This window comes from Blautia acetica, assembly GCF_038739805.1.
In the GTDB taxonomy this organism is placed as follows: Bacteria; Bacillota; Clostridia; order Lachnospirales; family Lachnospiraceae; genus Blautia.
This window is the reverse complement of record NZ_JBBEWO010000004.1, coordinates 115,343-173,013: the sequence shown is the minus strand read 5'-3', so window position 1 is coordinate 173,013 and position 57,671 is coordinate 115,343. Positions and strand designations below refer to the sequence as shown.

Genomic DNA, 57,671 nt, shown 5'->3' with positions numbered 1-57,671 from the left:
GATTTCTTCCTTCACCGCCTTCATCCAGGGAGCTTTTTCCAGTTCCTCTGCCGTTTCTATATCATAAGCCTCTCTGCAGGCGTTCAGCCATTCCTCCGGATAGGGGTAGCTCATGGAAAAACCGTAAAGCTTCCGTATCATTTCCGGTATTTTCTCATCTGTTTTCCCGGAAGAGAAATTGTCCGCAAAAAAGCAGAATTTCTCATTCTCCGGCGCACTGTACGCCTCTTCCATGACTTTATCTGCCACGTCGGCCTGCAAAAGCCGCATTTCTCCCTCGTCTCCCATACGAAAGGAAGGGTCTAAATCGATGAGATGAAAATAATTCTTCACCACATAAGAACAAAAACTGTCAATGGTGGTAATCTGGGCATGATGTACCAGGGTGCTCTGTCTTTGCAGATGTTCGTTATCCCGGTCCTCCTCCAGCTTTTTCTCAATGGCAGTCCGAATACGTTCCTTCATCTCCCCGGCCGCCGCTCTGGTAAAGGTTACAATCAGCAGACGGTCAATGTCTATGGGCTGGTGTTTATCCGTGATTCTCTGGATAATACGCTCCACCAGCACCGCTGTCTTTCCGCTGCCGGCCGCCGCACTGACCAGAATGTTGCAGTTTCGGGTATCAATGACTTTCTGCTGCTCCTTTGTCCATGAAACGCCCATGCTTAAACCTCTCCTTTCTCCGGATTCTCCCGGTATTCTTTCAGTTTCTCCCAGATTTCCTCTGTTTTATAAGGCACCAGCCTCCGGTAGCGGTAGCCGGGAATCTTTTCATCAAATCCGCACACACTGCGGTACGGGCAGTAAACGCAGGCGTTTTCCTTCTGCTGTTCAAAAGGATTGACCTCTGTATTTCCACCCAGAATTTTTCCGCCGATTTCCTTTGCCTTGCAGTTTACATACCACATCATATCCCCAAACTGTTCCTGACTTGCCACTTTGGAATTGCTGGCAAATCCTCCTTTTGCCGTGTATTTGACGGGCACGGCCAGAGATTCCACGCCTTTCGCCGCTGCCAGGTTCCGGTCCAGTTTTTCCAGAATTTCCGGCTCTGCTCCTGCCAGTCCGTCCATTTTCAGCTTTTTCAGGATATCCATTTCCGGATGTTCCGGGTCTTTTACATCCTCCTGGTTTAACACCGGGTCTTTCACATTGTAATAAAAGATACCTGCAGGCTTTACCTGATTTTGCGGAAACCGCTTGGCTTCCAGTTCCATGGCCGCCCCGAGATACAGGGCAAGCTGCAGCTGCAAACCATAATAGACTTTCAGTAAATCCAGCTTGGTAGCCCCGGATTTATAATCAATCACTTTTACATAGAGCTGGTTGTCCTCTCCGCGGCACACATCCACCCGGTCAATCCGTCCCCGCAGCTGCAATTCTTCTCCTTCTCCCAGAGAAAAATGCAGGCTGTCTATCTTATCCGCAGGCCCAAAAGCCCATTCCGTCAGGGCCGGATAGAAATCCCCCTGCTTTAACTGCCACTGCAGAGCCCAGACACTGCGCTTCACCATGCGCTTGGCCCGGTTTACCGTATAGGCATTTCTGGCGCTGCTTAAGAGAATGGTTTCTCCTGATTTTTCCACCACCTCATCTACGCAGGCTTCTGCCAGAGCGTCTCTTGGTCCGTCTTCTAAATCCACCCATTTTATGCCCTGTTCCCGGACTTTTTTGGCAAACAAATCCAGGCTGTTGTGCAGCAGAGTTCCCAAATCTGCCATACTGAACTCATACCGCACCCGTTCCCGTAGGGCAAGACCATAAGACAGGAAATGAGCGCAGGCACATTTGGCAAACTCTTCCAGCCTGGTCGCGCTGTTTTCCAACTCTGTGCCGTAAAGCGCATGAGCAGTGCCCCGGCTGATAGCGTCCTGGGGATTGGCGTAAAAAGCCCCTTGAATCAGATTCTTCACCACAGCTTCCCATTCCTTCCGGCTGCAGAACCAGTTCATCAGTTCTTCAAAAACCGGAGACTCCTTCTGAACACTGTGCAGTTCTCCCGACAGCTTTTCCAAAGCCCCTGTCACACTTTCTCTGTACAAAAGAATCTCCTGGTTCTCTCTGGAATCCTGAAATAAGCCCTCTATCTGGGAAATAAGAAAAGAAGGAGACAGGGCTTCCCCGCTGCTGCTTAAACGGCTGTAAGACAGATACACCTGCTCACTGGGTTTCGTCAGATTCAGATACAGATAAAACTTCTGGGTATACAGGCTTTCCTTTGCCGTGGGCGCCAGGGACAAGCCCCGCCGTTCCAAAGATTCCCGCATTTCTTCCCGGTTCAAATCAGAAAGAAGTTTTCCTGCCTGAGTCTCCTTGGGAATTTTCCCTTCATTGACCCCGGCAAAAAACAGTATCTTAATATCCTTTAAACGAGTTCGCTCCATATCCCCAACCAGCACCTGGTCTGAGGTGGGCGGCACAATTCCCACCTTGGCTTCCAAAAGCCCGGCGTCCAGAATCTCCTTAAACTCCCGCAGCCGCACCTTCTTTTCTCCCAGGATTTCCACCAGCTTGTCCAGCAGATTCATGACAATCTCATAAATCTGACTGTATTCCTTCACCATGGACAGGTTTTCTTCCTGCCGGAATTTTTCCGCATACGCCTGCATTTTCTCCTGAATGTGATTGCTGCAGATATACTCATACAAAGCCCTTGCATAATCTGTAATATCAGCACCCTTTTCCCGCATTTTCGTATAAAAAGGTTCCCACATATCCACAAGGCGGGTACGAATTTCATTGAGTAATACACATTCTTCCGGATTCTGTCCACGATAAGTGCGCACCCACTCCCGGTTCCAGGCCGCAAAGCCCCTGATTCCCATGGCTACCACATAATTTTCCAGCCGGTCTGTCTCTTCCTCGGTAATATCCGTAAGCCCGCATCGCAGCAGGCGGAACACACTCTCATAGCTGAACTGCTCGATGATTAAATCTACGGCGGCACGAATGTATTCCACAAAAGGATTCAGAAACACGGAATGCTTCTGGTCCAGAAAGCAGGGAATATGGTATTTCTCAAAAGCTCTGGCCGCTGCAGGGGCATAAACCTCCATGTCTCCGGTAATCACAGCAAAATCCCGGTAACGGTAACCTTTTTTTCGCACCAGCCCCCGGATAATACCTGCGGTTTCCTCCATTTCCTGTGCCGGATTCAGGGATTCCCGGATATGCACAGCATGTTGTTTTTTATCATACGTTCCTCTGCGATAACGGAAAAGATTCCGTTCCAGAAAATCCATCGGCAGATTTTTTGTAAATCTCCCTTGATACGGCGCCCCTTTTTCCGGTACCCACTGCTCTTCCCAGTGAATTTTTTTCTCCGAAGCAAGTTTACATAATCTTGCAACGGTCTGCTTGCTGAGGCAGAAAAGCTGATGGGGGCTGCCGGGATGATACGGGTCTTCTCCTCTCCCCATGGTTACGGTGACATAAATCTGACTGCTGATTTCCAACAGTTTTTCCAGAAGCTGTATCTGTATGGGGGTAAATCCGGTGTAGCCGTCCAGTACCAGCACACTGTCCTTTAATTTCCGCGACTTGTCTGCCACCCTTCCCAGTACGTCTAAGACTTCCTCCTGGGTAATGAAGTTGCCTTCCAGATACTCAAAAAAACCCTGATACAGCACCTGCATATCCTTTAATTTGTAATACAGCTCCGGGCGGTTCTTTAAATCCTCCAGAATCTCCTCTAAATCAGAGGACCCGATTTCATATTGCCGCAGCTCAGACACCATACTCTTCATCTGGGATACATACCCCTGTTTGTCCATTTTGCTGCCCAGAACCTTCAGTTCCTTTTTCTTCTCCTGCGCCACTCTTCGCAGCACCATGCTCTTTCCCGTTTCTTCCAGCAGTTCTCTCTGAGTCTCCCCCACTTCCTCCAGCACACGGAAAGCCAGACGTTCAAAACTTAGGACATCTATATTCATAATGCCTTTTCGCGGGTGCATTTCTACCAGTTCCTTCTGGGTCTGCATGGTAAACTGCTCCGGTACCAGCACTAGATATGAGCGGCCCGGATGTTCCATGGATTCCTGTATGATTTTGCTGTAAATATAATGGGATTTCCCTGCTCCCGAAGGGCCGAAAATAAACTGTAATGCCATACGTTCCTCCTTTCAGAAACCTGGGGACTTAAAAGAATTTTTCGATTACCTCTGCAATACCGTCATGGTCATTGTCATAACAGGTAATATAATCCGCCACTTCCTTCACACGCTCCTGGGCATTGGCCATAGCCACGCCAAGACCGGCGTACTGAATCATGGACACATCATTAAAACCGTCACCGCAGCACACCATTTCCTCCCGTTTGATTCCCAGAATCTCCAGAAGATGCCGCAGACAGTAAGCCTTGTCCACATTTTTCGGCGTCACTTCCAAAAAGAAAGGCTCTGACCGGAATACCTGGGCCTCATGGCAATATTTCCGGGCCATCACAGGCTCCAGGGCTTCCAAATCCTGAGGTGCCCCGGTCATCAGACATTTATTCACCGGAAAGTTTACATAAGTTCCAAAGTCCTTTTTATATACAATGGGAAGCTGATTGATTTTCGCCTCGATTTCCATATATTTATCCGGCTCTGTTCCGGAAAGAATCTCGTCTTTTTCGTAAGTAATGATACCGATTCCATTCTCCAGGGCATCTTTCCAGAGCCTTGCAGGGAGGTGCATGGGCAGCGTTTTCTCATACACACATTCCCTGGTCTGGAAATTCAAAATTCTCGCGCCGTTAAAGGGCAGAATATAACTGCCGAAACGGTCCAGTTCCAGGGTTTCTGCCACCTTGTACACCCCCTGAGGCGGACGCCCGGAAGCAATGGCCACGGGAATTCCTCTTTCCTGCAGTTCAATAATAGCCTTTTTCGTCTTCTCTGTGACCTCTTTTTTAGAATTTGTCACGGTTCCATCTATATCTAAAACCAATAATTTATAACGCATCATCTGTTCTCCTGTTTCTCTCTCATTTTCAATTCTTTCATGGAATGTCTCCTTGGCATTTCTGTTCCTTTTCATAATAACATACCCCATTTTAAATGCCAATCCGTGTATTGTTAAATGTAGATGTGCAAATACACAGGCATATTTTCCCTTACCCGGTAATATGTTATAAAAAGGAATGCAGGAGGTGCAGCCATGAGCTCAAAAACCAAAATTGTTGTGTTACATATGAAAGAAGTCATTTATACAGGTATTTTTGTGGTACTGGCTATTGTACTGGCTGTGGTACTCTTTATGATGTTTGGGAAGAGCAGGGACGCAGATACCGCCAGTGCCAAAGCCGTCTATCACGCCGGTGTCTATGCAAGCCCCATTACACTCAACGACAATACCTTTGATGTGGAGGTTACGGTGGACGAAAATCACATCAATGCCATTTCTCTTGTAAATCTAAGCGAAACCACCACTGCTATGTATCCCCTGATGCAGCCGGCCCTGGACGCGCTTTCTGAACAGATTTGCCAGACACAGTCCACGGAAAACATCACATATACAGAGGAAAACAAATATACCTCCATGATGTTGTTAGATGCCATTGAGAAGGCACTTGAAAAGGCGCGAAAATAAAAAACTGCCCCATGAAGCCGCTGCGGAAATTGGTAAGTGTTCCGCAGACTTTATGGGGCAGTTTTTCTTTTACTGTAATCGCATAATTCCTGGTATCTTTCTATCTTTCCTGGGGGTATTTCATCCCCCATCCTTCGCGGATGGCATCCATCTGTGCCATAATCCGAAGGGTCTCTGCATGAGGCATATCCGGACATTCCTTCCATCCCTTTTCCAACGCTTCTTTGCAGGCCAGCACCTCATATTCATAACCTGAAATCTGAGACGGCTGTTCATAAAATGCCACCTGCTCCCTGTCCCGGTTATACACGGCAATGGACTCAAAATTGTTGATATTCTCTACAATCACATATCCCTTTGTGCCGTAAATCACGCCTTTTCTGTCGGAAATCACACGAAGAGAACTGTTCAGCACTGCCATTTTCTGTCCCGGATAGGTGAGCGTAATGCTGTTTTGCGCGTCCACTCCACCCTCTGTCATCAATGCCTTTGCAGTGATACTTTCTATCTCATTTCCAAATACCAAAGAGGCAAAGTTCAGGACATACACACCTACGTCCAAAAGTGCGCCGCCGCCCAGCTTCAATTCCATAAGCCGCGGCACCTGGTCTATGAGATAGCAGAGATTGGCGGTAGCTGTCATAGGCTCGCCGATCATTCCACAATCCAGCACCTGCCTTAGTGTTTTCCACATAGGCATATACCGCACCCAGATGGCTTCTGTCAAAAGAAGACCTTTTTCTTCTGCCAGGTGAATCATTTCCTCTGCCTGTTTTTTATTCAACGCAAAAGATTTTTCACAAAGCACGTTTCTGCCATGGTTCAGCAGCATTTTTACATTTTCATAATGCTCTGACATGGGCGTTGCCACATAGACCACGTCAAGTTCCTCATCTTTTGCCAGTTCTTCATAAGAACCGTAGGCTTTCGGAATTTCAAATCTTTCCGCAAATTTCTCTGCCTTTTCCAGATTTCTCGACGCAACGGCACACACCCGGGCCTCTTTCATCTGTTTGACAGTTCCTGCCATTGTGGCAGCAATATTTCCGGTACTTAAAATACCGACTCTCAGTTTTTCCATAATCCAAACCTCCCGTAAAATCCCACCAAATACGTTCTTATAACTTTTCTATTTCCTTCATCCACACCGTCACGCAGGCGTCGCTTGGCATACGCAAATCCCCGCGGGGCGATACCGCCACGCTGCCCACTTTCGGTCCATCCGGAAGACAGGAACGCTTAAACTGTTGAGAGAAAAATCTCCAGTAAAACTTCTTCAGCCATTTTAAAATCGTTTCCTCGTCATACGCACCTTCAAAAGTCGCTTTCGCCATTCTGTAAATCTTGGACGGCGAAAAATGGAACCGCAGCATATAATAGAGGAAAAAGTCATGTAGTTCATACGGTCCTACCAAATCTTCTGTTTTCTGGGAAATTACACCGTCCTCAGGCGGCAGAAGTTCCGGACTTACCGGAGTATCCAGCACATCCATAAGGATTTGCGCCAGCTTTTCTTCCCCACAGGTTTCCGCATAATAGCGCACCAGATAGCGCACCAGAGTTTTCGGCACCGAACCATTGACTCCATACATAGACATGTGGTCTCCGTTATACGTTGCCCAGCCAAGGGCCAGTTCTGACAAATCTCCGGTACCGATAACCATGCCGCCCCGCTGGTTGGCAATATCCATAATCACCTGGGTCCGCTCTCTGGCCTGTGCATTTTCAAACGTCACGTCATGCACCTGTGGATCCTGCCCAATATCTTCAAAATGCTGCAGAACTGCCTTTTTAATGTCCACTTCCAGAAGTTCCGCCCCCAGACGTCTGGTCAGTTCGCAGGCATTGGTATACGTTCTGTCCGTCGTTCCGAAGCAGGGCATGGTAACCGCCACAATCTGCTTTCTGTCCATGCCCAGCAAATCCATAGCTCTGGCTGTCACCAGAAGAGCCAGGGTAGAATCCAGACCGCCGGAAATTCCCAAAACCGCTGTCTTGCAATGGGTGTGTTCCATTCTCTTTTTCAGTCCCATAGCCTGAATATTCAAAATTTCATTGCACCTTTCCGCTCTCTTTTCCGGATTTCCCGGTACAAAAGGATTCTGCTCAAGGCAGTTGGTAAGCAGTGTTTCCTCTTTCGGAAGGTGAAAAGAAATCTTGAGATAAGAGCCATCCATTTCCTGCTGCCAGGTGGAAATCCGTCTTCTCTCCCCTTTCAGCTTCTGAATATCCAGAACTCCGTAAATCGTTTCATTGGCAAACAGCGGCGCCTCTGCCAGAAGACTGCCGTTTTCACAGATAAGATTCTGTCCGCCGAAAACCAAGTCCTGAGTGGACTCTCCGTTTCCTGCTGTGGCATAAATGTAAGCGCACAAAAGTCTTGCCGACTGTCCCTTTACCAGACTTCTCCTGTATTCTGTTTTTCCCACTGTTTCATCGCTGGCCGACAGGTTCACCACCACATTGGCTCCTGCCATGGCGTGTCCTACGCTTGGAGGACAGGGCGCCCACAAATCCTCACAGATTTCCGCTGCCACCGTAAGTCCCGGCATTTCCTCACAGGTAAAAAGCAGTCTGCTGCCGAAGGGAACTTTTCCCTTTCCCATAGGAATATAGTCCAGAATCTCTCCTCCGGAGACAAAATGACGGGCTTCATAGAATTCTCCGTAATTGGGCAAATACTGCTTTGGCACAATTCCCAGAATCTCACCGCCGCTTAACACCGCTGCGGTATTGTACAGCTTCCCATGAAATTCCAGAGGCAGACCCACAAAAGTCAGTCCCGGAACCTCTTTCAGTTCCTCTGCTGCCTTTAAAAGCTGCTCTTTGGCAGATTCCAGAAGAGTATCCTGCTGAAATAAATCCTGGCAGGTATACCCCGTAATACAAAGTTCCGGGAACACCAGAATACGGGCGCCCTCCCGGCTCATTTCTTTTGCTTTTTTTACAATTTCCCGGGTGTTGTGAACACAGTCTGCCACCTGAATATCCGGTGTTGCGGCTGCCACTTTTATGAATCCGTCTTTCATTTTGCACCAAACCTTTCCTGCTTTTTTATTTCTATCCTTCTATGCCCTTATCTTTTACATTCTTTCAGAATTCTTTTCAATTCGTCCACGGTAAAAATATAATTTTTATTGCAGAAATGACAATTCATCTCAATTTCTTTTCCGTCGTCAATCATCTCCTGAATGTCCTTTTTGCCTACACTGATTAAAGCTCTCTCTACCCGCTCTTTGGAACAGTTGCAGTAAAACTGTGTAGGAATTTTTTCTGTAAATTCTATGTCAAAGCCTTTTAAAAGAGTCTCCAGAAGGCTTTCCGGTGTGTGTCCCTCTTCCAGAAGAGCAGTAACAGACGTTACGTTTTTCAGATTCTCTTCCAACTGGCTGATAACGGATTCTTCTGTAAAAGGCATAAGCTGAATGATAAAGCCTCCGGCCTGTTTCACGGTATTGTCCTTTTCCATTAAAACCCCCAGTCCTACAGAAGACGGCACCTGCTCACTGGTAGCAAAGTAATACGTCAAATCCTCCGCAATTTCACTGGTCTGCAGCACGGTCTGTCCCATGTAAGGCTCTTTCAGCCCCATATCCTTAATGACGTTCATAAATCCCACGCCTACAGCGCCTGCTACATCTAATTTTCCTTTGTCATTGGCATGCAGTACCACGTTTGGATTTCCCACATATCCCTTGACGTTTCCTCTGGAATCTGCAGTAACAGTCATGCCGTTTAAAGGGCCGCCTGCTTTTACCTGTAAAGTCAGAAGGTCTTTCTCCCCCTTCATCATAACGCCCATCATAGCGCCCCCTGTCAAAAGACGTCCCAGCGCTGCTGTAGCTACCGGGCTTGTGTTATGTGCAGCTCTGGCATATTCCACTAAATCTCTGGTTGTCGCAGCAAAGGCCCGAATCTGACTGTTTGCTGCAGTTGCTCTTACTATATAATCTCCCATTTTGTCTCTCCCTGTTTTATTTTCCTTTTTCTCTGGCTATCATGTAAACTCTCTGGCTGTCTGCCTTTGGCTCTTCCCGTGTAAATGCGTCATACACAGCAAGAAACTCCATACCCGCTTCTTCCAGAAGCCGCTTCACGGTTTCCAGCTCGTATGCTCTCTGATAATGAGTTTCCTCATATTTCCGGTAAAGCAGCTCACCCTGACAGTCTTCGGGAATGAACAACGCCAAATCATATTCATTTATCTGCTCTTCCTCATCATAATAGTTATCCCAGATAAAGCTGGCGTCCTCCCGGTTCTCTGCTATTGTATTATCCCCCAGAATCTCCGCATACTTATACTTTGTATTCATATCAAATAGGAAGATTCCACCGGGGTCCAGATAATTATTAACCAGGCGGAACACCTCTAAGAGGTCTTCTTCCTCTGTGATATAATTCATACTGTCACAAATAGACACCACCGCCCGAACTGTCCCATAAAGTTCAAACTCCCGCATATCCTGCAGAAGATACAGAATGTCCTTTTTGTTCTCTTCTTTCTTTTCCATGGCAATTTCCAGCATGTCCATGGAATTGTCTACACCGATCATATCATATCCCGCATTGAACAGCCGTTCTGTTACATTTCCGGTACCGCAGCCCAGCTCCAGAACCAGACCGTCCTCTATGCCGTATTCTTTCAGCAGTTCTATCAGGTAACTGCACCATTCGTCATAGGGTATATTGTCCATAAACAAATCATATACCCTGGCAAAACTTTCGTAAGAACCCATATAGGGATTCCTCCTTTTCTTTCCTGATTCCAATTCATACTATCACGAAATACCGAGTTGTGTAAAGAAAGATTCATTTTTCCGTTATTTAACAACCCACTTTCCTTTTCGGCTGGAACCAACTCTTTCAATAATTCCTTTTTCCCGCATCTTTTTAATATAATATTTCAGTGTATTTTGATTTAAAGATAATTTTTCAGCCATTTGCTTTTGAGAAAGAAGTGGATTCTGTTCTATGATTTCAATGATTCTCTGAACCGGCTTTATCTCATCTGATTGGGTGGACTGGGTGGCCGATTGGGTAATAGTTTCTTTCGTCTTTCTTTCATTTAATGGTACAATAATTCTAAAAATATCTCCCTCCATAAACTTCGGGTCATCACCAGAGTAGAATTTACTATACTTAAACAAATTCCGCACCCCCGAACCAAGTTGATCTGCATATCCGATATTTCTAAAAAACGACGCTATGATTGGATTTTTAGGCAGTGGTTCCATATTATCCGGCGTCAGAACTGCCTGCTGCAAAGCCCGGTTTGCATTTTCTACATACATACGTTCATTCTCTATGACAAATTTTGCCTGATAAGAACTTGTATATTCACGGTGAATCAATGTATTTGCAATCATTTCTCGAGTAATAATATTTCTCAGGCTCTTTCTCTGGTCATCTTCCAGAAAAAATTTATCCGGCAAATGCTTGTGTCCAAATTCCATCAATCGTTCATAGCTTTCTATCAAATTTGTCTGTACAATTTCTCTATCATCATAACGGTCTACATTTATGCGCCGAAGCAATGCGTCTGTCATATAGGTTGGAACTATATCTAAAATCACATCATCATATCCCAAAAGCATAACTGCAGCCAGATTGAATCCCTGTTCTCCTGTTACCCGGTCCATTGTATACAGTCTCATAGACATCACTTTCAATGCCATTTCCGCAGCGTTTAAATTCCACTGCAACGGTCTCACCTATTCCCAATATTGCTTTGATATCCTTTGAATCCATATTTTCTTCCTTTCCAATTTTTTATTTGCATTATACCATAATTCCGCGTCTCTTTCAGCCTGTATGTACATTTCACAGATATACCTTATCCCCACATTTTACTTGTCCCTCCCGGAATTTTGTTATATACTCCCTAAAGAAGCCAATATTATAAATTCAGAATACCCAGAAAGGAGTTTCCCTATGAAATTTATATATCCTGCGGTTTTCCGCAAAGCAGAAGACGGAACATATGAAGGCCACTTTCCGGATTTGGAATGCTGCTATGCCAAAGGCGACACTTTGGAAGATGCCGTAGATAATGCCAACGAGGCTGCCTACGACTGGCTGAGCCTGGAACTCTCCGAAGAGGACTGCAGCCTCCCCTCTGTATCGGACGAAAGTGATATGGATTTACAGGAAGGGGATATTGTAAGAAATATTTCCGTAAATATCCGGTTTTATGAAGGTTGGGATGAATAAAGCAGACTTTGCTTTATGAGAGATGCTCAGAACAGGCAGAAGCACTTCCTGCTCCTGCCTGTTCTTATTTTTTGTTCCAAATAACGCTTTAAATTTCTTCCAAAATTGCCAGATTCCAGTCCATCAGCAGAATCTTCTCTCCCGGTTCATACACCTTGTCTGAAAGCAAATCCCTTACCCTTTTGTAAGGATTCAAAACCTCCTGCTGATTTTCACTGTAATTCAGCACATAATGCAGCATATGCCCCTCTGCATTTTCTCCGCTTCTGAACACGACTGGCCAGACTGACAAGGGAAGTTCCATACCGGCATCTCTTCCTGCCTGGGCATAAATTTCTTTTAAAATCCCTTTCTCCGTAAAGCAGCCAATATAATAGGCTCTGCCTTTTCCATAATCATTGCAGGTAATTCCCGCATATTTTCCCCAGTATTTATGTTCGTAATTCCCCAGACTTTCTGCACCCTCCGTCTTTAAAAGTTCGGCAAAATACTGCACCTTCTGCCCTTTTAAAGCCGCTGTTCCAGGCTCGGTAAACTGGTTGTAACTCATACCGAAACACCGGTGCAGCCTGTGTGGCTGTTTATCGCAGTACACACTTAAATATTCATTGCATACAAAGGATTTGAACGTGCTTACCAGCACACCGCCCCGGGCAACAAACTCTTCCAGCTGCTGCAAAAGAGATTCTTTTGCGCTGTACAGGGCAGGCGTTACAATCATGTCGTACCGACTCATGTCTACGGCCTGCACATCCACCACATCGCACTCCAGATTCATCTCATAAAGGCTGTCGTAAGCCCAGCGCACTACATCATTATAGCTTAAATCCCTGTCAATAGGAAACCACTTCATGGCAGTCAGACACTGATTATCCACCAAAAGGGCAATTCTGTTTTTTTTCTTTAGCCCGATAAGCTTCTTTCCCAGATTTTTCCATTCTCTGCCAAAGACACAGGCTTCCTCATAAGTGGGATTGGTATCCAAATCGTGGCTCAAAAGCCCTTTCCAATAGGTTTCATATCCATTGTGAATGGAATGCCAGTTCCAGTACATCAGCCCTTTAGCGCCACTGGCCAGATGGCTGTATGCCTGAAGACGAAGCTGTCCCGGATAAGGTGTCCAATATTTAAAAGCCTGGGCCTGGCACTCCAGCACAAAGTAATTTTCCTGCTTAAGGCTGCGTATTTCATCTCCTCCAAAGGCAATCTCCGCCCCTGTAAGAAAATCCTGCGTAGGATGATAAATATCAGTGCCCGCAATCGTCAGGCACTTTGCTGCCTCATAGTGGTTGATATCCGGCTGCACTCCATAAGAGTATCCATCCTGGGCAATATCCGCACCGAATTTCTTCCATTCAAAATCCAGATTGTGGGTGATAAACTGGTCTTCCCGTTTATAGGCTCTTACAAGGTCCGCCTGCCAGCTTAAATACTCTGCCGCCAGTTTTCTCTGAAACTTTTCAAATTCACTGGCCAGGCCGCCGTTGATACAGCCTCTCATATCCGGAAAATCTTCCCAGGAATGAACAGAATTACTCCAGTACGCCAACCCGAAGGTTTCATTTAGTTTCCCGGTTGTCCCGAAAGTTTCTTTCAAATATTCCACAAAAAGCGCCTGTACCCCGGGAGATGCCGTACCGTAATGCTTGGTTTCATTGTCAATCTGAAATCCTATGACACAGCGTCTGCCTGCGGTATGCTCCAGTAATTTCCGGATCACCCGTTCTGCATGGAAACGGAAAGTCTCATTCATAATGTCCATGTTCTGCCGTCTGCCGTATAATTCCTGTCTTTCCTTTGTAACCGCCAGCACCGCCGGGTCTTTCTTTACCAGCCAGGCAGGAACAGCATAAGTAGGCGTTCCCACAATGACGGAAAGGTTTTCTCGCTCTGCGGCCTCAAGCACCTTATCAAGAAAAGAAAAATCAAATACATTGTCATGAGGTTCCAGCGTACTCCAGGTGGATTCTGCAATACGCAGAACATTCATACCTGCCTGCTTCATCATTTCCATATCCCGGTCAATTCTCTCATATGGCATATATTCCGCATAATAAGCCGCACCAAACAGCAATTCCTCTTTCATCAAACTTCTCTCCTACTCGTATTCTATTTCTGATGGATTCTGGATTTCCCCTGTGCCAAATCTGCCACAGCCTGGTCATAATGTTTGTCCAAATCAAACAGCAGCATACAGACCACACAGATAACAGAAGTTACAATGGGAACCCACACAAACGCTGTGGTAACCGCGTGCAGGGAAGATGCGCTCTGCACATCTTTCGCTGCATCAAACCCTCCGGCATTCAAAATCCAGCCAAGAGCTGCCGTACCTACACCGGAACCTACCTTCATACAGAAGGAGGAAGCTGCATTTCCCATACCGGCAGTTCCATATCCATTATACCACTCCCCGTAAGTAATGGCATCCTGCAGACAGCCAAACATCGTTGCACCTCCACAGCCAAAACCAATTCCTTTTACAACCGAGGATACACAGATAATGACATAATCCGTACTCACACCTGCCATAAGAAAACCAATGGTAGAAATTGCCATTCCAAGAAGAAATACATTTCTCTTGCTTACCTTTTTCATCAGAAGCGGCGTAAAGAACATAGTTACAATCTGAGCCACGGAAAGCAGATTGGAAACCATGGCATACTGTCCCTCATTTCCCATGTTATACTTTGTAAAATACAAAGCAGAACCAAAGAAACAGGACATCATAAAGTACATAGAAAACAGAGCCACAACCATAAGCACCCAATATTTGTTTTTCAAAAGCCCTGTAATTCCTTTGACAAAAGAAACTTTTTCCCGTTCCTCACTTTGTTCTGTCACACGTTCCCGGCAGACAAAGAAGGTAAACATATTTAACACAACAAATACAAGCATCAGCACCACAAAAGTCAGCGTCCAGCCTTTCTGTGCATAGGCATCGCCGCCGCCGAAAAATCCGGTCATTTTCAGAACTACGGTGTTAATAGTCATCGTTCCTGCGGTAGCCAGAAGCATACGGAAATTCCCCAGCAGCCCTCTTTCATACTGATTGGTTGTCATCAACCCGTGCATGGTTGCATAAGGCACATTAATGCCTGTATAAAAAATAGTAGATACCAGGTTATAAGTCAGAAACATATAAGCAATCTGCGCTTTTCCTGCAAATTGTGAAGGCACACTGAACATCAGCACAGTACATACTGCAAGAGGAATACATAGTCTTGCAATCCACGGACGCGCTTTTCCCCATTTGCTGTGTGTATGGTCAATGATATAGCCCATAATCAAATCTGAAATACCGTCCAGCAGCTTAGACACTGCAATCATAGAAGCTGCCGCCGCTGCATTTGCCCCCACTACATTGGTGTAATACACCAGCAGAAAAGCGCTGATAGCAGAATATACCAGATTTCCTGCATAGTCCCCCAGTCCATAGCCGAACCGTTCCAAAAAGGATAATTTTGCGTTTGGATTTTTATCTGTTTTCATTTGTTTGTCCTGCCTTTCCTTTTATCTTTCTGTGGGAAACCAGCCAAAGTCCACGCATCTTCCCAAATCCCAACTGTCCCAGCCGACCCAGCCGGGGGTATTCACCGTGTCCGTAAGCAGCTTATAACTCCAGTAAAAATAACCGCTTCCTGCGTCCCAGGCCTTTAACTGCGCTTTTGCAAGAGCCTGATAAATTTCCCTTTTCTGTTCCGGTGTAAGACTTTCCTCTGAAACACCTTCCTGGCCGTTCAATACCGTCTGTCCGCCTTTGGTATCTCTTCCCACTGCCAGGGAATTAAAAAGACACCACTCTCCGCAGATGACCGGGAAATATTGGGACATCTCCTGAATATCCTTTTCAAAATTTTCCTCAATATAGTTTACATAACCTTCCACCGTCTGAGGACACCCCTGCAATTCTGCCATCATAAGATACTGATGTGTATCCAGCACTACATTTTTGTACTTTTCTTCCTGCATGAAATCTTTCCAGGCTTTCAGTTTGAATGCGTCGTGGATAACCACATATTTTTCCTTGGGCATATGCTTCCGGATTCTGTCATAGGCTCTCAGATAGAACTCCCGGACAAACTCCATGGTATTGGGTTTTGTCCCTTTTGCCTTCTCCGGGTCTGCTGCCGGATAACGCTCTGTCACCTTCATGCTTTCCCACATATCCTCTAAAACAGGCTCATTGAGTACCTCAATTCCCCAAAGTCCTTCTCTCTTTCCGTACCTCTCGGCCAGTCTTTCCAATACAGTCAGCTCAAATTCCACCTCATCCGGCTGCTGTGACCACTTGCACACCCCGCTGATACCGCCGTTGTCAAATCCATTCTGACTGTCCGGCGCTGTATGAAGGTCTATGAGAATCTGAAGTCCGTACTTTTCAGCCCAGCAAAATGCCTTGTCCAACTCCTCTATACACCCAATAAAAGGCTCTCTGTCTCCGAAAATAAAATAAGGAACCGGAATCCGCACTGCATCCATACCCATAGATTTAATTCTTGTAAAATCACGCTCTGTGATATATTCAGAGCGATGTATTTTTATCCTTGCCTCATACACTTCTCTTGACAACTGTGTAGGCAGATAATACTCATCCTCCGCTGTTGTCCCCTCAAATAAAGAAGGACTCATCCATTTCTCCAGCACCAGCCAGTTTCCCAGGTTCACGCCTTTTACTTTCATGCTTTTCTTCCTTTCCGCTTCTATATGATACCTCTATTGTATGCTCTCATTTCCGGAAAATATATTACTTTTCACAGCAGTATATCACTTTTCACATATAAAAAATTGTGCTATACTGTGCTCACAAAATTTGGTTTTCCCGGAGGTTCTTATGAATTATCAATATCTGATGCACTATATTTCCTGCCGCCTGCACACTATAATCAAACGGTATCCGCTCCTTCCCTCTTCCTGCCCTCTCCCTTCTCTTGTTCCTGACGAGAGTTTTTGTTCCCGCTATGCGTTTACGGATGCCTCTTTTCTGACCGAAGAAATCCTCCGCACCTTTTACACCGCTGCCGCCCGGAAGTTTCCCCTGCTGCTTACAGTCAACTACAGCCTTATTTATGCCTCTGTTCCCACTCCGGAGGGACTTTTTGTAGTGGGCCCTGTGCGCTTCTCTTCCTCAGCGTCTCTCAAAACCGCAATGACGGCATCCAAAATGCCAAAGGACTTCCCGGAAACTGCCGCCCTTTGCGATTTTACAGACTTTGCAGACTGTGTATTGCTCATTTATAACTCTTTTCAGGAAAATTTCCTGAACCGGGATACCCTTCTTTTCCAAAATGTTGTTCCCTTGATTTCTCCGGAGGAAACACAGCAAAAGCTGGCTGACCTGATTTTTCATAATCAGGAAATGGCTGTAACCCATAACCCTTATGACCAGGAACTACGGGAATTTTCCAGTATTGAAAACGGGGATTTGGAAATGCTGCAGAAAAGCTTTGAAGAAGACTATCCCGGACAACTGGGAACCCTGTCGGAAAATCCCCTGCGTCAGCTAAAAAATCTGGGAATCGTGGTGATTACCCTGGCCTGCCGTGCTTCTATCCGGGGCGGAGTGCTCCCTGAAATCGCCTATTCCCTCAGCGACATTCATATTCAAAAACTGGAAAGTATGCAAAATCCTGCTGCGCTGTATCCTCTGATACGCACCTTTGAAATGGAATATGCACGACTTGTACAAGACTTAAAAAAACAGACATCTCAACAGAAAAAAAGGGAGGGAAACCCTACAGTAGAACAGTGTAAAGACTATATTTTTAAACATCTCCACGAGAAAATCCGCATTCCGGATATTGCCCGGGAATTATACTTAAATCCCAATTATCTTTCCAATTTATTTCGCAGACATGAGGGTATTTCTATTGTAGATTTTGTTGCACAGGAAAAGTTCAAGCTGGTAAAAAACCTGCTGACTTATTCCAATTATTCTTATATTGAAATTGCTTCCTATCTGGGCTTTTCTTCCCAAAGCCACCTTGGAAAGCAGTTTAAAGCCCAGACAGGGATGACACTGAAACAGTATCGTGATAAATATCATGTGCGGGAATTCCTTTAAAAAGGATTCCTGCTTTCATCTGCAATATATTCAAAGAAATCAAAATCCGCACAATGGGCATGCTTTACCCTGTCTGCACAGGTAAGCCCCACCATAGTACCGGTAAATTCTCCGTATTTGCAGTATTCATCTGAGAACCTGGTTGTATCAAAAACCCGGCCTATCTTTTCATAGACTTCGCCGTCATAACTCCACGCAAACCAGGATTTTCGCCCTTCTATATACAACCGCAGATAAATTTCCCGGTCTTCCACCGGAATTCTGGTATTTAAAAACTCTGTCTTCTCTCCGTTCTCCAGATGGATAATCGAAAGAGCGCTTTGTCCCAGCGTTTCACTGTAATACTTCCGCAGATTGATATAATTCATATTGTCATAATACAAAATTAATCCGGCGCTGTGTTGGTGCACCTCCGGCTTAAAGTCCATTTTTGTGGTAATCCTTGCGTACACGCTGGTGAGCTTTCTTGCCAGAATACTCACTTCATTAAGAGACGTACGGGATTCCTGTCCCCGGATTCTCACATAGCCGGAACGTGCCTTTACATCGGCAAACGACTGGGGCATAATCCTGGGGGCATAGTACCAGTTCCCAAGTTCTTCCCCGTCAAAATCGTCAAAATCCGGTATGTTCGCCATAGGCACTTCCAAAAGATTGCTCTCTTCCGTTTCCATTTTTGCCAGATGACTGCCGTCCGCCATACGCAGCCAGCCGTCTTCTGTCCATTTCATCTTCTGAATCGCCGTTTCCCTGCCAAGGGTACACCGCAGTTCCGGCACAAAAGGTCTGGCACAGAGATGCAGCAAATATACTTCTCCGTTCTGAGTCTCCACATAACTGCCATGTCCCGACTTCTGCAGCACAGAATCCGGATTATAATAGCGGGGCTTCAAATGATCCGGGTCATGTCTTTCATTGGAAACTCCCGGTACCGAAGTGACAATGGGATTGGCCGGGTCACCTTCATACGGCCCCCATACCTGCCGGGAACGGGCCATAGTTACACAATGATTGTATCCGGTTCCTCCCTCTGCACACATGAGATAATAGAAACCGTTTCGCTTGGTCAGATGCGGGGCTTCAATGCAGCCTCTGTCTGTTCCCCCATTCCAGATACGCTTGGGATAACCGATGATTTCTCTCTTCTTCGGAGAATATTCTACCATGCAAATGGCTCCCGGCTTTTCATACCCCTCCCTGGTTTCCCATTCCAAAGAGACAATCCACTTTCTGCCGTCATCATCATGGAGAATAGACGCGTCAAAACCAGAGGAATGCAGATACACCGGCTCGCTCCAGGGTCCGCAAATATCTTTTGCCGTAATCAGATAATTGTTCACATCAAAATAACGGGCATTCATGGAATTCATCACTCCATACACCACATAAAACAAATCTTCCTCTTCACAGTAAGTCAGACAAGGCGCCCAGATTCCCTTAGCAGAAGGCAGTTTCCGCAGATTCACCTTCTCATCGTCATTCAATACATGGGTATACAGTTCCCAGTTTTTCAAATCCTTTGAATGATAAATCGGAATTCCCGGAAACCATTCAAAAGTAGAAACTGCCGCATAGTAATCTTCTCCCTTTCTGCATACGCAGGGGTCTGGGTTAAACCCTTTAAAAATCGGATTTTGAATCATCTTTCATTCCCTCCAGATACTTTTTTCTGCCTTTATTTTACAGAAAAACCCTTTTGATTCCTATCGCTTTTTCCTACTCATTTATAGGACGATTCCGACTTTTTCTCTCTTGTCTTTTCTCTTTGGGCGTACACCCGTATTTTTCCTTAAACACCCGCATGGCTACCCGGTAATTTTGGCATCCATGGACAGCAAAAATTTCACCAATACTGTTTTCCGTGTCTGCCAAATCCCGGTATACATGCTGAATCCGCACGGCATACACATATTCTGTTATGGTCATACCTGTGTATCTCCGAAAAATCCGCACCAGATAGTCGGGATGATATCCCCATTGCTCTGCCAGACTGGAAATAGGAATCTGTTCCTTATAGCGGTCTTTTATCTCCTGCATGATTGCCGTGATTTCTGCCAAATGGCGGTTATTTTGAGAAATCTGTCTCTCTCCCAGCTTTTCTGAACAGGACTGCAGAAGTTCATACAGCAAATCGTAGAGAAGACTGTTAAATTTCAGCAAATACCCCTCCGGGCGGTTCTCATAAATTTGCTGCATTTCCAGAAAAATTCCCTTCATTTTCTCCAGTACCGCCTGTTCTTCTCTGCTCTCCGGATGTACCGGCACAAAAAAGGAATACCTCCAAATCTCCGGTACAAATTTCTTCAAAACCTCCTCGGGCACCTGCAGCACCAGGGCTTTATTCTGGCTGCTTCGCACCGAGTGAATCACTCTGGAATTCACCAGCGCCACATCGCCCGGATGCACCTGCGTCCTGTGATTTTCCCAGCTGACCTCCATGCTGCCTTCCAGCATATAAACCATTTCCAGACTATTGTGCCAGTGGGGTGTAACAAAGCTCCCCTCGTCCACAGACAGATAAAATCTGGCCTCAATATCTGTATTTGCAGCTACTATTTCGTGTCTCATGATTATTTCCTATTTTCCTTCCACAATTCTCTGGCTGCACACCTGCGCCACTAAAAAGTATCCTCCGTAAATAGACAGAACCAGCGCTGCAGCAATACACACTCCCGGAAGAATACTTCCCGAATCATAAATAGAAAGCATTTCATTGCATACCTGAATCCCGAAAATCGAATGAATCCCCGCTATCAGAAGAGGAAACAGAAAGAAAATTCCGTTTTGTTTCCACAAAGCCTTCCGGATATTCCGGTTACTGCACCCCAGCCTTTGGAGAATTACATATTTGTCCCGGCTGTCCGCTGCGTCGGAAAGCATTTTCAATGCCAGAATCGCCGCCCCTGAAATCAGAAAACTGATGCCCAGATACAGGCCCAGAAAAATATACATAGCACTGCTGCCAATGGTATCGTCATAAATATTAGACTGTGTGGAGATATAAACAGGCGCATGGGTACTATCCGCGGAATTTAACTGCTCATGTAAATGCAAATCTACTTCCTTGCGAAAGGCCTTGCTATCCTTCTTATACGCTGCCGCAAAATAATTCTTATATCTTTCCGTGTCCTTTAATTCCACACTGTCCGGCACCAAAATGAAAACCTCATAGGTTCGGTCATAGTTCATCATCAGAAAACCTTCCTGAACCGTGTCATATTTTGCGTGATAAGTCTTCCCTCTGATATCTATGGTCTGATTTCTCTTTAATCCCATGTTGTACGTATTTTCCATGTCCTTTGGCGTATTTGCTACAATCATGTACTCATCTTCCTGTAGTTCAAATGACGAGAGATGATACAAAGCCGCCATTTTATTGTAATCACTGACTTGTACAAGCACGGCCTTCTCTTCCCCAAACTGTTTGGCATAATAGCTGCCATAACCGTCCTTTATTTCGTCATAATAGGTTCCCAGAACGGTTTTACGGGTCACATCTGCACACTGATAAGTAAAGATACTCTCCTGCTCTGCCAGATTCTCTGTCAAATCTGTTTTCTCTCTTACCAATTCTTCCACGGTCACCGAGTCCGTCATTTCCTTTGACATGGAAATCGAAACAGGCGCCAGAATTCTTGCCTCTTTCTCCTTGTAATCCTTCCTGGTAAAGACTGCGGACAGTGTACAAATGGTAAGAAAAATCAGCAGACAGATAACCGTTCCCGAAACCACCGTAGAATTTATCTTATTGGAAATTTCCCCCACGGTAAAAGAATTCAGCCCCTTCCGGTAAATGCCCGGCAGTTTTCCCATAATTGCCGCCAGAAATCCGGCTGCCGACCAGAACACCAGAAAGGTTCCCACACAGCCCAGCAGAATCTGAAACAGCACATCTGCTTCTGTTGCCAGACTTTCCTGATTTGCCGTCACATTGTAATAAGCCCGGCCCAGAATTCCCCATGCCAGAATAAAAATCAAAACGCAAAGCAGCGGATGTTTCAGAAGATTCTTCTCTTTCTTTCTCTTTGCCAAAAGAAAATCCACGAGTCTGGCCCGGCTTACCGCAAAAGTATTCAAGAACATGACCACAAGGTAAATCACCAGAAAATATAGGATGGTTTTTCCCACCGCCTTTGCGGATACCACGAAGCGAAAAGCCGATACGTCTGCCTCAAAGAGGTTGGACACCAAAAGAGACATAAACTGGGACAGTCCAATTCCTATGATAAGCCCTGCCGCCAGAGAAATCATCCCCATAAACACGGTTTCCAGCCAGAGAATCCCTGCCACCTGCCGCTTCTTCATGCCAAGAATCAGATAAATTCCAAACTCCTTTTTCCGCCGTTTCAGCATAAAGCTGCTGGCATATACAATCAGGTATCCCAAAATAAAAGAAATCACCAGGCTGACCCCTTCCAAAATGGAGTTCATGATTTGCAGAATGTTTTCTTTCGTCCGGCTTACCTCCAGCATAGCGCTTTGGGTTTCAATGGCATTAAAAATATAAAACACCGCAACGCCCAGAATCAGCGTAAAAAAATAGATAGAATAATCCCGGATACTTTTCCTGAAATTTTTCAATGACAGATTAAACAACATGGTTCAAATCACCTCCCAAAAGGGAAATCACATGCATAATTCTGTCGAAAAACTCTTTTCGGCCCTCTTGGCCTCTCCGCAGCTCGTGAAAAAGTTTTCCGTCCTTCATAAACAGTACCCGCCTGGTATAGCTGGCAGAAAAAGCGTCGTGGGTCACCATGAAAATGGTGGCGTCCAGGTCTGTATTCATGTATTGCAGACTGCCCAGAAGCATGCCCGCATTCTGGGAATCCAGAGCCCCTGTCGGTTCATCTGCCAGAATCAGCGAAGGTTCCGTTACCATAGCTCTGGCACAGGCGCAGCGCTGCTTCTGCCCTCCGGACATTTCGTAGGGATACTTTTGCAAAACATCGGTAATGTTTAATTGTTCCCCTATTTCCATAACTTTTTTCCGAATGACGTCCGGCTTCTGATTCTGTATCTGCAAAGCCAATGCGATATTGTCAAAGGCATTCAATGTATCCAGAAGCTGAAAATCCTGAAACACAAAGCCAAGCTGCCTGCAGCGAAATTTCGTCAGACTGTGCCCTTTTAATTTCGTGACCTCCTGCCCATTCACAAAGATGTGTCCTCCTGTCACCCGGTCAATGGTGGAAATACAGTTCAAAAGCGTAGTTTTTCCGGAACCGCTGGCTCCCATCACTGCCGTGAATTCCCCTTTCTCCACGGTGAAACTGATGTCATTTACCGCTTTCGTCAAACTGGATTTGTTACCGTAATATTTGATAAGATTCTGTACTTCTAATAAAGGTTTCATACTCCATTCCTTTCTCTTGCTTTTCATATCCCTATTATAGAAAGAGCGAGAACGGAAATCCATGGTTTTAGATTACAGAACCTTACATCTTCGTAAGGTTACGAAAGCTCTATAAAAGCATTTTGCTGAAATATGATGATGATTTCTGTGTATTCCCTCTCCCGGGACGCAATTTCTATCCGGTGTCCCAGCCTTTCGCACAAGGTTTTGCAAAGGTACAGCCCCATTCCGGTAGACGCCTGCCCTTTTCTTCCGTTTTCCCCTGTAAAGGACTTTTCAAACACCCGTGGCAAATCCTGCTTGGGAATCCCCATTCCATTGTCCCGGATATGCAGCTTTACACAATGCTTCTGAACCTCACTCCAAAGCTGTATACACGGTTCTTCGTCTTTCTTATACTTCACCGCATTGCTCAGAATCTGTCCCAGCATAAAGTTCAGCCATTTTCCGTCTGTGCACACCATGACAGCCTCTGTGTCCTGCCGGATTCTCATATGATGGAATATCAGGCTGTCCTTATTGTCTGCGATAGCTCTGTCTGTCCGTTCTTTTAACGAATACTTTTGTATGAGATAATCTTTTTCCGGCACCTCGCTGCGTAGATGATACAGCACTTGTTCCACGTCACTTTCAATACGGCTTACCTGTTCCTTCAAGGCTCTGGAAACCTCACTTCTGTGTTCATGAAGCATTAGGCGGATACTGGCAATGGGCAGTTTCACCTCATGTACCCAGGTTTCCACATACCGTTTAAATTCATTATTCCTGCGTATCTGCCCGAAAATCTCATCATTCATGGATTTTTCCATTTCCTGCATGACCTGACAGAAAATCTTTCCTTCCAAAAACTCCGGCTCCTCCAGCATTTCCATCAGCAGATACTTCTCCTTCAGCGTCTCCATCTGGCCTTCCATATGCGCGTAAAACTGCCGCTTCCTTCCATAATCATAAAACAGCACTCCAAACAAAGCCAAAAGTTCCACAAACAGAAAAAACATCTGCAGAGCAAAGGCTGCATGAAACAAAAGCAGCACCCCTTCCAGCACCGCTATGGCTGTAAGCTGTATCAGCAGAAAAATCCCATGGTCCTTCACATAATTTTTCAGATTCATACCAATATATACCCCTGTCTTCTCCGCGTCTCAATCATACCGGAAATGCCCGCCTCTTCCATGCGCCTTCTCAGACGGTTGATATTCACGGTCAGTGTATTATCATCTACGAAATCATTGCAGTCCCAGAGATAATCCATCAGTTCGTCTCTGGACACAATTTTCCCCCGGTGCTTCATCAGGTAATGAAGAATTGACATTTCATTTTTGGAAAGCACCACCTCTTTTTCCCCATATTCCACAGTACTGCGCAGCAAATTCAGCCGGACCCCCTGATACTCTGTCTCCTCTTCACTGCTTTTGGGCTGTATCCGCCGGAAAATGGCTTCGATTTTCAAAAGTAAGAGCGCCGGATTATAGGGTTTTGTCATGTAATCGTCCGCCCCGTAACTCATAGCCAGAATTTCGTCCGTTTCCCCTGTTTTGCTGGTAAGCATCAGCACCGGGATATCCGAAGTTTTCCGCAGATTCCGCAGAATCTCCTGTCCATTGCTTCCCGGCAGAATAATGTCCAGCAGCAGCAAATCTGCTTCCGCCTTGCGCACCTCTTCTTCCGCATGTGCAAAATCCTCCACACAGCATACCTCATATCCGTTTTCCTTTAAAATCCCTGCCAGGGACTGCCGAAGCACTCTGTCATCTTCAATTACTGCTATTTTTTTCATCCCTATTCCAACTTTCTCTTTTCTTGTCTGTCCTGCCTCTATTATAGCAGGTTCTGGATTAAAAAAGGCAGAAAAAAACAGGAATACTCCATGAACTTCCGGCCAATGGCCGTATCTGTTCCTGAAGTATCCCTATCGGATTAAATAAACTGGTTTCTGCCTCTGTCGTATTCGTAGTCAATTCCCGCCAATTTCGCTGTTATTTCCTCTGCACTCAACTCTTTGTCCTCACAAAGTGCTGCAAAGGAAGGATAAAAATCACGAAGCTGTGTGTTTACATAACTCAAAAGCATTACCGGATCTTTTGGTATCATGGCTGCCTCCTGTTTATGAGGGCTGCACCTTCTCTGCATGAGCCGTCAGCTCCCCGTTTTCCACATCCAGGATAATCCTGCTGTCCGTGCTGATGTCCCCGGAAAGAATCAGTTTCGCAGTCAGTGTTTCCACATATTTCTGCACATATCTTTTCAGTGGACGGGCGCCGTATACAGGGTCATATCCGCCCTCAATAATATAATCTTTTGCAGCTTTTGTCAATTCTATGGATAATTCCTGGTCTTTTAACCTTCTGTTCAAATCTGCCATAAGCAAATCTACAATGCCGCCGATATTTCCTTTGGTCAGAGGCTTAAACATAATAATTTCGTCCAGACGGTTTAAAAATTCGGGACGGAAATGGGCTCTCAAATCCTTCTCCACAGCCTCCTTTGCTTCCTGCTTAATCTCACCGTTTTCCTCGATTCCCTCTAAAAGATACGGCGAACCGATGTTAGAAGTCATAATGAGAATGGTGTTCTTAAAGTCCACGGTTCTGCCCTGGGAGTCTGTGATTCGTCCGTCATCCAGCACCTGCAGAAGTACGTTAAAGACATCCGGATGAGCCTTCTCGATTTCATCAAAAAGCACGACGGAATACGGTTTTCTTCTGACAGCCTCTGTCAGCTGGCCGCCTTCCTCATATCCCACATATCCCGGAGGCGCCCCGATAAGTCTGGATACGGAATATTTCTCCATATACTCACTCATATCAATGCGAACCATATTCTGCTCATCATCAAAAAGCGTTGCTGCCAAAGTTTTTGCCAGTTCCGTCTTACCTACACCCGTAGGTCCCAGAAACAGGAAGGAACCAATGGGCTTTGTGGGGTCTTTGATACCCGCCTTGGAGCGGATAATGGCGTCTGTCACCCTGGTGACACCCTCATCCTGTCCGATGACTCTCTTGTGCAGTTCATCTTCCAGGTGCAGAATCTTACTTCTCTCACCCTCCGTGAGTTTTGCCACCGGAATTCCTGTCCAGCGGGAAATAATTCTGGCAATCTCCTCATCCGTAACACTTTCGTGCACCAGAGATAAATCCTGATTTTTCACCCGCTCTTCCTCTGCTGCCAGCTGATTCTGCAATTTGGGAAGTTCACCGTACTGCAGCCTTGCCGCTTCGTCCAGGTCATAATTTCTCTGAGCTTTCTGAATCTGGTTATTCATGTCCTCTATCTGCTCTCTTAATTTCTGCAGACGCTCCACCGTGGATTTTTCATTGTCCCACTGGGCTTTCTGAGTATTAAAAGCGTCCCGCAGTTCTGCCATTTCTTTTTGTAAATCTACCAGACGATCCTGGCTCAGCCGGTCATTTTCCTTTTTCAGAGCCGCTTCTTCGATTTCCATCTGCATAATCTTCCGGCGCATTTCGTCCAGTTCCGTAGGCATGGAATCCAATTCGGTCTTAATCAGGGCGCAGGCCTCGTCCACCAGGTCAATGGCCTTATCCGGCAGGAAACGGTCGCTGATATAACGGTCGGAAAGAGTTGCCGCAGCCACCAGGGCGCTGTCCGTAATCTTTACTCCGTGGAATACTTCATACCGTTCTTTCAGTCCACGAAGAATCGAAATCGTGTCTTCCACTGTAGGTTCATCCACCATAACCGGCTGGAAACGACGTTCCAGTGCCGCGTCTTTTTCAATGTATTTGCGGTATTCATCCAGGGTTGTAGCGCCGATACAGTGCAGCTCGCCTCTGGCCAGCATCGGTTTCAGCATATTTCCCGCATCCATGGCGCCGTCTGTCTTTCCGGCTCCTACGATCAGGTGCAGCTCATCAATAAAGAGGATAATCTGCCCTTCGCTCTTTCTGACTTCTTCCAGAACGGCTTTCAGACGTTCCTCAAACTCACCTCTGTATTTGGCGCCTGCCACCAGAGCGCCCATATCCAGAGCGAAAATTTTCTTATCCTTTAAGCCGTCCGGCACATCTTCCTGCACAATACGCTGGGCAAGCCCTTCCACAGCCGCTGTTTTACCCACACCGGGTTCACCGATAAGCACCGGATTATTTTTCGTCTTTCTGGACAGAATCCGAATCACATTCCGGATTTCACTGTCCCTGCCGATAACCGGGTCCAGTTTCTGCTCTCTGGCTTTTTCCACCAAATCCTGTCCGTATTTATTCAAAGTATCGTAAGTGACCTCCGGATTGTCTGTGGTGACTCTCTGGTTTCCTCTCACGGTACTTAAAGCCTGCAGGAAACGTTCCTTTGTAATACCATACTCCTGCCAGATTTTTTTCATAGACGGGCTGGGGTGATTCAAAAGCGCCAGAAGCAAATGCTCTACGGAAACGTATTCGTCTCCCATATTAGATGCCTCGTCCTCCGCACTCACAAGAGCCTTATTCAGGTACTGACCGATGTAAGGCTGACCCCCTGAAACCTTCGTTCTGGCATTTAAGGCCTGCTCCACACGGTCCAGAAAATGCTCTTTCTGAATCTCCATTTTCTCAATGAGTTTTAAAATCAGGCTGTCCTCCTGATGTAAAAGGTTATATAACAAATGTTCCTGCTCCACTTCCTGGTTGCCGAATTCATAAGCAGTCTTCTCTAAGTTCTGAACAGCCTGAAGTGATTTCTGTGTAAATTTTGTAATGTTCATAAAATCCCTCCGTTTTGGTTATCCTATCTTCGGAAGAAACTCCGAATGTTGTTTACTTGTTCTATTTATGTTATAACAATATCACATTCTGTTAGCCAGGTCAAGGGTTGAGTGCTAATTTTTTTGAAGTTTTTCAACCTTGTCATTCTATTCCTGCGATACTCTTTGACTTTTCATCATAGACTTCTTCACACCTTTCCCACTGATTTCTCTGCGCCTTATTGCAGCAGTATTTCCGTCTCCCTGCAAACAGCATTTCAAAAAAACCGACAGAATCACACAGATTCCATCGGCTCCTCTTTTTCCTTTATTCTCATTTTGTCCTGATACATCTGTTCGTCCGCCCGTTTCTGTGTATCCCTGATGTCCTTATCCAGCTTAGGGTCAAACTGCGCATATCCCACAGCAAGGGCTACCGGCACTTTCAGCTTATCTGCGTATTTTCGGAACCTGTCCTTTATGCTTTCAAGAAGCGCTTCCGGCTCAGGCTGGTTCTCCATCAGCAGGACAAATTCATCACCGCCGTAGCGGTACGCTGTAATCCGGGCTGACTCCACACTTTGTAAAATCTTTGCCGCATTGATAATGCAGCTGTCTCCTATATCATGTCCCAGACAGTCATTGGCCAGCTTCAGGTTATTGACATCAATGACCACCACAGTCATACCTTCCATCCGCTTCCGGGCATTCAGATTCTCTCTGTCTGTTTCATAGGAATTTCTATTCTTCAGCTTTGTCATAAAATCCGTATTCGCCATATCCCTGTATAAGGGATTGGAAATTCTCCGGAAAATCAGAATGGACGCGGCAATAGCAATCCCACAGAAAGTCACGCACACCGCACTTACCGACTTGGACACTTCCTGAAAAGTCGCTGCCTCTACATCCGCTGCAAGTTCAATTCCAAGAGCCCCGATTACCTTCTCATCCTCATCGTGCAGGGGAAAATAAGCAATAAATATGTCTCCCCAGTCCGTATCCATGATTTTATCCGGCAGTACCATTTCTCCTTTCAGTGCGCTTTCCAGTTTTTCCTGTATTTCCACCTCAATCAGGTCTCCCGGATAACGAAAATCATCTGCTGTTTCGGGCAGACCATCCACTACATACACTAGCTTCCCTGCATCATTTTTCTTCGCCGTATACAGATACCTTAAGTCACCGATATCCCGAACTTCTTCCATCTGATTCTTGAGTTTTTGATAGCTTTCCTTATTCATATCTTCTTTGCTGTTAATATCTGAAAACGTCTCCGGCGTCAGTTGGTGCTCAATATATTCCTGTATGTTTTTCACACGTCCGGTCAGACTTTTTAGTACGGAACGATAATAAATCTGAGTGGTCACGAAATATATAGATAAACTGGATAAAATCAATATCGTACTCAGCAGCATTGCTACCTGCCGGTCTACTCGTGAAAAATACCTCTTTCTCATTTGTATACTCCCTTATTGTATATATCCTTGCCCATTTTAACACAAAAAGAAAAAACAAGGAATCCTTATCCTATCCTTTTTTCCTTTACCGCGGCTTTTTTATTTATTATGACTTACTTCTGTCTTTCTTTTCCGGTATCTGCATGTACAATTTACCGAAAAATGGAACTGCCCCTGCAGTCCCATTTTCCCGTCTATTCTTTTTCTGTTTTATATTCTTGCAACTTTGGTGTCTCTGGCAGCTTTGGCTACTGCTTTCGCCACTGCCGGGCCTACTCTTTTGTCAAAAGCTTTGGGAATAATATAATCCGGGGTCAGTTCCTCTTCTGTAATCAGTCCTGCCAGAGCATCTGCTGCCGCAATCTTCATTTCATCATTAATATCTTTTGCCCTCACATCAAACGCTCCGCGAAAGATTCCCGGGAATGCCAGAACATTGTTAATCTGGTTCGGGAAATCGCTTCTGCCTGTTGCTACCACTTTCGCTCCTGCTGCTTTGGCCTCTTCCGGATAAATCTCCGGAACCGGGTTGGCGCAGGCAAAAATAACTGCATCCTTTGCCATGCTCTCTACCATTTCCTTTGTCACTACTCCGGGTGCAGATACACCGATAAAGACATCCGCACCCTTCATCTGCTCTGCAAGGCTTCCTGGCTTTTTCTCCAGATTGGTGATTTTACTCATCGCTTCTTTTACTGCATTCATGCCCTCTTTTCTGCCTTCGTAAATCGCTCCGTTTCTGTCACAGAGGGTAACCTTTTTATATCCTGCTTTCAAAAGCAGTCTGGCAATGGAAATTGCTGCCGCACCGGCGCCGTTCATAACAATGGAAACGTCCTCTTTCTTCTTGCCAGTCAGCTTCATAGCATTATTTAAGCCTGCCAAAGTAATCACTGCCGTGCCATGCTGGTCATCATGAAAAATAGGAATATCACATTTCTCTTTCAGTTTTTTCTCGATTTCAAAACATCTGGGAGCCGCAATATCTTCCAGATTGACACCGCCGAAAGAACCGGAAATCAGGTAAATCGTATTTACAATCTCATCGACATCCTGTGATTTAATGCAGAGAGGAAATGCGTCTACATCTCCGAAAGCTTTGAACAACACACATTTTCCCTCCATAACCGGCATTCCGGCTTCAGGGCCAATGTCTCCCAGTCCCAAAACGGCAGAACCGTCTGTAACCACCAGGCACATATTCCATCTTCTGGTAAGTTCATAAGATTTCTCTACATCCTTCTGGATTTCCAGACAAGGCTGTGCCACACCCGGCGTATAAGCCAAAGACAGGTCATCCTTGGTTTCTACCGGCACATTTGCCACAACCTGAATTTTTCCTTTCCACTCTTTATGTAATCTCAATGATTCTTTTGCATAATCCATGATACGTCCTCCTAATCCCTACTTTTTCCGTCTATGGGTTTGATTAATAATTTCCTGTGAAAAACGTTCCGTCTCCGGGCAGTTCATAGTCCTTAAAATAAGAATGGAAATCCAGCTTCAGATAAGCACAGAGATTTGCCAGTTCCGCCATAGTATTGTCATTTACAGGAATTCCGTTCTCCCTTCTGTCCTTTTCTGCAAAAATTTCCTTTTCTCCGTGGGTGTAGATTTGGCTCTCGCCTTCTGCTTTCGGACTTTCCCGTAAAGCTTCCAGATATTCGGATAAGTGTGCCTTAATTTCCTCCGGGTTTCCGAAAATCTCTGGATTTATTGCTGCAAATCCATGACAGATACCTGTTTTATCCGGGAAAGTACAGCATTTTTCTGAGGTAACCCCCATAGAAAAAATAGAACTGAATAATTCGCACAGCATACCGTATCCATATCCTTTATGACTGCCGCTCACTTCCTTATTTCCTCCCAGAGGCATAATACCGCCGCCGCGTTTGGAAACAATATTTTCCAGTACCGTGGGCGCCTGTGTGCTTTCGTGTCCGTTTGCATCCAAGGCCCATCCTTGCGGAAGAGGTTTGTTCATCTTATTGTACATTTCCAGCTTTCCTCGGGTTACCACCGTGGTAGAACAGTCAAAGAGGAAAGGATAGGGGTCTGCCGGCATAGCTACCGCAATGGGATTGGAGCCCAGCATGGCTTTTTTCCCGAAAGTAGGCACCATAATCGCTTCGGAATTGGTGCAGGCCATTCCCAACAGTCCCTGGTCGCTGGCCATCTTTGCGTAGTAGCCGGCAATTCCAAAGTGGTTGGATTCTCTTACTGTCACAATACCGATTCCCGTTGTCTTCGCTTTTTCAATCGCCTTATTCATGGCAAAAATAGAAATCAGCTGTCCCATACCGTTGTGTCCGTCAACCACTGCAGAAACAGGTGTTTCAAACACTACCTCCGGTTTTTCCTTTGGGTGAATCGTACCTTTTTCAATTCCTTTGTGATACCGCACCATACGCTGCATACCGTGACTTTCTATTCCGAACAAATCCGCAGTCAGCAGTACATCTTCGATTTCTTTGCTTTCCTTTTCACTAAATCCAAAAGCTCTGAACACATCATAACAAAAATGTTCCAGAACCGGATAACTCCATTTTACATATCCCATAACGTGGCCTCCTGGTATTCCATTATCTTTATTGGTATTACCAATCTTTAAACGAATTATACCACCACAAAATACAAAATGCAATGGAAAAAAGAGAAATAATGCCTGTAAACTACCTGGATATAAAAAAAGCCGCCGCATTTTTTTATGCAACAGCTTTTAAGCTCCGTTTCAGACCTGTGTATTCTCTTTTTTCCGGTCTATTTCCAATATATAATTTTCTATGGTTTTCATATGCTCCTTCATGCAGATTTCAGCATCTTCCTCCCGGTGATCCACAATTGCGTTCACCAGTTTCCGGTGCTGTTCATCCATCTGTGAAACGGAATGTTGTTTCTGCATCATATAGCTTCGGATTCCTGTAATGATGTTTTCCGTCAACTGGGCGGAGGCGCTCATTACGGAAAACAGCATGGGACTTTGCGCCATTTTTCCGATTTTGATATGCAAATCCCGGTCTAAGTCTCCTCTGACTCTTTCTTCCTCTGCCGCGTCCAGTCTGGCCAGAATCAGCTGGAGTTCTGCGGCGTCCACCGGTGTACAGTTTCTGGCAGCCAGACGGGCAGCCTCTACTTCCAGAGCGCTGCGAAGCTGCTGATTATGGTAAACGCTGCTGTTGTTTAACCGCAGCAATATGGACAGCGGCTCGATGAGACTGTTTTCCAGGTTTTCGGATACATAACTTGCCCCTCCCCGCACCGTCTTGATAATCCCCAGCAGAGCCAGGGTTCTTAACACTTCCCGCACCACAGGGCGGGAAACTCCTAAGGCCTCTGCCATATTCCGTTCTGCCGGAAGCGCATCTCCCTTTTTCAGAGTTCCCTCTTTGATATTTTCAATAATCTGGTCTAAAATTTCCTCAAAAGGATTTTCCTTCTCAATTTTTCTAAACATAGCTTCCTGCCTTTCTCTTTCTATAGACAGTATATAACAAGCACTGCCTGTCAGCAAGAACCCATTTTCAGAGAAAATCCCAACTTTTATTTCTTTTCCCGCACTTCTGCGGCTTCTGCGTGTCCCATGAGACCTTCGCCCTTTGCCAGTCTTGCCACCAGCGGCGCCAGTTCTTTCATGGCTTCTTTTGTCATACTCTGGTATGTGCAGGTTTTTAAAAAGGTGCCGACCCATACGCCGCCTGTATAACGGGCTGCCCGGAGAGTGGGAAGCGTGTGGTTGGTTCCGGAAGCATAGTCTCCAAACACCTCTGCCGTATTTTCACCAATAAAGAGAGAACCATAGTTGTAAAGCTTTTCCGCCATTTCTTCGGCGTTTTTCATATTGACTTCCAGGTGCTCCGGCGCATAGGCATTTGCCAGGTCTGCCATCTCTTCTTCACTGTCTGCCAGAATCACTTCTCCGAAAGTGTTCCAGGATTTCTCTGCAATTTCTGCGGTAGAGAGCATGCTCAGTTCCTTTTCTACTGCTTTTATCACTTTCTCTGCAAATTCCTCATTTGTGGTTACCAAAATTCCCTTTGCATTAGGGTCATGTTCAGACTGCGCCAACAAGTCTGCGGCCACCACCTCCGGGGTTCCGCTGCCGTCTGCCAGCACCATGACTTCGCTGGGGCCTGCCACAAAATCAATGCCAACCTGACCGTAACACTGGCGTTTCGCTTCTGTCACAAAGCGGTTTCCCGGTCCCACAATCATATCCACGGCCGGAATTTCCTCTGTCCCGTAGGAAAAAGCAGCCACTGCCTGCGCGCCTCCTACGGCGTAAATCTCATCCACGCCTGCAATGTCCATGGCAACCAAAGTCTTGGGATTGATAGCATTGGTTCCTTTCATCACCGGAGAACAGGCTGCCACCCGCTTTACCCCTGCGGTTTTTGCAGGAATAATCAGCATTAACGCTGTAGAATACAGGGGATAATTCCCACCGGGCACATAACAGCAGCAGGATTCCACCGGAAGAATCCTGTGTCCTAAGAAAATTCCCGGCATGGGGCTGAAATTTGCCAAAGGCTTTACCGTTTCTCTCTGTGCTTTGGCAAATGCCCGGATATTTCCTGCCGCTTTCTTTAAGTCCTCAATCTCCTGCCCGGTAAGCTGGCTGTATGCCTTCTGTATTTCTTCCCGGCTTACCTGCAGCGTTTCTCTGGTGCAGCCGTCAAACTGCAGATTATAAGCTTTTAAGGCTTCGTCTTTTTTGCATCTTACTTCCTCTATCATGCGGCTTACCGTTTCTGTAAGATTTTTTCTGTCCTCTTCTGTTCTCTTTACCGCTTCTTTTAAAACTTTCATCTCCACACACTCCCGTTCTGATTTTTCTGTCTTCGGCTTTTCTTTCTGGAAACATTGTAAAACCTTTAGTTTCCCCTGTGTCAACGGTCTTTTTTCGGGATATTTTTCCAAAACCTTGAGTATACTAAAGATTTATGCTACAGTGGTTTTATCAAAACCGGGAGGTCCTTTTCATGCGTATCGGTGAAGTATCCAGACGTTACCACATCTCCGTGGATAACCTTTATTACTATATTAATTACGGGCTTTTAGTCCCCCCTAAGCCCAGGGGCCAGTATGTATTTGATGAAACTGTACTTCAGGATTTGGAATGGATTCTGGAATTAAAAGAACTGAATTTTACCCTTCGGGAAATCCACATGCTGCTTTCCCTCAAGCGTATTTCCGGGCTGGCGGATTCCCAGGATATGGAAGAATTAAAGGCTGTTTACGAGGGCAAGCGGGAATTCTGCCTGCAGGAAATCAGCCGAAAACAGGAAATTATCCGAAGACTTGATGAAAAAATCGCGGCTCTGAAAGAAAACCAGCCCGACCGGATACCGCAGACCGGAGTCCCGGTGTCTACCCTGCCTCTTTTGTGCTGCCCCGTGTGCGGAAGTTCCCTGTCCTTAAAAGACGTGGAAATGAATCCCCGTTTTCTCTATGGAGGCGCCCTTTCCTGCTCCTGCGGCTACCAGGCCCGGATTCAGAATGGAATCCTTATGACGCCCAACAAGAATACCAACCTGCAGGACACCCCGGACGTTACCAGAGAACTTTACAAAGATTTGCCTCCGGAGCTTATCACCATGTTTGAGCGTTCTTACCAGCAGATGTTGAAGCAAATGGAAGAAACCAGTCTCCGGGGAAAGGTGGTTGCAGAAACCTATATCAACGCCTGGTTTTTTATGCATAATCACCTTTCCGCCCTGCCAAAGGACAGCCTGTATCTCGTCATTGACAAATACCCGGAAACCCTGCTGATGTACAAACATCTCATTGAAAAACAACGCCCGGATCTGGATATTTTATATCTGGCAGACAGCAGCACACGATTCCCTCTAAAATCAGAATGTATAGACGTGCATCTGGATTTCTTTGCTGCAAATGAGCACAATTTTTATCATGACACCTTTTTGTATGAACGGCTTCTGCCTTATCTGAAAAAAGATGCAGACCTTATCGGCACTTACTTTTACTTTGAGCATGCTCAAAAGTCCATGAAGCTGCTTTTAAGCCAGTACCCTGAATCCTCGGAGAAAAATTTCAATCTGCATTACTTCCGGGAAGAATTAAAAAACAATGGATTTGAACTGCTGTATCAGGAAGACTGCGGCTGTATTACTGATTCGGGCAATAATCTGGGATTTGGGTTTCATGTAAAGGGTGAAAAAATGCACCTTCTTCCGTATCATGGAAAAAGGTGCCGGTAAGAGGCGCAGTCACAGCGAGGCCGTCTGTATTTCCTGATAAATTTCCAGCATGGCCTCCTGATAAGCCGCCCGTTTTCGTTTCTGTATCCCTTCTTTAATGCCCTGCAGTTCCTGCATATAAATATGCTCCAGCTTTTTTATCCGGCTCTCACTCAGTCTTACAGAAGACAGATACTGCTCATACCACTGCGCCTCATACTTCCAGAAATGCAGCGCCTCTCCATATCGCTCTTTCAGCCTCTGGGCAATCAAAAGCCCTTCCGGGTCAAAATCTCCTGCATACCAAAACCTGTGGTTTTCTTTCAGAAAATCCAGCAAAAGCAAAGTCGCAAGCCTGGGCTGTCCGCTGACGCAGACTGCTGCACAAGCTGGGTTCCGGCTTGTCAGAACGGAAAACACGGCCGGATTTTCTACTACATAAATTTCTTTTTGCTGTGCCCTGATTTCGCCGATTTCCCCAAGGGTGCGCAGAGTCAGACGCACAGGTTCCTGTTCTCTCAAAAATCCTTCGATTCCTTCATGCATACTCCCGTCTTGTTTCCATGCATGAAGACCATAAGCCAGTGTTTCATTGGACAAGTCATCTTTTAGAATCCCTGCCTGATACAGCAGATGATTCCTCTCTTCTGCCGGGGAGATTCCTTTCTCATAACTGCCTGGAAACTGATGTTTCAGGAATAAAATTAAGAGTTTTTCTGCTGTTTCTCCGGTATCAAAGTAATGAGGATTTCCCGTTGTCTGAGCTGCAAATACTGCCAGAAGCTGCCTCTTTTTTATGTAGTTAAGCTGCTTTGAGGCCCTCATAACACTCTCCAGAATTTCCTCCAGTTTCGCAGGATTTTCCCGGTACTGCTGCATCAGAAGCTCATACCCGCTCCCGCGATTTTCCAAGACCTCCTTCAGCCATTTTCCTGCCGGATTTTCTTCCTGGCCTTCCAGAATTTCTGCAAAACAGGCGTTCCTTTTTTCCTCTTCTTTCTGCTTTTCTTCTTTCTTCACAGTCAGTTTTTTGCCGAAATAAGCCCGCAGAAGCGTTTCCCCGGAAATCCCGGAAAACCGGCTTTCACCAAGGCGTTTTTCCAGGAGTTCGGCGGAAACTGTCACGGTTTTATTCTCTGTGTAATCCTTTTGCAGAAATCCGCCTAACTGCTGCTTTTCTTCCAAAGTAAGTCCTGACAGAACCACTTTTCCGCCCATATGTCCAAGGCTTGCATACTTTTCTCTGAACTTTTGAAAAAGTTTTTCATAAACCGGACGCTGCCTGAAATAGTTCAGGCATTCTGCCAACTTTTTCGGTTCCATTTCAGCCATATTCTATACCTCTTCTTCTGTCTTATCCGTCACCATCACCTTCTTTTTTCCATTCCAGAGATAACGGATCACGGATACAAATCTGGCATTTTCCGGGCGAATCAGCTGATAAATAGCAAGGGCCGGGACGGTATCATAATCTCCCCACAAAATCTGCGAATTAATCATAAAGTTAAACTCAAACTCTACCATAAGGCGGAACATATCGCGGATATTGGTTTCATCTACACCTGCAAAAGCCTCATCCAAAGAAATCAGTTTGGGTGCATCCGGACGCGCTCCTGCATATTTGGCCACAACTGCAGAAAACAGCGGCACATACATAGCCATGGCCTTTTCTCCTCCACTGAAGGTAAAGAAGACCCGGTCTGTCAGTTCTTTCTTCTTCTCTCCTGTCTTCTGACACTCCAACTGGAATTCGAACCACTTCCGGTAATCCAGAACCTCACGCATGGTTGCATGGAAAGACTGCACAGCTCCCATATCCCCTGCGATTTTCCTTGCTTCCTCAATCTTGGAACGGAAATGCCGGGAGAGCATTTCTATCTCTTCCGTACGCATGATTTCTGCATCCTTCTGCAATAATTCCACCAAAGCCCTGGTGTCTAACTGTTCTTCCTTTTCTGCTCTTTTATTTTTCCAACGCAGGCTCAGCTTCAGTCCGCTGGAGGTCTGCATAGACTCCATAAGTGCATTCATTTTCTCTACCCAGCGCCTGCTTGCCTGGATTTTTGCACGGATTTTCTTGCTGATGGTGTTGGCCAGAATATCTTCAAACAGCTCCCTGTCCCTTTCATTTAAAATCTTCGCCAGGGCTTCTGCATCTTCACAGAGCTTTTCCAGCAGCTCTTTAAATTTTACTGCCGTTCCCCTGTATTTTGCCGAAATATCAATCCGCTTTACACTCATGTCCAGGAAGGAGCTTTCCTCATCCAGTTCTCCGAAAAGAGAGGACAGGGTAATCTGATAATCCAAAAGATATCCCCGGTTCTGGTGATAGGCTTCCTGCAGACTGCCAAAGACATCACTCTGCTTTTTATTTCCAAAACTGCCCGCAAACCGGCTGCATACCGCCTTAGCCAGTGTCCCCATATCTTCCGTTTCCTGAAAAGTCTGCTCCACATATCCCAGACGGTATTCCAGTTCAAAAACACGGCAGTATTTCTCTTTTCTCTCCAGAAGTTCTGCCTTTTTCTTCTCATTTTCCTGTATTTTTTCCTGCAGCACATCTGCATCTTTTTCCAGTCTGTTCTGCCTTCCCACACAGCTTTCTCTCTCACCGGGCAGAAGAACCAGACGCTGCATACAGTAGTCCAGACGATCCTTAATTTCTTCATAATCCGTAAGCGCCAATTGTTTCCGCACAGAGTCCAGAAAACCTTCCAGTTCCCGGACTTTTAAAAGAATCCTGTTCAAATCATATCGGATATCATCTAAGTCCAGCTCGATTCCTTCCCTATATTCCCGCTGACTTTCCACATACCGGATTCCGTTCTGGTACTTGCCGTAAGCCACCTGCAGGTCCGAAATCAGTTCCTTATATCTGTACAGGGATTCCAATACAGCAGCAAAAAGATCCAACCGTGGGGAGAGGTAACATTTCCCGCATAATTCCCTTACTTTGACCCGGATTGCATCTAATTTCTTCCGCTCTTTTTCTGTAAGTGCCTGCTGCTCTCCCACTCGTCTGACTGCAAGTTCCAGGCGGTATTCCCAGTCCGCAAGCTCTTTCGCCGCTGTTTTCAAATCTTCGTCTTTTGGAAATTCTGTCCATTCCTTCTGAAGCTGCTCCAGACGCAGTTGGTTTTTCTCCAGTGCGGCCTTTATCTCTGCCACCTGCTGCTTCGTCTCCCGGCAAAGACTTTCCAGTTCTTCTATCTTTTCCCTTCGATATTGCTCTCTTGCCCCCACGCCAATAAATCTGGCCCGGTATTCCCCGGTAACAGTTCCTTCCAGAACCCCCAGGCGGTAGTTACCCTGTTCGTCAATCCAGGAAGTTCCCTGCTCTGTCTTTCTGCCAAAACCAATAGAAGATAAAATATTGGAAATGCTCTGGTACAGCAAAATATCATGTTCCCCGTTATCCACATCCAGCACATTGTTCAGGTTTTCCTGCACATGAGAAACATCACTGAAGATGTACTTGTCGCATACGCCGCTGTCCAGTGCCAGCACGTTTTCCCTGTATTCTTCTGAAATAATCAGCGCATCCAGTACTCCCATCTGCAGCAGGGCTTCTTCCAGCCTGTCTGCCCGCTCTGGCTCTAAGTTCTGTCCAAACTCTATGGTCTTATAAAACTGCTGGTACGGAATGCCTTTTTCTCTTAAAAGACGGCGGTTTTCCTGTACACACTCCGGCTGCCGGGGCTCCGGGTCTTTCTGATTCTGCCACTCTGTCAGTTCTTCTTCCAATCCCTGAAGTTTTTGGCTTTCTGTTTCCAGATTCTGCTCCAGCAGCAGCCTTTCTCTGGTAAAACTGCTTTCCTTCTCATACAGCCTCGGCTTCGCCAGTTCCCGTATTTCGGAATAATCCTTTCCCTGCTCATACTCCTGAATCTTTCTGGAAATTTCCTGCAAGACTTCCGGCGCAAGAGAAAGCTCCTGATTTTTCCGTTCCCAGAGATACACTTGTTCTGTCAGCTCTGCCTTTGTTTCCTGCAGCAGCCGCTCATACTGCTGGACTTCCCGTTCTGCTGCGTTTCGTTCTTCCTGGCACACATCCAGTTCCTTCAAATACCGGTCGTATTTTTCCTGACAGTTTTTCTCCTCTGTCAGACTTTCTTTTCCCTTTTCTACTTTCTCTGTATAATCCTTCAAAAGCTGCGTATGAGACCCAAAGGAATAATCCGGGATTTTATCTTCCAGCAGTTCTTTTTTCAAAAATGCAAAGTCATCAAATGGGACTTCTTCCATCTCCTCTTCCATTTCTTCCAGACAGTTTTCCATCTCTTCCCAGATTGTTTCGTTGTGTTCCTGCTCTTTTTTTAACCGTTCCTCTGCCTCCAGCAGCTTATCCTTTTTCTCCTGCTCCTGACGTTCCTTGGTCTTTTTCTCTTCTTCCTTTTCCCGGAGCTCTTCTGCCAGCTTCAGTTCCTGCTCCTTTAACTTTGCCGCATCACTTTTCGTAAGAGATTCTTTTTCTTCTTTTAAAACCTCTTCCTCCTGCACAAGTTCCTGATACCTCTGTTTTTCTTCTGTCAGAGCAGCTGTTTTTTGGGTCAGTTCTTCTGTGAATTTTTTCTCCGTAGTCAGGCAGGCTTCATAAGCCTTTCCCACATCTGCAAACAGCAGGGCTTTGTCGTACAGCACAATCTGATTGTACTGGTCATAGACCTTCTCAATCTGCCTGGCCCCACGGATACTCTCGTTTAAGGTATCCAGGTTGGTTTTCAGATTATCCATATTTTCAATGGCCTCAGACATAGGCCGCAAATCATCTTCCGACAAGGTCTGCAGCGAACTGCTCAAAATTTCGTTGATAACCGTAGGTTTAAAATCCTTGGAGAGTTTCGGAGTACGAAGCTGAATCAGCAGTTCCAGAAGTTCCTTATATTCCTCCTGAGTTTCAAATCCAAAGAGCAGACGGTTGACGCAGGCGGTATATTCGCTTTGGGTTTCCATGACCTTTCCACCCTCTCCAATCCTGTTTTTCAACTCTATTTTTGAACAGGTGATTTTGTTTTCCACATCTTTATACAGAAAAATATCCCGCCCCACTCGTCGGTTGTCTGTAATGCAAAAATACCAGGATTCCAGCTTTTTATTCTTTCTTGCACGGATTCCCAGCCCCAAAGTCAGGTATTCTTCACTCTCCAGCCGTTTAAATTCCATGTAAAGATAACCGGTTCTTTCCTCCCGCTCATCCCCTTCTTCCAGAAGATAATTCTCCATCTTCCTTGCACGGGAACCGAAGGGGTCCAGGCGCTCCGGACGCATATTTCCATCCAGTAAAAGAGGAATAAAGCTCTGCATGGTAACCGATTTTCCGGAACCATTGGCACCTCTTAACAGCATGCGTCCTTCCGAAAAATCAAAGGCTTCCTCATCATAGTACCAGAAATCCACCAGTCCCACTTTGTTTATCTGCCACTTCCCACTATTCATCGTTTCCTCCCTCTTTCCTAAAGTCTTCCGGGTATCTTCCCACAATTTTTCCTGCCACAGGTTTGATGCATACATCCCCATAAGCCTGCTCTATCATCATCAGATTTTCCATATAGTCATAGACTTCCCGGTAAAACTCTGCAAAGGTCATTTCCCGGTACGTCTTATTAAAACCAGCCCCAAACCGCTCCTTGCATTTCTCTATAAGCCGCTGAAAATTCTCTTTTGGAAGGCGGATTTGTTCGTCCAAAGACACCTCAATTTTCCCTTCCCGGATTTCTTCCTGCAAGAGCTGATACAAAAGCAGCACAATATCGGACAACGTATTTTCTTCCGGAAAAGTCCGTCCAAGCCTGCAATTTTCTCCCAAAATCAGAAAAGCACTGCTGCTGTGTACCTGCAGTTCACATTCAAATAACTCCGATAATTCGCCCTGTATCATATTCCGGTAATTCCGCACATAGGCAAAATCTTCTTCTGTATCTGTGTCTTTGTACATGCCCATGGGCATCAGAAGTCTTCGGTAAACTCTTTGTCTGCGGACAATTCCCCGGTCCTCGTTTAAGTCAATCCACTCTTCTTTTTCAAAGTCTTTTGGCGCTGTATATCCCATAATGTCCTGGGTAAAATTCTTCATAAAATACCGGGAAACACCTGTATTTTCATACAAGACTTCACTGGTATCATCCTTTGCAAATCCCTCTTCACTTCCGTCATTTACATCCAGAATACCGCAAGCCACACAGTATTTCATCACCTTTATCATATGGCGGCGGTAGCGGTAAATGGTCCAGTCAATCTGCTCCTTCTCATACTGACTCTGCACATATTCCGTCAGTTCCGAAAGCACAAACTGCTCCTCTGCTTCTTTATCCTCCAGAAACATGAGAACCAGGCAGAAAAATACATACTCAATGGGGTCACGAAAGTCTGAGATTCCCATCCAGTTTTCCGGAACTGCCGGCAGTTTTTCCACCTTAATCATATAGGGATTGATCAGCACCTGATACCCCAGCTTTTCTCTTAAAAACTTCTTTTCCTCTCCGGATGCCAGTGCTTCTTTTACCTGATAATACAATTCCCGCTCCCTGGATTTCAGAATCCATCTGCGGTTCAGCAACACTTCCAGTACCTTCATATTTCCTGTTCCCTTTCTTCAAATACCATGGTATAACAAGGCATTTGAAACTCTCCGTCTGTGCATTTTAATGTACAGTATTCCTTGGTATCGGTCTGTTCAATATAGTAAATCTGACCGTCTTCTGTCTTAGCTCTGTGGTTTTTCTTCTCCAGGGCCTTAGACATCCACAGAAGAAACATATCCCGCACATAAGGCTCAATCACCGGAAGATTTGCAAACTCCAGCCGGCCGTTTTTGATGTAACTTCTTAATAATTTCCGTTCCTTTTCCAGCCTCTGTATCTCAGCCTTACGCATGGCTTCTTTCTCTTCTGAGCGGTCTATAATCCCACTTCTTTTCGCCTTTTCCCGATAGGTGCGAACTCTTGGAGTTACCGTAACTACATGAGGATTCTCTTCATACACACCGCTGTTAATACTATCTGTTTCCCTGGGCATTTCGCCCTTTAAATGCAGTGGTTTTTCCACGCCAAAAACCACTGCTGCCAGCCGATGCGCCTCAGAAAGATCCCTGCATTTTGCGAACATTTGTGCCACCTTTTTATATTCCTCCCGCCGGTTGGAACCCTGATTGCTCATCTCGCTGATGCGGGTTGCATAGCGGGTAATTTTCCGAATAATCTCGTTGGTGGTATCAAACACCTTCCCGGCTTCCGATTCCTGTCCGTCTTTTCCTGCAAACCATTCCACCATACTTTCCCAGCGGCCGCTCATTTTTTCGTAAATCATCTGTTCATCAATTTCCACATCCATACGAGGAATGGAAAGCTCATAAGCAGTGACTTTCTTCAGAATATCCTTCACCGTTTCTTCCTGCACCTTCCGCAGTTCCTGTTCAATAGCCGCCACGTTCACCTGCAGGCTTTTCACAAAGGAACTCAGATATTCCATTAAGCGGTCCTTGAATAAAAGAAACTCCCTGGTTTTCATCATCTCTTCTGCTTTTACACTGTTCAGTTCCCGCATATAATCCTGATAGTTCTGGTTTAACCGAATGAAATCATTGTTCAAATCGTTCCACCAGGCATGCAGTTTTTCATCCTCTTTTACAGACATTTCTTCCAGTTTTCCCAGATTGATCCGAATCCGCTCCAACAGAGTCGGCTCCAGTGAAGAGCCTTCAATAAACAGATTTTCGATTCGTATGACCATACGCTCGATTTCCACGGCTGTCTCCGACAACTGGTACCGGAACTTTTTATTCTTGAACTCTTCAATGGTCGTCACCTTTCTGGTATCCTGAATGGTAACCAGGTTTCCCCAGGAGGCCAGGGCTGTAAGGTCCTGCTGGCACTGTTCCATGGTATAATCCGCAAAATACGGGTCTTCTTTTAATTCTTCAAAAACCTCTTCCTGATAAAGCCAGTATTTCAGTTTTTCATATTTTAAATAAAAAAGCCGGATGATAGGGCGATATCTGTCTGTATTTTCCACATTCAGATATTTCGCCTCCAACATCGGCTTTCTCATCTTTTCCTGAATTTCCATATTTTTTCCCTCTGTACAAATTGTATTTACAGACCTGTCAAACTGCCTGCTGTATGGGTATTTCTTTGTTTATGATAGCATGGAGGGCAGAAAATGTACAGAGATTTTTTCTGATTGGTTTATTTTGAACAGACCTATCTTCTAAACTAAAAGCTCAAATGAATGATCCCTCATCCAGCACCTTCAAAAGCCCTTTCATCTTCCCCGGCGTCATATGCTCTTTATAATGCAGTCCCTCATTGGTAATATGCAGAACCGGATTGGCTCCCTTTGTTTCCAGTATATAATGCTGCTCCAAAAGCCAGTCCACTACTTTCCGGACATTGCTTCGGCCCAGATAAGAAAGCTTCCCGTATTCCGGCAATTTTTCCAGCCCGTCCTGAAGAATTCTCTTATCCGAAGAACCGCATAAGCTTCCGATGAGTATGGTTTCACCGTAAAATTTCTTTTCACTGATATGAACCAGACACTGCAGCACAGTTCCTGCAATTTCCAGAATATTGTGGTCCTTATACACAGGATACCCGGACTCGTCCACCTTCTTGTTTTTGGTAATCTCCATAATATCCTGTTCCCAGTTATCTCCTGGTCTCGGTTGGGCAGATGCCATCTTTTCATGAGCCGTCCCTTCCAATTCCGACAGAGGATATTCCATCATTTTATAATATTCCCGCATGGAAATCGTCTTGTTGCACCCCTGACCGTTGACTTTATAATTGGTACAGCCAAGGAAGCACTGGCTCTGATTTTTTGGAGTTTTCACCACCAGATAACCATCCTGGCAATCGGGGCACTTCATAATCGAAAGTTTTTTTCCGCGAAGATTGCTGGTCATAAAACTGCAGATTTCCGGTTCGTTGGTGCAGATATACAGGCGCAGTCCATAGGCAGGCTTATATTTCAGCTGAAGAGGAAATCCACAGATTGGACATTTATATTTGCCGGATATCTCCGGCTTTTCTTCCGACCATTTCCCCCGCAGAAAGACATTTTTATACTCCCGTTTGATTTCCAGTAAAAACTCCGAAGGATTCTGTTCCGGTGCAATGAAATATACCCGGTTCTTCGTTCTGGTCATAGCTACATAAAAAAGTCTTCTCTCCTCTGCATACTGCATACTCCGGTCTTCTCTGATTACCAGGGACAGTACCGGGTCGTCTTCAATTTTGGCTGGAAATCCATACGTTTCATTACGTCCGTTTATGACAATGACATTGTCATATCCCAGACCTTTTGAAGCATGCGCGGTCATAAAGGTAATATCCAAATCCGGATATTTGACAGATTTCACCTTCGATCCTCTGCTGATGTACTCGAAAAGTCCCGTCCTGGCCAGCCTGTCCCCATCAAAATTAAATCTTCCCAACAGCAAAATACTGGATTTCTTGTCTTTCTTCTCCTCCTGCTGCTCATACTTCATAATCTGTTCCAGGGCCGTCTGAACCGCATAAGCTACCCCATAGGCTGCCCCGCTTCTGCGGTCTGCCTTAGGGTCCTTTGCCCGGCTGTCATAAGTATAAATAATAACCGGTTCTTCCATATGTTTTGGCGAAATCAAAGACTTTCTGATTTGTGACGTATTTTTCTGAATAAAATTCCCCGCAATATCAATGACTTCCTGAGAATTTCGATACGTCCTTACAATTTTCATCAGCTTTGCATAACCCATTTTCTCCTCAAATTGAGTAAATAAGGTAATGTCTGAACCGCTGAATGCATAGATAGACTGCCAGTCATCTCCCACAGCCATAATTTTGGCATCCGCTACTTCTGAAAAAGCCTGCACCAAATCAAATCTCTGCCTGGAAATATCCTGATATTCATCTACAATCAAATATTTGAAATCCAGTTTCTGCTTCATGTCCTTTACTTCGGTGAGAACCCGCACAGACTCGTTAATCATATCCTCAAAGTCCACGGCATGATTTTCAACCAGAAATTTCTTGTATTCCAAAAAACAGGCATGGGTAATGTCCAGAAATAACTTTGTTCTTACATTTTCCGTTGTCAGAGCCAGTCTGTCGAAATCCCTTTCATCATACCCGTTGGTTTTAAAATTTCTGATAAAGTTCGTCACCAGAAACACAAGACGGCGGATGTATTTATTTTCCTCCGAGTCCACCAGCTTCCTGACAATTTCTTCATTTGGACGCCGCTTTAACGTAAAACCATGCTGCACAAGGCTTTCTTCCAAATGCTGGAAAATACTTCTGCCGTCCCGGAAAGACGAAAAGGTATAAAGAAGTTCTGTGTGATGTTTCCGGTGCAAAAGAACTTTATCGTTAATCGCTTTCTTATACGCTTCCAGTTCTTCTTTGTCATACAGAAAGTTCTTTCCGTCTTCCGTAATGCCAAAGTGTTCAAGATAAGCAATATGCTCCCCCTGTTTTATCATAAAATCCGGCGTATAGGGCTTTTTCGCCATGGAAATATTGTATTTATAAATCGGTTCATAAACGTAATCTATGCTGTTTAAATACAGAAAATTTGCAATCTCTACTTCCTGAATGGAACGCACCGTTTCATTCTGAATGGTAGTTTTCTTTTTGCTCCTTCTGTCAATAATCTCTTCCTTGAAATCGTTCAATTCACTCCGCATAGTCGCATAATTGGCATTGGCCATGTGATGAAAGAAGTGATTGATATCATCCCCTTCGTAAGGAGCATCAAAATAAGAGGCGAAAAATAGAATCAGACTGTCCACCACACTTGGATCCCTTAGAATTTTCTCTCTGAAATAATTCTGCACACAATAGTAGAGTTTACTTCCATCCACAATGTTGAGCTGCTCGGGATTATTTTTATGCAGAATCGCATTCCCCGTGGAATGAAAAGTCGCGATGGGACAGGGAATCTGCAGATTCTCATTAATTTTATCCCGCAATTCCTTCACCGCTTTGTTGGTAAAGGAAATAATGAGAATCTGGCTGGGGTCGATTCCCTGCTTTTCCACCAGATATTTTACCTTTGCCGCAACCGTCGTTGTTTTTCCCGCCCCGGCTCCGGCCACCACCAGACTGTAATCCTCGTCTGAAAGAACAACCCGCCGTTGGTCATCATCCAGACGAATCACCGGGTCTACATCCTTCAGAATATGATCCAGATATTCTTTCTCTTCTATGAGCCGGGCTGCAAGATATGCCTCGTTTGCTGCTTCCACAAGCTTATCTGCCTGCTCATATTTGTGATACAAGTCTCTGGCCTGGCTGGCATCAAACCCGTTTTTTGCGCAATAATCCTCCAGAATATCGTTTTCGTCCAGAGAATGAAAAAATCTCATAGTTTCCGTATACTGCTGAAGTTCTGCCTGATACTCTTTGCGTGAAATATAGTGGTCTGCATCCACAAGCTGATTCCAATACCCGCTCCACTGCAAAAGTTCCTGGCATTTGCCGGAAACCTCTTTTTTCACATTCGCCTTTGTTTTTTTCCTCGCTCCCCAAAAATAATCCAGTAATCCCATGGGCATATTCCTTCTCGTACTGTGCTTTCCTCTTTTGTGGTTTGATTGTAGCACAAAAAGAACATAGGAACAATAGGGAGTTACCTGCCCTCTTTTACCCCTCTTCTTCCAGAATACGGAGATAATGATTTGCTTCCCGAAGGACATGGTCTGCCAACAGAGGAAGGATTACGGAACGTATACTACAGCCCGTAATTCCTTTTGCACCTGCTGCTTTAAAATCACGGTACTTCTCCGTTGTTTCCAGTGTTTTTCCCGTCAGTTGAACCACAGTCCGGCAATCCTGCTTTCTTGCCATTTCCAGCAGACTGCAGTAATCCCCGGCAAAAGCATCTGCCTTTTCTATCAGTTCACATTCTGTGGGGTCAAGCAGCCCGCGGATAAACAACGCATGCTCCATCATAATCTGATTCCAAAATTGCTCTGCAGCTTTTAAATCCTGGGACATCATACACCCCTTTTGTTCCAGCGCTGTAATGGTCTGCCGGTATAATTTTGCCTCCCGGATAATATGTTCAATGAGCAGCGGATAATTTGCCGTATACAGATTACAAGCAAGAACCTCCTGCAATATTTTCTTTTTAAACGCAATCAAACCATTTAACAGATGAAGAACTTTCCGGTTCAAACACTGTATCTGCTGTGTCATTCTCCTGTCCGGACAGTTTCCGCAGCCTGCCCGCAGTTTCTTTTCTGCCTGGGTAATACGGATATCAATGGGAATCTGAGTCAGTTTCCTGGTATGCCGCTCTGCCATTTCCGTAAATTCCGTGAACACTTCCCCGGAATCTAAAACCTCTTCGCTTACCATTCCGTCTGCCAGGTGTACGGTCTGCTCCAGTACTTTTTCAAATTGTTCGCGGAAGCAGTCTGCTTTGCTTTTATATTCCGTTTCTCCTGCCGGAAAAGCAGCCAGAAGAAACAGCGCGTGTTCTTTCATAATTCTTCCAAAAAACAAATGGGTTTCCAATGATGTGGATACATACTCTTTCATTTCTCTGCATCCCTTATGCATTCACAATGTTTTTATAGTATATGCTGAGAACTGTGGTTTGGGAATATTCACCTTATGTTCTGAAGCCCCATGTAATACGTATTAAAGTTCTATACAATGAAACGGTATCCCGGCCTCTTCCAAAATCTCTATTTCCCTTTTATTACAGCTAAAAAGAATCACTTGAGAATTTCGTTGACTGATATATTTCAAGGTTTCTAAAAGGCGTCTACGATCGTACATGGCGAAAGTCTCGTCCAGCACCAGAGGAAGTTCCTCCTCCCGGCATAAAATTTCCCGGCAGGCCATGCGAAGAGACAGATATACCTGCTCTGCTGTCCCATAGCTGACCTGATGAAGTTCCAGACATGTTTCCTCCGTATCCAGGTAAATCTGAAAATTTTTGTCCAATACAACCTGTCTATATTTTCCCCCGGTAATGCCGCTGATTGCTTCTGACATTTTCCGGGTCAGAATTCCTCCGGTAAATCCCTGCATCCGTTTTGCCGCTTCCTGGAGTTTCTGCATGGCCAGGGTTATGCTTCGGATTTCTTTCCGAATACGAAGAAGCGCTTCATTGTTCCGCCGCAGTTCCCGATATTCTTCTTCCAGATTCTCCAGCCTCGTTACTCTCTCCCGCTGACTTTCCAGAAGAACTTTTTGCCGTTCCCGAATACGCGCATAATTTTCAGCATCCTCTCTCCCAGCATCTTCCGTAAAGGTCTGCCGCTTCTCATAAAACCAGAGTCCTGCTCCTGCTGCCAGAAGAAGACAGAGCAGAAAAGCCATGACAGCAAAAGAAATCCTGTTTCCAATTCCCAGCATGGCAATTACAGCCAGAAAAACCGTCCAAATTCGCCAGACTGTCTGAAATCTCCTGCTGCTTTCTTTCTGCTTTTCTGCTTCTCGCTCCGCTCTCTCCAATTTTGCCGTCTGTCCCTTTAACATACCGCTGTTTTTTTCCAGACTTTTCAGATTCTCTTCCAGATTTTCCATTTCCGCCTGCTCATGTTGTATTTTATAGCGGATTCTGGTTTCTTCCTGTTCTTTCTTTTGCTGTTCTTCTTTTTCCTTCTGTTCCCAGAACTTTTTCCTGCCTTTTAAAATTTCCTCTGCGCCTTCCAGGTTAAAACGGATATCTCCGGTTCCCTGAAAATCTGCCAGATAGTCTCTGAGTTCCGTATATAAGCCTTCCTCGGTCCGGCTTTTTGCCTGGGGAACAAACACCGTGTTTTGAAACACTGTCTCTGATATATTGCCCAGCAGCATATCCAAATCCCCATCTGCAACAGACAAAAGTTCCCCATCCGTCTCGCAGAAAAGTGTTGCCGGGGACTGGGGTACAGAAAAATCTCTCTCCAGCCGAAATCGTTTCTCTCCGCAGGTAAACCAGAGAATCCCCTCATACCGGGCGTTCTCTCCCCATGGTTTATAACGGGTGTAAGTGTCTGTCCGGGAAGCCTTCCCCCTCATTCTGCGCAAACCAAAGAACATGGCACGAAGAAAGGTATGCATGGTGGATTTTCCGCTTTCATTCTCTCCATACACAACATTGATACCTTCCTTCAGAACAATTTCCCGGTTTTGAAATTTCCCAAAACTTTTCAGCAGCAATTTATTTAAAATCATGGCATTTCCTCCCCGGATTCCAAAAGTGCTTCCACACCGTAACCCAATGCCTTTTTCCATTCTTCTGTATCTTCTTCTTCCAGAAGCCGGATATAAGTTTCCAGTATGCTGCCCTTGTATTTTTCCTTTAATGTATCTACAGAATAAGCCAGACGGGTATTATCCTGAATTTCCCGCACATTTCCCAACGGATACAGCCTGTCCGGAAGAAATTCCGTTCCAAAAGCCCTGTTTCCTTCTAAAGTCACGCAGTACAAGTGCTGCACTCCCCGTTCCTGTATGGCTTTTTCCAGAGTGTCTTCCAGAGAAAACTGGGTAGTCTGCTCTTTTACCTGTATCTTGATTCGCTTGTATTCCCGATGGGAACAGGGTACAAAGGTAATGGAGGTCCCCTGGGAAGTCAGTTCTCCCTTCATATATCCGTGAGGACCTGTTTCATTTTTATCCAGCGGTTCCAAAGAACCTGCGTAGACTGCCCGGTCTTTTTCCAATATCTGCGGTTTGTGAATGTGCCCCAAAGCCACATAATCGAATTTTGTTCCCAGAAAGGTATCGCGGCTGATGGGAACATGTTTTTCGTCTCCGCCATGTGCCAGAAGAATGTTTTTGCAAACATTATCTTTCGGCCTTAACTGCTCATAGCGGGGCTCCCGAATTTCCCGGCTGTGATAGCTGAAACCATAAACCCGCACACCGAGGTCGGCAAATTCTACAACTTCCATTTCTTCATTTTCCAGCCAGAATACATTAGGCGCCCACTGGATTCTCTCTTTCATGGGTTTTCCCTTGATATAGTCATGATTTCCCGCAATCAGCACTACTTTTGTGTCCGGTATGGACGCAAAAAGGGCATTCACTTCTTTCAGTTCTCCTGTCAGGGGCTGCCTGTGGAATAAATCTCCTGCAACGAGAAACAGACCGGCATGTTCTCTGCCGGCCTGCTGCACTGCGTATCGAAAACTTTCCCAGATTTCCCGGCTTCTGTCCGCACTCCAGCCATACCCTTTGTCCGGCTCTGCCCCCAGATGCACATCTGCTATATGGAAAAATTTCATAATACTCCTTTTTTATAATTCACAGTTATTTACAGTTCTTGGGAATGGAATGACGTCACGGATGTTCTGCATACCGGTGAGATACATCACGCATCTTTCAAATCCCAATCCATATCCGGAATGGCGGGTGGAACCGTATTTACGAAGGTCTAAGTAAAAGTCATAGTCCTCCTTGTTCAGTCCCAGTTCATCCATTCTCGCACAAAGTTTTTCGTAGGAATCTTCTCTCTGGCTTCCGCCGATAATTTCTCCGATTCCCGGAACCAGACAGTCCATAGCCGCAACCGTCTTTCCGTCTTCGTTCAGCTTCATGTAGAAAGCCTTAATCTCCTTTGGATAATCGGTAACGAAAACAGGACGTTTGTATACCTGCTCAGTCAGATATCTCTCATGCTCAGTCTGTAAATCACAGCCCCAGTATACTTTGTAATCAAACTTATCGTTTGCTTTTTCCAGAATTTCAATGGCTTCTGTATAAGTTACATGGCCAAATTCAGAGTTTAACACATGGTTCAGTCTGTCCAGAAGTCCCTTGTCAATAAAGGAATTGAAGAAGTTCATTTCTTCCGGTGCGTTTTCCAGTACATAGCGGATAACGTATTTCAGCATATCCTCAGCCAGCGCCATGTTATCGTCTAAATCTGCAAAAGCCATTTCCGGCTCAATCATCCAGAACTCTGCCGCATGGCGTGTAGTATTGGAGTTTTCTGCACGGAAAGTCGGTCCGAAAGTATAAATGTTGCGGAAAGCCTGTGCATAAGTTTCCCCGTTTAACTGACCGCTTACCGTGAGGTTGGTAGGTTTGCGGAAGAAATCCTGAGAGAAATCTACTTTTCCGTCTTCGGTCTTCGGAATATCATTTAAATCCATGGTGGTAACCTGGAACATTTCTCCGGCCCCTTCGCAGTCACTTCCTGTAATCAGAGGAGTGTGTACATAGACAAATCCTCTCTCCTGGAAGAACTGATGAATGGCAAAGGCAATCAGGGAACGCACACGGAACACGGCCTGGAATGTATTGGTTCTGGGACGCAGATGAGAAATCGTTCTCAGATATTCCATGGAATGGCGTTTCTTCTGAAGCGGGTAATCAGCTGCAGAATCCCCCTCCACACTGATTTCTGTTGCCTGAATTTCAAACGGCTGTTTAGCCTGAGGTGTAGCTACCAAAGTTCCTTTTACCACAATGGCTGCACCTACGTTTAATTTGGAAATCTCCTGGAAATTGCTCATGGTATCATGGTATACCACCTGCAGAGTTTCAAAAAAACTTCCGTCATGAAGGACAATGAAGCCAAAGGTCTTGGAATCACGAACACTTCTGACCCAGCCGCCCACGGTCACTTCCTTGTCCAGATACTGCTCTGTACTTTTGTAAATCTCTTTTACTGTTGTTAACTGCATTAGCTCTATCTCCTTCCCATATGGTCATCTGTCTGATATTTCAATGGACTTCTTTACAGTATATCCCATTGTTTTGCTGTGTGCAAGGCTAAACTTGGATATTTTCGTCCATAGCAAACCTCCTGTATCCCATATCCTGTTTTTCTTCTCTGTACCGTCTTATTTTTCTCTTCTCTTTTTTGATTTTTCATACAATTTTTATGACATTTTTCCTCTTCTTACTACTTTTAATACAATATCCACATATCTTTTTTATATTTACCGTTATTTTCAACAATTGTAAATATTATAGCTTGTTTTTTCTATGCACATATGCTACCATTGACCCATGCAATGCTTTAAGTGTGCTTTAAATATTTCATGCTTTAGCAAAGCGCACTCGCAATTCGGTATTTTATTATTCAGAGAAAGGGGATTTTTATGGAAACAACACGAAAACAACAAATCCGGTCTGCTGTCTTGCAGCATTTGCCCGAAGCCCGGTCCTTAAGCGAATCTTTAGCCAGACACCCGGAACTGTCCTATGAAGAATATGAATCCAGCCGCAAAATCGCAGAACTCCTTGCACAGTCCGGTTTTGACGTCACCTGCCCTTATGCCGGATATGATACTGCCTTTTGCGCCTGTCTGGACAATGGAGACGGTCCGTCTGTGGCCCTCTTAACGGAATATGACGCTCTGCCGGAAATCGGACACGGCTGCGGACACAACCTGCACGGCGCGCTTTCTGTTCTTACTGGCATGTCTCTCATGGAGTTGAAAGACCAGTTTCGCGGCAAACTGTATGTGATTGGAACCCCTGCTGAAGAGGAAAACGGCGCAAAAATCGGCATGGCTTCTCAGGGTATCTTTGATAACATGGCTCTGGCCGTTATGATGCACAGTTGGGCAGGCGGTACTTCCCTTCCCAACATGGACGTTCTCAGCCTGCGCTGCTATGTTGCAGAATTTCACGGTGAAACCTCTCATGCCGTAGCCGCACCCTGGCGCGGAAAGAGCGCTCTGGCTGCTGCCAGAAAGTTTTTAGACCTGATTGACGCCCGAAGGGAATGTTTTACCCCTGATGTTCATGTGAATGCCGTCATTTTAGACGGAGGTAAGGCTCCTAATATCATCCCCGATTATGCCAAAATCCGTATGGAATTCCGTACCGCTTCTCTGTCCCGTCTGGAGGAAGTGGACGAAATGATAAAAAAATGTGCCAATGCCGCAGCTATGGCGCTGGACTGCACAGTTTCTTTAAGCTTTGGACTTTCCGATTTCTACGATATGGTTCGTATCCCCCTTCTGGAAGATACGGTCACCGATTATTTTAAAGAATTCGGTCTGTGCTCCGGTCCCGTTCAGCCGGCTACCGGTTCCTCTGATATGGGCAATGTCAGCTATCACTGTCCTTCCATCCAGCCTCTGCTCTCTATCACAGAGGAAAATCTGGCCCTGCACACTTCTGCTTTCCGGGAAGCTACCCAAAAGCCTCCCGCTTACGAAGCTCTGGCAAACGGCGCCGAAATCCTCTCTGCACTGGTGCTGAAGGTATTTGAAGATCAGAACTTCCGGGAAAACATACAGGAAGTCTGGAAACAGGAATTAAAGAAAAAAACGGAAAAGTAGAAACGGAGGTTATGCTATGAAGAAAATTTCTGAAACAAAGCAAAAGAAAAAATTTGAACTGCCCCATATTTTTGTTCTGCTCTCTGCCATTATTCTTGTATGCGCTATCGCTACCTGGCTTCTCCCGGCCGGAGAATTTGAACGCGCAGTAAATGAAGCAGGCACCGAAGTAGTAGTGCCGGGAACGTATCATACCGTAGAGTCTTCCCCTGTTGGACTCTTTGACTCTATAAAAGCGATTTACAATGGTATGTTAAATGGCGCTGACGTTATTTTCTTCGTCTTTATTGCCTACGCTGCCATTGGATTGATTATCTCCACCGGCGCTTTCAACGGACTGGTGGCAGGACTTTTGAAAGTATTAAAAGGAAAAACCCGTGCTGTCATTATTCCGATTTTCATTCTGGTGCTGGGCTGTGCTTCTTCCACTATTGGCGTATTTGAAGAAGCCTTTCCTTTTATTCCGATTTTTGTGGGAATTGCCATTGCCCTGGGATATGACGCTGTGGTAGGTCTGGCCATTGTAGCTCTTGGAACCGGTCTGGGATACAGCGGCGCTGTGATGAATCCTTTTACCGTAGGTATGGCTCAGAGTATTGCCGGACTTCCGCAGATGTCTGGAATTCCTTTCCGTCTCGTCTGTCATCTGACCATGATTGTCGTAGCTTCTGCCTTTACCATACGATATGCGCTGAAAGTCCAGGCAGACCCTGCCAAAAGTCTTGTGCATGGTGATAGTTTTGACCATCTGACCATGAATCCGGAAGAAATCGAAAAGCACCCCTTCGGTATCCGGGAGAAACTGGTTCTGGGCGTTCTGGCTGCAGGCATTGCCGTTATTGTCTGGGGTACAAAGATGAAAGGCTGGTACTTTGAAGACTTGAGCGGTGTTTTCCTTATTATGGGAATTATCAGTTCCCTTATTATGGGATGGGGTCCCAATATCATTGCAAAAAAGGTGGCCCGCAGCTTTGCCGATTCCGGACAGGCAGTAACCAGTATGCCGATTATGGCCCCTCTGGCCGACTTATGCGGTATTTCCAGACAGGTAGCAGTCCTGGCATTCCAGTTTGGTGACGGTCTCTCCAATATTATCTGGCCAACTGCCATGACACCGATTATGTGTGGTATCGCCGGGGTAAAAATGGATAAATGGTGGAAATTTATTGTTCCCCTTTTCCTCATACTGCTTGTAACCCAGGGAGTTTTAATCGCCATTGCAACCTGCATTTGGTAAGGCAATAAAAAGCCGCATGCCGTCCATAGGAAGGATTTCTGTATTCTCTCCCTATGCACTGCATGCGGCATTTTTAATTTTCATAATTCATTAAAATCCGGTATACATTTACAGGCCGCCCTTTGTTTCCGCTTCTTTTCAAGCCCGCCACTTGGGCATATCCGTTTTTTTCCAGATTAGAAAGAAACTTATTGGCCGTCCGAAGAGAAATATGCAGGGCATCCATGAGTTCCTGTGATGTGATTTCTGCTGTTCCATACGTTTGCATAACGCCGATAACCTTCAGAATCGTCTCAGAAGACAACTTTACCCGATTGGCAATTTCACTGATATACCCTTCTGAAACATTAATGGGCTGTTCTGTACTGCCCTTTTTCAAAACAATCAGGTTTTCTTCCCCGTCAATTAACACACTGGCGCAGCCATTTCCCTTGATGTTTCTCCCGTAATGAGACGCGTCTATGGCATTTAGTCTGGCCTGAGACAAATTATTTCCGAATCCATATCCTACGGCCCCCGTAAAACCTATCTGCTCCTGCAGCCAGGCGCCAATTCTGCATTTTGAAAATCCCTCTGTGATTTTTCGCAGAAATGCATAATCGGTAATATATTCCAGACCTGCGTAGTTTTCCTTTAGCATCATCTGATTCAAATGCTTTTTATTGAATTGTTCCATAGCCTTTCGGATATCCGGGCTTTTCCTGTCTGCCTCATCCAAATCAATGTATATCACGGCCGGTATTTTCTTTTTCATAGACTTTAAAGAAATATTTTTCTGCAACCCTTCCATAATCTGCAAGAAAGCCTGTACACTGGGATATACATAGAAACACTCTACATCAAATTCCTGTAAGCTTTCTGCCACAGAATGAAAGTAAGTAATCACCATATCAAACCGGTTCTTACGGCACTGTTCTCTATAGTATTGGCAGATAGCCTGTTCTTCTTCGTCAATCTCTTCCACAGTTTTCATTTTTTCCCATTTCTTTTCGTATTCATGCACGGCCTGGGAAAATTTCTCTGTACGAATAAGATTTTCCAAATCTGCATTTCCTCTCAGAAAATCCATTCCGATTCTGGAAAGGCTGTGCACTCCGGATTCCACCATTTTCTGCAGCAAAATCCGGTAAGTGTTTTCCATATCTATAGGAGAATAAGCCAGACACACCTGGTCTTCCTCGGATATAAGAAGTTCAAGCGCATGGTAAGGCATGATTCCACTGACATAAATTCCGTCCACCCGGTCTTTTAATTCGTAGAAACATTCCTCCAATTCCTCAAAGGTGCTGTAGGAAACAAATTCAGTCTGCACTTTTGGCAAAAGACTATTCTGCCACTGTACAGCGTGTTCCCTGTAATGTTCTTTCAGCAATAAGGCAATTTTCATTTCAAATTCTCCGGATTCAGTCCTTCCAGTTCCGGTACTACAAATCTGCCGTCTTTTCTCACCAGCACATCATCAAAATAAATCTCGCCGCCGCCGTATTCCGGTCTCTGTATCAGCACCAAATCCCAGTGAATGGCAGAATCGTTTCCGTTGGGCGCCTCATCGTAACATCTTCCCGGTGTAATGTGGATAGAACCCTGGATTTTCTCATCGAAAAGTGTATCCTTCATTGGGTGCAGCACATAGGGATTCACCCCAATAGCAAATTCGCCTACATATCTTGCCCCTTCGTCAATATCAAATACTTTATTGATTCTCTCTGTATCATTTGCCGTAGCCTTCACAATTTTACCATCTTTAAATTCCAGACAGATGTTCTCATAAGTAAATCCCTGGAATGCAGACGGTGTATTATAGCACAGCGTACCATTGATAGAGTTTCTCACCGGGGCTGTAAATACTTCTCCGTCCGGGATATTGCACTCGCCGCTGCAGGGAATAACAGGCACATCTTTAATGGAGAAAGTCAAATCCGTTCCCGGAGCCGTAATGCGCACTTTATCCGTTTTTTCCATGTATTTTACAAGAGATTCCATGGCTTTTGCCATCTTATTGTAATCCAGTGTACACACATCAAAATAGAAATCTTCAAAAGCTTCCTGGCTGGTATTGGAGAGCTGAGCCATAGAAGCGTTTGGGTATCTGAGCACTACCCATTTTGTCTTTGGCACACGGATATCCCCGTGCACCGGAGTGCTGTAATACTGCTCGAAAAGATTCATCTTCTCTGCCGGAACATCTGCTTTTTCAGAGACATTTGCCCCTCCCCGGATACCGATATAGCAATCCATTTCCGCCATCTCTTTTCCGTCAATTTCAGCCATAAGTTCTAACTGTTCTTTTGTGCAGTGCAGCAGCATTTCTCTGTCCACCTGCGGGTCAATAAAGTGAGGGAAAGGCAGGCCTCCTGCCTCATAAACCTCCTTGATAATCTGTCTTGCCAAAGCTGTGGTTTCATACCCGGTATAATTGATGTATACCTTTTCCCCCTGCTGCACACGGCAGGAATGATGTACCAGCACCTTTGCCAGTTTTTTAATTCTTTCGTCCATAGTTTTTTTCCTTTCTGCAATTATTCTCCAATATTTTCTACATAACAGATAAATACATTTCCGTTTTCTTCAAAAGCCTTGGTACTGTCCTGCAGTCCCATAAGTTCAGTCTCCTGGGTCTGTGGATTATACAGCGTGGTATTATAACTGTCAAATCCTACAATCACCCGCGCCTGTCC

General features: G+C 45.4%; 43 protein-coding genes (2 of these 43 running past the window's edge). 6 read left to right on the top strand and 37 right to left on the bottom strand.

All coding sequences use genetic code 11. The features are described from left to right. The 3 genes in view from addA to WBS51_RS04520 are tightly spaced (at most 28 nt apart) and all read right to left on the bottom strand, a layout consistent with a single transcriptional unit that may run on beyond the window. Positions 1-663, bottom strand: partial view of a helicase-exonuclease AddAB subunit AddA gene (gene addA, locus WBS51_RS04530; RefSeq protein WP_342694048.1) — the start only. Its footprint begins 3,036 nt before the window's first position; the window shows 663 of its 3,699 coding nt (coding positions 1-663); its start codon is at positions 661-663; the stop codon falls past the left edge of the window. Positions 664-665: 2 nt separating this feature from the next. Further along, a complete protein-coding gene (addB, locus tag WBS51_RS04525; protein ID WP_294460818.1) occupies positions 666-4,109 on the bottom strand; it encodes a helicase-exonuclease AddAB subunit AddB in 3,444 nt (1,147 codons plus the stop codon). A gap of 28 nt (positions 4,110-4,137) precedes the next feature. Beyond that, on the bottom strand, positions 4,138-4,944 hold the full coding sequence (locus WBS51_RS04520; protein WP_173748978.1) for a Cof-type HAD-IIB family hydrolase: 807 nt from the start codon (positions 4,942-4,944) through the stop codon (positions 4,138-4,140). 195 nt (positions 4,945-5,139) lie between these two features. Here WBS51_RS04520 and WBS51_RS04515 point away from each other — a divergent pair, with 195 nt between their 5' ends. Next, complete coding sequence (locus WBS51_RS04515; protein ID WP_173748908.1) at positions 5,140-5,571, top strand: FMN-binding protein; 432 nt, start codon at positions 5,140-5,142, stop codon at positions 5,569-5,571. Between the two features lie 100 nt (positions 5,572-5,671). Here the strand turns inward: WBS51_RS04515 and WBS51_RS04510 are convergent, their stop codons facing one another. The 5 genes from WBS51_RS04510 to WBS51_RS04490 all read right to left on the bottom strand — a co-directional run bounded on the left by WBS51_RS04510 (position 5,672) and on the right by WBS51_RS04490 (position 11,225). After that, positions 5,672-6,643: a Gfo/Idh/MocA family protein gene (locus WBS51_RS04510; RefSeq protein WP_334295092.1), complete on the bottom strand. Its 972-nt coding sequence runs from the start codon at positions 6,641-6,643 to the stop codon at positions 5,672-5,674. Positions 6,644-6,689: 46 nt separating this feature from the next. Beyond that, entirely contained in the window at positions 6,690-8,600 is a 1,911-nt protein-coding gene (locus tag WBS51_RS04505; protein WP_302229174.1) for an NAD(+) synthase, read from the bottom strand. Positions 8,601-8,647: 47 nt separating this feature from the next. After that, positions 8,648-9,529, bottom strand: coding sequence for an Hsp33 family molecular chaperone HslO (gene hslO, locus WBS51_RS04500; RefSeq protein ID WP_291681891.1), 882 nt, complete (start codon positions 9,527-9,529; stop codon positions 8,648-8,650). 16 nt (positions 9,530-9,545) lie between these two features. Then, complete coding sequence (locus WBS51_RS04495; protein ID WP_173748904.1) at positions 9,546-10,307, bottom strand: class I SAM-dependent DNA methyltransferase; 762 nt, start codon at positions 10,305-10,307, stop codon at positions 9,546-9,548. Between the two features lie 84 nt (positions 10,308-10,391). Continuing rightward, positions 10,392-11,225 (bottom strand): winged helix-turn-helix transcriptional regulator, encoded by an 834-nt coding sequence (locus WBS51_RS04490; RefSeq protein WP_226853541.1) that lies wholly within the window; start codon positions 11,223-11,225, stop codon positions 10,392-10,394. A 277-nt stretch (positions 11,226-11,502) separates the two neighbouring features. On the opposite strand from WBS51_RS04490, the gene WBS51_RS04485 reads away from it, so the two are divergent. Next, a complete protein-coding gene (locus tag WBS51_RS04485; RefSeq protein ID WP_173748903.1) occupies positions 11,503-11,781 on the top strand; it encodes a type II toxin-antitoxin system HicB family antitoxin in 279 nt (92 codons plus the stop codon). An 88-nt stretch (positions 11,782-11,869) separates the two neighbouring features. Here the strand turns inward: WBS51_RS04485 and WBS51_RS04480 are convergent, their stop codons facing one another. Genes WBS51_RS04480 through WBS51_RS04470 form a run of 3 tightly spaced genes read right to left on the bottom strand, consistent with a single transcriptional unit; the run spans position 11,870 to position 16,464 of the window. Further along, positions 11,870-13,867, bottom strand: a complete 1,998-nt coding sequence (locus tag WBS51_RS04480) for a beta-galactosidase (protein ID WP_173748902.1) — start codon at positions 13,865-13,867, stop codon at positions 11,870-11,872. Positions 13,868-13,890: 23 nt separating this feature from the next. After that, positions 13,891-15,273 carry an MFS transporter gene (locus WBS51_RS04475; protein WP_173748901.1) on the bottom strand — a complete coding sequence of 461 codons (1,383 nt, stop codon included), beginning with the start codon at positions 15,271-15,273 and terminating at the stop codon, positions 13,891-13,893. Positions 15,274-15,294: 21 nt separating this feature from the next. Continuing rightward, positions 15,295-16,464, bottom strand: a complete 1,170-nt coding sequence (locus WBS51_RS04470; RefSeq protein ID WP_294460801.1) for a glycoside hydrolase family 5 protein — start codon at positions 16,462-16,464, stop codon at positions 15,295-15,297. A 151-nt stretch (positions 16,465-16,615) separates the two neighbouring features. Between WBS51_RS04470 and WBS51_RS04465 the strand changes: the two genes are divergently transcribed. Beyond that, a complete protein-coding gene (locus tag WBS51_RS04465) occupies positions 16,616-17,845 on the top strand; it encodes an AraC family transcriptional regulator (RefSeq protein ID WP_294460765.1) in 1,230 nt (409 codons plus the stop codon). On the opposite strand, the gene WBS51_RS04460 is transcribed toward WBS51_RS04465, so the two are convergent. The 13 genes from WBS51_RS04460 to hisD form a co-directional block, all read right to left on the bottom strand. Continuing rightward, positions 17,842-19,488, bottom strand: coding sequence for a glycoside hydrolase family 43 protein (locus WBS51_RS04460; RefSeq protein ID WP_294460761.1), 1,647 nt, complete (start codon positions 19,486-19,488; stop codon positions 17,842-17,844). The genes WBS51_RS04465 and WBS51_RS04460 overlap by 4 nt on opposite strands. Positions 19,489-19,561: 73 nt before the next feature. After that, positions 19,562-20,413, bottom strand: coding sequence for an AraC family transcriptional regulator (locus tag WBS51_RS04455; protein WP_294460758.1), 852 nt, complete (start codon positions 20,411-20,413; stop codon positions 19,562-19,564). 9 nt (positions 20,414-20,422) lie between these two features. Next, the gene (locus WBS51_RS04450; protein ID WP_294460755.1) at positions 20,423-22,444 is read right to left on the bottom strand and encodes an ABC transporter permease; all 2,022 of its coding nucleotides are present in this window, start codon (positions 22,442-22,444) and stop codon (positions 20,423-20,425) included. Further along, positions 22,434-23,201 carry an ABC transporter ATP-binding protein gene (locus WBS51_RS04445; RefSeq protein WP_291681897.1) on the bottom strand — a complete coding sequence of 256 codons (768 nt, stop codon included), beginning with the start codon at positions 23,199-23,201 and terminating at the stop codon, positions 22,434-22,436. Before WBS51_RS04445 ends, WBS51_RS04450 begins: the two co-directional genes overlap by 11 nt. 98 nt (positions 23,202-23,299) lie before the next feature. Then, positions 23,300-24,313 carry a sensor histidine kinase gene (locus tag WBS51_RS04440; protein ID WP_291681898.1) on the bottom strand — a complete coding sequence of 338 codons (1,014 nt, stop codon included), beginning with the start codon at positions 24,311-24,313 and terminating at the stop codon, positions 23,300-23,302. After that, a complete protein-coding gene (locus WBS51_RS04435) occupies positions 24,310-24,978 on the bottom strand; it encodes a response regulator transcription factor (protein ID WP_173748893.1) in 669 nt (222 codons plus the stop codon). Before WBS51_RS04435 ends, WBS51_RS04440 begins: the two co-directional genes overlap by 4 nt. A 140-nt stretch (positions 24,979-25,118) precedes the next feature. After that, positions 25,119-25,292 carry a DUF4250 domain-containing protein gene (locus WBS51_RS04430; RefSeq protein ID WP_173748892.1) on the bottom strand — a complete coding sequence of 58 codons (174 nt, stop codon included), beginning with the start codon at positions 25,290-25,292 and terminating at the stop codon, positions 25,119-25,121. A gap of 13 nt (positions 25,293-25,305) precedes the next feature. After that, positions 25,306-27,903, bottom strand: a complete 2,598-nt coding sequence (gene clpB, locus WBS51_RS04425; RefSeq protein WP_173748891.1) for an ATP-dependent chaperone ClpB — start codon at positions 27,901-27,903, stop codon at positions 25,306-25,308. 275 nt (positions 27,904-28,178) lie between these two features. Continuing rightward, the gene (locus tag WBS51_RS04420) at positions 28,179-29,339 is read right to left on the bottom strand and encodes a GGDEF domain-containing protein (protein ID WP_173748890.1); all 1,161 of its coding nucleotides are present in this window, start codon (positions 29,337-29,339) and stop codon (positions 28,179-28,181) included. A 210-nt stretch (positions 29,340-29,549) separates the two neighbouring features. Beyond that, positions 29,550-30,725 (bottom strand): NAD(P)-dependent malic enzyme, encoded by a 1,176-nt coding sequence (locus WBS51_RS04415; protein WP_173748889.1) that lies wholly within the window; start codon positions 30,723-30,725, stop codon positions 29,550-29,552. Positions 30,726-30,768: 43 nt separating this feature from the next. Beyond that, on the bottom strand, positions 30,769-31,899 hold the full coding sequence (locus WBS51_RS04410; RefSeq protein ID WP_173748888.1) for an Ldh family oxidoreductase: 1,131 nt from the start codon (positions 31,897-31,899) through the stop codon (positions 30,769-30,771). Between the two features lie 171 nt (positions 31,900-32,070). After that, positions 32,071-32,793, bottom strand: coding sequence for a FadR/GntR family transcriptional regulator (locus WBS51_RS04405; protein ID WP_294460746.1), 723 nt, complete (start codon positions 32,791-32,793; stop codon positions 32,071-32,073). Positions 32,794-32,879: 86 nt separating this feature from the next. Then, positions 32,880-34,145 carry a histidinol dehydrogenase gene (hisD, locus tag WBS51_RS04400; protein WP_173748886.1) on the bottom strand — a complete coding sequence of 422 codons (1,266 nt, stop codon included), beginning with the start codon at positions 34,143-34,145 and terminating at the stop codon, positions 32,880-32,882. Between the two features lie 173 nt (positions 34,146-34,318). Here hisD and WBS51_RS04395 point away from each other — a divergent pair, with 173 nt between their 5' ends. Continuing rightward, entirely contained in the window at positions 34,319-35,557 is a 1,239-nt protein-coding gene (locus WBS51_RS04395) for a MerR family transcriptional regulator (RefSeq protein ID WP_291681906.1), read from the top strand. A gap of 9 nt (positions 35,558-35,566) precedes the next feature. Here WBS51_RS04395 and WBS51_RS04390 read toward each other — a convergent pair whose 3' ends face one another. From WBS51_RS04390 to WBS51_RS04345, 10 genes are all read right to left on the bottom strand, one after another. After that, positions 35,567-36,868: a TIGR02679 domain-containing protein gene (locus WBS51_RS04390; protein WP_294460741.1), complete on the bottom strand. Its 1,302-nt coding sequence runs from the start codon at positions 36,866-36,868 to the stop codon at positions 35,567-35,569. A gap of 3 nt (positions 36,869-36,871) precedes the next feature. After that, positions 36,872-40,972, bottom strand: a complete 4,101-nt coding sequence (locus tag WBS51_RS04385; RefSeq protein ID WP_291681910.1) for a TIGR02680 family protein — start codon at positions 40,970-40,972, stop codon at positions 36,872-36,874. Then, a complete protein-coding gene (locus WBS51_RS04380) occupies positions 40,965-42,110 on the bottom strand; it encodes a TIGR02678 family protein (protein WP_173748883.1) in 1,146 nt (381 codons plus the stop codon). The genes WBS51_RS04385 and WBS51_RS04380 overlap by 8 nt, the downstream gene beginning before the upstream one ends. After that, positions 42,107-43,600 (bottom strand): TIGR02677 family protein, encoded by a 1,494-nt coding sequence (locus WBS51_RS04375; protein WP_294460734.1) that lies wholly within the window; start codon positions 43,598-43,600, stop codon positions 42,107-42,109. The genes WBS51_RS04380 and WBS51_RS04375 overlap by 4 nt, the downstream gene beginning before the upstream one ends. A gap of 154 nt (positions 43,601-43,754) precedes the next feature. Next, positions 43,755-47,063, bottom strand: a complete 3,309-nt coding sequence (locus tag WBS51_RS04370; RefSeq protein ID WP_173748881.1) for a UvrD-helicase domain-containing protein — start codon at positions 47,061-47,063, stop codon at positions 43,755-43,757. Positions 47,064-47,157: 94 nt separating this feature from the next. After that, positions 47,158-48,057 (bottom strand): DUF2935 domain-containing protein, encoded by a 900-nt coding sequence (locus WBS51_RS04365; RefSeq protein ID WP_294460730.1) that lies wholly within the window; start codon positions 48,055-48,057, stop codon positions 47,158-47,160. A gap of 102 nt (positions 48,058-48,159) precedes the next feature. Then, on the bottom strand, positions 48,160-49,746 hold the full coding sequence (locus WBS51_RS04360; RefSeq protein ID WP_342694047.1) for an AAA family ATPase: 1,587 nt from the start codon (positions 49,744-49,746) through the stop codon (positions 48,160-48,162). Further along, positions 49,683-50,741 (bottom strand): metallophosphoesterase family protein, encoded by a 1,059-nt coding sequence (locus WBS51_RS04355; RefSeq protein ID WP_294460724.1) that lies wholly within the window; start codon positions 50,739-50,741, stop codon positions 49,683-49,685. Before WBS51_RS04355 ends, WBS51_RS04360 begins: the two co-directional genes overlap by 64 nt. A 12-nt stretch (positions 50,742-50,753) precedes the next feature. Further along, positions 50,754-52,145 (bottom strand): asparagine--tRNA ligase, encoded by a 1,392-nt coding sequence (asnS, locus tag WBS51_RS04350; protein ID WP_173748877.1) that lies wholly within the window; start codon positions 52,143-52,145, stop codon positions 50,754-50,756. 53 nt (positions 52,146-52,198) lie between these two features. Continuing rightward, a complete protein-coding gene (locus WBS51_RS04345; RefSeq protein ID WP_342694046.1) occupies positions 52,199-52,336 on the bottom strand; it encodes a hypothetical protein in 138 nt (45 codons plus the stop codon). Between the two features lie 229 nt (positions 52,337-52,565). Between WBS51_RS04345 and WBS51_RS04340 the strand changes: the two genes are divergently transcribed. Further along, positions 52,566-53,756, top strand: coding sequence for an amidohydrolase (locus tag WBS51_RS04340; protein WP_291681918.1), 1,191 nt, complete (start codon positions 52,566-52,568; stop codon positions 53,754-53,756). A 16-nt stretch (positions 53,757-53,772) separates the two neighbouring features. Then, positions 53,773-54,993, top strand: a complete 1,221-nt coding sequence (locus WBS51_RS04335; protein ID WP_294460717.1) for a YfcC family protein — start codon at positions 53,773-53,775, stop codon at positions 54,991-54,993. A 73-nt stretch (positions 54,994-55,066) separates the two neighbouring features. Here the strand turns inward: WBS51_RS04335 and WBS51_RS04330 are convergent, their stop codons facing one another. The 3 genes in view from WBS51_RS04330 to WBS51_RS04320 are tightly spaced (at most 20 nt apart) and all read right to left on the bottom strand, a layout consistent with a single transcriptional unit that may run on beyond the window. Further along, positions 55,067-56,380 (bottom strand): winged helix-turn-helix domain-containing protein, encoded by a 1,314-nt coding sequence (locus tag WBS51_RS04330; protein ID WP_294460712.1) that lies wholly within the window; start codon positions 56,378-56,380, stop codon positions 55,067-55,069. Beyond that, a complete protein-coding gene (locus WBS51_RS04325; RefSeq protein WP_173748873.1) occupies positions 56,377-57,492 on the bottom strand; it encodes an aminopeptidase in 1,116 nt (371 codons plus the stop codon). The genes WBS51_RS04330 and WBS51_RS04325 overlap by 4 nt, the downstream gene beginning before the upstream one ends. 20 nt (positions 57,493-57,512) lie before the next feature. Further along, on the bottom strand, positions 57,513-57,671 hold the 3' end of the coding sequence (locus WBS51_RS04320) for a hypothetical protein (protein WP_173748872.1). Its footprint extends 2,301 nt past the window's final position; the window shows 159 of its 2,460 coding nt (coding positions 2,302-2,460); its start codon lies off the right edge, out of view; it ends in the stop codon at positions 57,513-57,515.

Bases quoted from the DNA above. Each gene is read 5' to 3' on its own strand.
- WBS51_RS04485 (WP_173748903.1), top strand. From the start codon at position 11,503: ATGAAATTTATATATCCTGCGGTTTTCCGCAAAGCAGAAGACGGAACA.
- WBS51_RS04345 (WP_342694046.1), bottom strand. From the start codon at position 52,336: ATGAAAAATCAAAAAAGAGAAGAGAAAAATAAGACGGTACAGAGAAGA.
- WBS51_RS04415 (WP_173748889.1), bottom strand. From the start codon at position 30,725: ATGGATTATGCAAAAGAATCATTGAGATTACATAAAGAGTGGAAAGGA.
- WBS51_RS04405 (WP_294460746.1), bottom strand. From the start codon at position 32,793: ATGTTTAGAAAAATTGAGAAGGAAAATCCTTTTGAGGAAATTTTAGAC.
- WBS51_RS04490 (WP_226853541.1), bottom strand. From the start codon at position 11,225: ATGAGACTGTATACAATGGACCGGGTAACAGGAGAACAGGGATTCAAT.
- WBS51_RS04450 (WP_294460755.1), bottom strand. From the start codon at position 22,444: ATGTTGTTTAATCTGTCATTGAAAAATTTCAGGAAAAGTATCCGGGAT.
- hisD (WP_173748886.1), bottom strand. From the start codon at position 34,145: ATGAAAGTTTTAAAAGAAGCGGTAAAGAGAACAGAAGAGGACAGAAAA.
- WBS51_RS04455 (WP_294460758.1), bottom strand. From the start codon at position 20,413: ATGAGACACGAAATAGTAGCTGCAAATACAGATATTGAGGCCAGATTT.
- WBS51_RS04375 (WP_294460734.1), bottom strand. From the start codon at position 43,600: ATGGAAATTCAGGAAAAGATGAGAAAGCCGATGTTGGAGGCGAAATAT.
- hslO (WP_291681891.1), bottom strand. From the start codon at position 9,529: ATGGGAGATTATATAGTAAGAGCAACTGCAGCAAACAGTCAGATTCGG.
- WBS51_RS04355 (WP_294460724.1), bottom strand. From the start codon at position 50,741: ATGAAATTTTTCCATATAGCAGATGTGCATCTGGGGGCAGAGCCGGAC.
- WBS51_RS04495 (WP_173748904.1), bottom strand. From the start codon at position 10,307: ATGGGTTCTTACGAAAGTTTTGCCAGGGTATATGATTTGTTTATGGAC.
- WBS51_RS04395 (WP_291681906.1), top strand. From the start codon at position 34,319: ATGCGTATCGGTGAAGTATCCAGACGTTACCACATCTCCGTGGATAAC.
- clpB (WP_173748891.1), bottom strand. From the start codon at position 27,903: ATGAACATTACAAAATTTACACAGAAATCACTTCAGGCTGTTCAGAAC.
- addB (WP_294460818.1), bottom strand. From the start codon at position 4,109: ATGGCATTACAGTTTATTTTCGGCCCTTCGGGAGCAGGGAAATCCCAT.
- WBS51_RS04505 (WP_302229174.1), bottom strand. From the start codon at position 8,600: ATGAAAGACGGATTCATAAAAGTGGCAGCCGCAACACCGGATATTCAG.
- WBS51_RS04335 (WP_294460717.1), top strand. From the start codon at position 53,773: ATGAAGAAAATTTCTGAAACAAAGCAAAAGAAAAAATTTGAACTGCCC.
- WBS51_RS04325 (WP_173748873.1), bottom strand. From the start codon at position 57,492: ATGGACGAAAGAATTAAAAAACTGGCAAAGGTGCTGGTACATCATTCC.
- WBS51_RS04465 (WP_294460765.1), top strand. From the start codon at position 16,616: ATGAATTATCAATATCTGATGCACTATATTTCCTGCCGCCTGCACACT.
- WBS51_RS04475 (WP_173748901.1), bottom strand. From the start codon at position 15,273: ATGAAAACAGATAAAAATCCAAACGCAAAATTATCCTTTTTGGAACGG.
- WBS51_RS04435 (WP_173748893.1), bottom strand. From the start codon at position 24,978: ATGAAAAAAATAGCAGTAATTGAAGATGACAGAGTGCTTCGGCAGTCC.
- WBS51_RS04370 (WP_173748881.1), bottom strand. From the start codon at position 47,063: ATGGGATTACTGGATTATTTTTGGGGAGCGAGGAAAAAAACAAAGGCG.
- WBS51_RS04340 (WP_291681918.1), top strand. From the start codon at position 52,566: ATGGAAACAACACGAAAACAACAAATCCGGTCTGCTGTCTTGCAGCAT.
- WBS51_RS04470 (WP_294460801.1), bottom strand. From the start codon at position 16,464: ATGAAAGTAAAAGGCGTGAACCTGGGAAACTGGCTGGTGCTGGAGAAA.
- WBS51_RS04420 (WP_173748890.1), bottom strand. From the start codon at position 29,339: ATGAGAAAGAGGTATTTTTCACGAGTAGACCGGCAGGTAGCAATGCTG.
- WBS51_RS04480 (WP_173748902.1), bottom strand. From the start codon at position 13,867: ATGAAAGAGGAATTGCTGTTTGGTGCGGCTTATTATGCGGAATATATG.
- WBS51_RS04365 (WP_294460730.1), bottom strand. From the start codon at position 48,057: ATGAAAGAGTATGTATCCACATCATTGGAAACCCATTTGTTTTTTGGA.
- WBS51_RS04390 (WP_294460741.1), bottom strand. From the start codon at position 36,868: ATGGCTGAAATGGAACCGAAAAAGTTGGCAGAATGCCTGAACTATTTC.
- WBS51_RS04520 (WP_173748978.1), bottom strand. From the start codon at position 4,944: ATGCGTTATAAATTATTGGTTTTAGATATAGATGGAACCGTGACAAAT.
- WBS51_RS04515 (WP_173748908.1), top strand. From the start codon at position 5,140: ATGAGCTCAAAAACCAAAATTGTTGTGTTACATATGAAAGAAGTCATT.
- WBS51_RS04440 (WP_291681898.1), bottom strand. From the start codon at position 24,313: ATGAATCTGAAAAATTATGTGAAGGACCATGGGATTTTTCTGCTGATA.
- WBS51_RS04360 (WP_342694047.1), bottom strand. From the start codon at position 49,746: ATGGAAAAAGGCATTGGGTTACGGTGTGGAAGCACTTTTGGAATCCGG.
- WBS51_RS04445 (WP_291681897.1), bottom strand. From the start codon at position 23,201: ATGAAACCTTTATTAGAAGTACAGAATCTTATCAAATATTACGGTAAC.
- asnS (WP_173748877.1), bottom strand. From the start codon at position 52,145: ATGCAGTTAACAACAGTAAAAGAGATTTACAAAAGTACAGAGCAGTAT.
- WBS51_RS04385 (WP_291681910.1), bottom strand. From the start codon at position 40,972: ATGAATAGTGGGAAGTGGCAGATAAACAAAGTGGGACTGGTGGATTTC.
- WBS51_RS04430 (WP_173748892.1), bottom strand. From the start codon at position 25,292: ATGATACCAAAAGATCCGGTAATGCTTTTGAGTTATGTAAACACACAG.
- WBS51_RS04460 (WP_294460761.1), bottom strand. From the start codon at position 19,488: ATGATTCAAAATCCGATTTTTAAAGGGTTTAACCCAGACCCCTGCGTA.
- WBS51_RS04410 (WP_173748888.1), bottom strand. From the start codon at position 31,899: ATGGGATATGTAAAATGGAGTTATCCGGTTCTGGAACATTTTTGTTAT.
- WBS51_RS04380 (WP_173748883.1), bottom strand. From the start codon at position 42,110: ATGAAGGTACTGGAAGTGTTGCTGAACCGCAGATGGATTCTGAAATCC.
- WBS51_RS04330 (WP_294460712.1), bottom strand. From the start codon at position 56,380: ATGAAAATTGCCTTATTGCTGAAAGAACATTACAGGGAACACGCTGTA.